Here is a 57,671-nt window from a genome sequence, read left to right on the forward strand (position 1 = left end):
CCGGAGTCATATCACCACTGTCGACAAATCCGTCCTGGTTTACGTCGCCACCATAGATTACGAAGGCTCCAGAAACATTTTTTAAATTGTTTCCATAAGATTTTGAAGCATTATCCGTAAAGTTATAGTTTGTTGTTCTGCTTGAAAAAGAAACGGGAATTGCCGACCAGGTTCCAATGCTGTTATGATGTTTTATTGAAACATAATAATTTCCGGAACAAGTTTCCGGAATAATAATAGCAACAGAACCATCTGTATTCAGATTCACATTGTTTGCAGAATGTGTAACCAGATAAGGAGATGTACTTTCGTGCAATTCTACCATAATCTGGTCGGCAGTATTACCGGTGAAATGGTCTCCTGTTTCGTCCTGTGCCTTATTCATGCTTCTTACATTGTTCATCAAACCTTCGAGCAATAAGGTAAGTTGCAATGCTTTTGCCGAATAGACTAAAGACACATCCCCTCTGCCATTGCCTCCGGTAAACCAGTTAATGGGATTGCTGCTGTATATGACAAAAGAAACATCTCCTTTGCCATAACCGCCTGTATATTGGGCTTGTATCACCATAGGCAACACAAGCAGTAATATAAAAATAAGTTCAAGTTTTTTCATACATAGTTAATTTGTTTATTTTAACTTTACATTACTCAGAGTTAAGGTGCTGTACGAACTCCGCGACCGCCATTATCGTTTACACGAATAATTTCTCCATAATTCATGTAGAAACGACTGGAAACAGGCGAGAAAGTATAGGCTCCAGTGTCCCAGGCACCACCCCGAAATCCTACACCAGAGTATGTTGGCCATGTAGAAACATTTGCATTGCCCGCTTCATCTAATACTCCATCGCCGTGTGTTCCATCAAATGCCCTACCTATGGCATTACCCACTGTAACTGCACGCTCCCACACATTGCCACTCATTTCCATAATGCCATAATAAGTAGCACCGGCATGTTCACGTGTAGATGAGTCTGTGGCAAATACGCCTACTCGCATGGGTCCTTGTACGAATGTCTGGTTACTGGTAGCACAATTTCCGTTGTTCATACTTACTTCATTAGTCAAACCAGAGTTTGTTATCCCTGTACTTTGAGTTATAGATGTACTACCCCAAGCAAATTCGTTATTTACTGCTGATATAGTTCCTCGGCAGGCTTTTTCAAATTCTAATTCTGTCATGAGTCGCAAACCACTCCAATCAAGGTAGGCAGCCACATCTGCATAGTTTAGCCAGTTACAAGCTACGTAAGGGTTGGCAGTAGCATAACTGCCTACTGTGCTACCCATAATTTCATAACGGTAATTATCTGTAGGTTTATCATACTTACGAGCGGTCGCCTGGGTTTGTGTAAGACTATTTAAAAAATCCACATACCCTTGCTGGCTTATTTCGTATTTCATACAGTAAAAAGCGTTATAGCCTTTTGGAAAAGCTGCAGGGATTGGACCCGACTGATCGCCCCCCAAATTATAAGGACCTGTTTCATAATAAAGAGTATTTTCTGAAGTGCCAACAGTTATAGTAGCCTCGGTATTTATTGAATATGTATCTGTGCTAATTGGTGATTTATAAAAGTGATTTACTTCCCCTCCACCACTGCCTAAAACAAACGTGCCTTGCGGTACATATACCATTTCGATGGCATAAATTTGAATGTCAATAACAGCATTATCATCAACACCATTTGCGCCATAGTTCCAGCGCAGTTTTACATTGGTGAGGGAAAATGTTCCTGTACCATCGGCATTACGATAAATAAAAGCACCCAAACCCGGATTGGTGGTGGCATTAAAAAAAGTGCCAGGAGTGAGCAATCCAATATCAATGACACTGCCAGAGGGTGCAGTGTTTCCGGTATTGTTGAGCCAGGCATGCTTCCAAAAACCATCACCACCGTTAAATTCAGAAATATGGTATTTGACAAAAACCCAGGCTGCATCCCAGTTATTGGCTACGCTGCTGATGTGCCAAGAATTTTCCCATGAAATATCGAATTTCACCATACTATAGTCATCGGTAGTGTTTTGTCCGATAAGGCTCAGGTTGCTTACCGTAATATTGTTGGCACTAAGCATGGTTGTTACCATAAGTGCGAAGAAAAGGATAATTTGATTTTTCATGATTAGAGGTTTTAAACTATTTTTAACTTTGGAAGAACTATTAATATTTTTCTTTCTAAGGTCCACAGATTCTCAATATATTTTATACTCTTTGGGATAGTTACACTTGATTATTTGAATAATGGAACTGAGAGTCAGGCTGAGTTCGGTACGAAACTCATTTTTTTATTTTAATTCAGTGGTAAATTAGTTTTATTAATCATTTTGTATAATGAATGACCCCGGGGCAAGCCCCGAGGAATCCTCTTGATTAAAATAGAAACCTGTATAAATTTTTGTAAAGGTACAATAGACTTAAGTTTAAAAACAAATAAAAGATGTCCGAATTCACGAATCTGAACATCTTTTCCTATTCAATTGAAGCTATTAAAAATGAGTTTATCTATGGAAACATAGCCGAAACAAAATTTGCTGCATTATTGTCTATTATCGTCATATCAGCGCTGTCAACAAAGCCGTCGCCGTTTACATCGGAGGGAAAGTAGCCCATTACAAAGTTGGCGGCATCGTTGTCAACCGGAGTCATATCACCACTGTCGACAAATCCGTCCTGGTTTACGTCGCCACCATAGATTACGAAGGCTCCAGAAACATTTTTTAAATTGTTTCCATAAGCCTTATTGGCAGCATCGGTAAAGTCGTAGGAAATGGGTGCTGTACCCAAATGTTGATAATTTGCAGTCCATGTTTCTATGCTGTTGCGGTGACTTACAGCCAGGTAATAATCGCCTTCGGGTATGCGGTTCATTACAGGTTGAAAGGTTCCGTTTTGGTTTAAAAGCACCTCGTTTGTTGTGCCAACAATGTTGTAAGGTGAAGTGGTTTCTAATGCTTTAACAGTTAAAACGTCTGAAGTAAAATCTGTAAAATGGTCGCCGGCTTCATCCTGTGCTTTTCGCATTTCACCTGAACCGGGCTCATATAAGCCTTCAATATAAACTTTCATATCAACAATGGTAAACCATTGGCTTTCGGTTTGACTCCAGTTCCCATTTTCATCCCTAGTACGGATATATACGCGATGCATGCCGCCTGATAAACCTGCGGTGTTTACATCGAATAATTTGCTTACTTGCTTACCTGGCGTTATGCTTATTGTAATACCATTTCCAAATCCGGGATCATTATCAAAGAAGTATTCTATCTGTGTTATGTTTCCGAAAGTATTACCATCACAAAAGAATAGCTTTGAATTGGTGATACTCCATTGGTTGTCCATATCTTTAACCCGGATATATAATAAATGTAAGCCCATAGCAATACCACTAAGGTTTATGGGAAATACTTTTATAGGCTGAAGCCCGGGAGTTAAGTTTATGGTATAACCATTACCAAAACCGGGGTCGGTATCAATAAAATATTCTGCCATGATGGTATTATGGGGTATGAAAGTATCTACATAAATAATTTTAACGATGGTAGAACCCCAGCGGCTACTGTCGTCCATAGCACGGATAAACAGTACATGTACTCCATCTGATAATCCTGTAAAATTAAGGGTAGTGGTTTGGGTAATATTACTTCCAGGTGTGATACTTACCGGTGTGGCAAGACTGAAACCCGGATCGGTATCTATGGCATATTCTACCCTGGTGATGTTTTGTGCCTGTACATAGCTTATGGTAGCCATCAACAGGCATAGAAATATAAAGCGTTTCATGGCTTAATGGCTTTTGGCTTTCAGGATAACAGTAGTTCCGTCTATATCCAATTTCCATATGGCGGGTACTGTGGGCAAACCAGAGAGTACATATGAGTTGCTGCCTCCGAATACACCACAATCTACCCCATCATAACCCGCTCCAATAGCGGGTGAACCGGGAAGAAGCCGGTACTGACCATCACTACTACCGGTATAAACAAAAACTGTTGTCATATCAATACTTGTTTGGTTGCCACTACCGGCAGGAAGAGAACCACAGGCAGATATGTTATTAGTCGTTATACATGAACCGTTCAATTCAATTCCTTCACGAGCTGTTCCACAAGGACCTGTAAAGATATTATTCCTGATTTCACAATCATGAAAAAAACAATTTGTCTGGAAAATATTATTTATATATAATGCTGCAGAACCGTCTTCGTTCTGAACATTCCAATCCCATGCACCCGCATTGAAAAAAATATTATTTTTAATTATAACATTTTGTGAGCCGGTGGTTATATAAACCCGATAAATCCAGCATTGTAAAATAAAGATATTGGATGCTGCACCTGCGTCTCCAATATTGGTTTGACCGAGGTTATCCCTTTTCAGCAGGATATTATTGCATCGTACATAAAAAGTGCTTGTCGTCATACCTGTAATAACACTGTTTTCGGCTCCGGGATTAATAACTACAGTTCCCAGGATGGCAGGAAGCAAGTTAGCCTGTGTGGAATCATTTTCGCCCAGGAAATAGCCCGGGCCTATGATTACAAGGCGTTTGGAAAGGGTGAGGTCACCATAGGAGTTTAAAGAACCTTCAAAGTAAACGGTATCACCCGTCAGCACCGATGAAGAATCATTAACCGCCTGGGCGGTCGTAAAATCGGCATTAACGCCGGAAATGTTGTTTACGCGCCATTTGGCAGCGTAGATCATTGTGTTCAAACCCAATAAGACAAGCAGCAAAAGTGGGATGTTCTTTTTCATTTTATTGTTAATTTTAATTGTTTAAATTTTTACAAAAAAAATTCAATGAGTAGATTAAAGTTTATTTTTACTTTATACTATTTTTAGATTTATGTATATTCAATGTATTGTTTATTATTTTTTTATGGTGTAATAACTGATATAAAATTTGCTGCATTATTGTCTATTATCGTCATATCAGCGCTGTCAACAAAGCCATCGCCGTTGATGTCGGAGAAAATGTAGCCCATCATGAAGTTGGACGCATCGTTGTCAACAGGAGTCATGTCGCCGCTGTCAACAAAGCCGTCCTGATTTAAATCACCTCCGTAAATTACGAAGATACTACTGATTTCTTTTTGATTATTTCCGTAGGCTTTGGAAATGTTGTCGGAGAAGTTATAGGCAATACTGCTTCCGGAAAATGAGACAGGGTTAGCACTCCATGTTTCGAGGCTGTTGCGGTGTTTTATTACTACATAATAGTTGCCTGTAAGAGTTCCGGGAACATTAACAGAAACTGAACCGTCAGTATTAAGGTTAACATTACTTATCGAAAGTGCTGCAAGATAGGGTGCTGTGCTTTCGTGTAATTCAACAGTAAGCTGATCGGCAATGATTCCTGTGAAGTGGTCGCCGGTTTCGTCCTGTGCCTTGTGCATTGCAGGTCCATCGTACAAACCTTCGAGAAAGACAGTAATATTAAGGCTTTTTTCAGGGGCTTCCCAATAAATGCGGTTAAACGAATCGTCTTCAAAAGATGCTCCGGAGAAACCGCCAGTTGCATCGGGGAAAATGACACTTCCGACATCGGTTGTTTTTGATACATTATACGAGCCGCTCCACGAATTAGAGGGGAAAAATGCGTTATGCACAGTAATATCCTGGCTGTTGTTTACAGTTAGTAATTTGCCGGATGGCGAGCCATAACGGAAAATGCAGGTATTGAAAGGGTGAATTTCGTTTACAATGGCACCTGATTTAATATTTATTCCATCGGTATTCATAAATTCAAAAATTGCATTTTCGGCGCTGATTGTGCCTCCGCTTTCTACATTGAAATTGTAATAACCTGAATGATGAGTTATTTTTGCTTCATGACCGGATGTTCCAAAGACTTCGAGAGTTCCATAAATATTCAAATCTTTGTTGTTGCCAACTTCAAGCCATGCATCTTCATTGATAAGTAATTTCCCGTTTCCGGAAATACCTACATCACCGGTGCAACGATAGAAATGTCCGTTAAGGTTTAAAATTCCTGAATAAATAATTAAATTACCAGAATTGCTTGAAACAATGTTTGTGAGCAAATCCACTTGTTTTTCGCTTGAAGATTTATTTACCGTAAAATTGCTTAACCATCCGTTGCCATTAACAGAAAAAGCCTGGTTTATTTCTCCAACCATATTTATGTTGCCCCTTGGATAAAAGCTGGATTCTGTGACAGTTGAAACGTTTCCATGGAAATAAAATTCGCGTGTATCGCTCAGGTTTTCAAAGAAACCGTTCATAAGGTTGAAATTTCCCATAACTTCCAGGTTGCAGCCGGGATATAAGGTTGAGCCTGATTTATCTGAATTAAGATTGTAGAATGTTTCCATTCCGAGTCCGGTTTGGTAAATATACTGTGGTGATGTACCGTTGAATGTAACTGTTGATGTGCCATAATTGAAACCCGAAGTAGGGGATAATGATGGATTGGCATCGCTCCAGTTTCCACCAATGTTAATTGCAGCAGGATTAATTCCCTGAGCATTCAAAGCGGCTCCGTTGGCTAAGGTGAAATTTCTCCCTACATTAAGGGTTGAGCCACTATTCATCATCAACCTGCCTTTTGTGATGTCAAAGTCGTTTAATACTGTAAGGAAGCTGCCTTCATTTCCCATGGCAACATCTGCAAAGCCTGAGGGTGATTTGTGAATTATCTGAAAGTTGTAAAATGTTTCGTCAGAATTGATATTCTGAAGAATACCCAAAGCGCCATTGGCAATAACTTTACCAGTTCCTTCAATAAAAGCCGCTTCGCCAGGCCAGTTTATCCAGTTGCCTCCGAAAGATAGAATTTTATTGTTAATGTTCAAACCCCCGGTTAGAAGTTCAAAATTGCCATTAATTGCAAGAGTATCATTGTTAGAAAAGTCGAAGCTGAATGCAGCGGGTGCTTCAAGGATGAGATGGTGGAAAAAATCACCGGAACCTGGAGCAATTGAGGCAGAATTGTTTCTCAGAACCATTTTGCCGTTTGAAAAACGATAGTGTCCTGAATTGCTGAATAAACCTTCTACAATGATTGGGAAAGCTGATTCTCCTTTTAAAATTGAACCATCGAAAATGATGATATCGCCATGAATGTTGCAGGTATCTGCCGAAAGGTCGCTGAAGATGATTTCTGATCCAGCAGTTTTTGCACATAAAATGGTATTAAAAAAGCTGTTGGATTCGGAATTAATTATAGAAGAAGGTGTTGAACCAACAAACTGAACTTTTCCATTTGTAAAATGCACATCCGAGCCTGGGTTGAAAGTCCAGTTGCCGGCAGCTCTGAACGTTCCGTTGGCTGAAATATCAACACTGGAACCGGTGTGCCAGGTAGTAGCTCCTGCAACTCTTATGATAGCATCATCGTGATTTATATTAACATTGGAATGAATATCCATGTTACGGGCTATCTGAATAAATTGATTTTCAACAAGGAATGTTCCATTGGTCAGGATAAGGTCGTTGCCTATGGTTAAATTTGTTGCTGATCCCAGAATTCCTGAAGGTTTATCAATTTCAATATTCCAGAGTGAACCGGAAGACTGGCTGATGAAGTTAGTTCCAGAACCATAAAATTTCAGGGTTCCACCCGTGGGTGAAAAACCATCACGAATGATGTATAAATTGCCTGTAGTACGAATTGTCCCTCCTGAAATGATAGCTGTAAAAGAAAATGCTGAAGGACTAATACTGATGCCAGTATTGTGGAAGTCAATTATTCCGTCGGTCATAAGAATTCCAGCATTGCCATTGTAAGACCAATAGCTGTCGAGGGTGCCACCATAAACATTGAATTCACCGCCTGACATTATGATATTTCCGTTCAGGTCAACATAGCCATCGGAGTTGGTAAGTGTAACATAGCTTAATGGATTGATATAATAATCGCCATAAATTCCATCGTCGGCAAGGTCATTTGCCTGAAAAATTCCAAGGTTAACATCTACTGCTCCTGCCGTCCAGTCGTATTGATTACAGTTTACAATGCTCGCCCAAACTCTGAAAGCACCCCCGGATGATTTGTTGATTTCCAGTTTATTGAATGTTTCGGAACTGCAATACTGAGCATAATTGCCTCCGTCGAAAACAACAAGCCCTGTGCTTTCGGCAAAGCCATCTGCTCCAACGTTGTTTGTCCAGTTGCCCTGGGCTGATATTGTGTAACTTCCCGGGCTTAATGCACCCGATTGAATAAGAATATCGCCTCTTGCCTGAATGTTTGAGTTAAGGATTACGTCGGAAGTTGAATTGATAGTAAGATGTCTGAAAAAACTTCCCTCGTTGAGTGCAATTGCTTGAGATGAACCGTTGAATTCGGTAATTCCTGTGTTGTTATACATATTTCCCAAAACCTGAAGGCTGCCTCTTAGAATGGTTTTATAATTAGAATAACCCAAATATGTTGAGCCTGAATACACTATAAAATAACCATTTACGGCGAAATCTGCTGTTGAGCTTGCGTCGAGGATTACAGTGGTAGAATTTTTATTAATATTAAGGTTGTTAAACCAGCAATTATTGCTGTTGGAAAAAATATAAGATGGAACATCTCCTGCAAAAGTTACCGAACCAGTATTTATATGAACCGTCGCACCGCTATTAAAGTACCAGTTGCCTTTAACTGTTATAGATGTTTGGTTTTCAAAAAAAGCAGTCGAGCCTGATTCCCAGGTTACATTACCATTTACTACAATTTGAGCATTTGGGGAGGCAAAGTCCATCATAAGTTGTCGGTGAACTGTTAAATTGCCATTAATTGTAAGTAGCTGATCATATACTCTAAGGTAGGTTCCTGCACCTGGTTGAATGGTTAAATTGCGACAAACAGCAGGTCCGGCATAAATCCATGGCAGATTGGACATAGGAGGAATGGTAACATCGGTATTTGCATCTGGCAAGCTGTTGCCTGTCCAGTTTCCGGGATTATGCCAGTCGTTGTTTACATAGCCAGTCCATAAGCCTGCCGTTTCGACTAAAACCAGCCCTGCTGCTGTTCCATTATCATTTGAAAATACCGTAAGAGCATAATCGTCTTCTTCAATAACTGTGAAACTGAAGGTTTCGCTGACACCAGCACCCGGATTGGTGGAATATGCCAGTGCATTCGACCTGCTTTGATAATATTGCCCTGAAACAGAGCCATACAATGCAATGTCGAGATTAGCATCGCCACCAGTTACAACCAACGAAAAACAGTATTTGCCAGGTGTAAGGTGAACATCGTAAACTTTAACAACATCGGTGGCATACCATTCGAAAACACTGGCAGTATTCACCACAAGTGTTTCTTCTCCGTTTTCAAATTCTACTTTACCATCGTTATCACCAGAAAGCTGGGTTACTTTTATGCCTTTAAGGTTGGTTGGTGCATGATGGTTGTCAACAAGTACATAGTTGTTAACAGTGGATGCTTCGCTTGTTGCAAGTATGGTTTGAAAAGTATTATCACCAAAAAGGTCAATTTTCCAAGCTTCGGCTTCTGAGGCTCTGATGCCAACAATAGCCCATCCGTAAAATCCATGGTTATAAGTGTAGTATTGTGGTGTGGAAGTTGTATTTACCATAAATTCTTCGGTAAGAATGGAAGCACTGCCAGTGCTTCCATAATCGCTTTCGCTGAATACACTTGCATTTGAACCACTTGCATCAGTTGCTGCTTTTACCCAATAATATTGGTTTATTCCAATATAGGGCATCATATCATCGAATTCAAGGTCGGTAATCCAGTCTGAAATTTCTTCTGCCATTGAGGAGTTATTAAACGAGCTTCTGAATACTTTATAATAAGGTTTTCCTGTTGCAGGAGCCCATTTTATGTTTATTTTGTCGGGATAAACGCGATCAGTAGCTTTTACATAAGTAGGATAAGCCGGAAATTTAAACGATGGACTTTCCCATAATCCTCTGCCGTAAGTAGCTGCCTTTAATATTGTATTGCCACCCGAACCATAATAAAGTTCAATTTCTCTTACGTCAACTACAGGTAAGCCATTGCTGTAAGGTACCCATTCGTCGAGAAATTCATTAATATAATAAACTCCTGTCTTGGTTGCAACATACAATGCTTCGATAGGTCCTATTTCATAAACTATGCAGTTTTTTGGGACTGCAGGCAGGTTTTTTGTAATATTTTCCCACGAAATTCCTCTGTCTGTTGATTTATATACTCCAACAGCAGTGGTTGCATATACAATATTCAGGTCGTAAGGATGTGTGTCAATATCAGTAACCAAATTTCCACCGGGTAAGTTACAGCTAATCCACGAGCTTCCGCCAGTGTCAGTACGTTTTAAAGATGCAGGGCTAACAATAGCTCCTGAGGAGTTGCGTCTATCCATTCTTGAAACATATAATATGTTGTTATCCAACTGGGGTTGAGCAATAACATTGCACATATTTGTTTCACCCGAAGATATTTTTGACCAACTGATAGAAACGGCAAATACATTTTTTATGTTATCGCTTTTCCAAACGTTGGTAAAACCGGCATACATGATATCGGCATCAGAACGATCGAGCATATAGGGTAGTTCCCATGCTGGTATTTCGTCAATTCCGTTTGTGTTGTAGCCTGCGATGCTTGCCTGCCCCGACCATACATCTCTGATAATAAGTGGACCGTTGTCGCCTATCACTGTCAGGTATTTTCGGTCGTCGTCGCCCCAGTCAATAAGGCATTCGAGTCCGTCACCTCCTTGTGTGGTTTCGAAGGTTGAGCCATCACTTTCAGTGGTTCCATTGTCCTGATATCCGCACATAACATGATCCTGCTGATAGTTACTTTGTCCGAGTTTGTAAATTTGAGAAATTGATAATCCATTTGATAAATCATTCCAATCTGTTCCGTTTGAAGTATAGGAAAGTCCTCCGTCGGAGCCGCAATAAAGTACCCCATTCAAAGGATTATAATCCAAACTATGTATGTCTGCATGCACATTCCCTACATCATCCCAATGGTTGTTTAATTCCCAGTTTACTCCTGCGTCGGTTGATTCCCATATATTAATACCTCCGATATAAATTATATTGGCATTAGTTGGGTTTACGGCTATTGCAAGGTCGTAGCCCGATTGTTCTCTTTCGTCGTCTCCATCGCTGTCATAGCCAAATATGTTTGGGGAAGATGATTGTAAGTTAAAGCTTTGACCGCTATTGGTTGAGCGATATAATCCCTGAAATATAAATGGAGCCGTTGCTCTTGCACAACAAATGTAAACCCAATCGGGTTGTGCGGGGCTTACACCAATTACAATTCTGCTTGCAGAGAACCCTAAATATACTGATTGCCAGGTTTCTCCTCCATCACTTGAACGGTAAAACATGCCTCCTGATGTGGCATAGGCTATCAAAGGATTTCCTGGTTTATATTTAATATCTTTAAAATTCATATTGTAAATTGATTTTTTTGTCCAGGTATTTCCTCCATTAGTTGTTTTGTAAATGCCATGATTTGTAGCAGCCTGCAGAATAAGATGATCTGTTGGATGCATAATCAGCATATTAACAGTTATTTCGCCCATTCCGGAGCGGGCAGGTGAAAAATTGGCTCCGCTGTTGGTACTTTTGTAAACGCCCATTCCTGGAGCATCATCGCTATCGCGGTCACCTGTGCCGATGTAAATAATATTTGGATTTGTATGGTCAACTATTACTGTTGATGTTCCGAGTGTAGGCAAATTATCGGTGAGCGGGTACCAGCTACCTTCATTGTCATACCATAATCCGCCTGAGGGTGCTGCCGCATATAAAATATCAGAATTGGTGGGATGAAACGCAACACCGTTTACTCTTCCCATGCCGTTAGGCTGTGAAGTAGAATTGGAGGGTAGGGATGTAGGCCCTACCAATAACCAGTTTGCAGTAATTTGTTCAGGATATTGTTGCTTGAATTTGAAGTATTCCTGTGTAACTAAGTCTGGTTTTGGCAAATTGCCATAAGCATCTATTCTCCCTTGGTTTATATATTCCCATCTTTTGAATTGTTTATACATACTTCCTTTGTGAACAGGGCGATTTTCCCAGTATTTATAAAATGCCGCCTGGGTTTTGTAGAAATTGATATTTCGGTTTTGCATCATTTCCTGCCAGTAAGGATAATTTGTAGTGTCGCCCGATTCGCGTGTGGCAAATTGTTGGGAAAATGATTTGATATCCAAACAAAATATGAAAAAAGAAACTAAAAGAAGTAAATTTGATTTCATTTTTATGGATTTTAATTTATTTAATAAAAATTCATTTAAGGTGTTATCATACTGATGAAATTTGCTGCATTATTATCAATTATCGTCATATCGGCGCTGTCAACGAAGCCATCGCCGTTGATGTCGGAGAAAATGTAGCCCATCATGAAGTTGGACGCATCGTTGTCAACAGGGGTCATGTCGCCGCTGTCAACAAAGCCGTCCTGGTTTACGTCGCCACCATAAATTATAAAGTTCCCTGAAATGTTTTTCAGGTTACTGCCAAAGGCTTTTGAGGCATTGTCTGTAAAGTTGTAGCTGATAGTGTTTTCCACAAAAGATATTGGAGAAGCAGTCCATGTTTCAATGCTGTTTCGATGTCGAACTGCCAGGTAATAGCTATTGTTGAATGAGCTTGCGATATTACAGCTTACCGAGCCATCGGTTTGAAGGTTTAATCCTGATATAGTATGTAATAAAGCAAAGGGTGAGGTGCCTGCATGAATATCAATGTTCACCTGGTCGGCGATTTCGCCTGTAAAATGGTCGCCTGATTCATCCTGAGCCTTGTTCATTCCACCAGAACCATTATATAGTCCTTCGAGGTAAAGTGTAATTTGTAAGTTTTTAAAAGAAGGTGGCAGAACAGTTATTGTATAATCTTCAGTTTCGCCATATTGAACTAATGTGCAGGCATCGGTTGAATTTAACTTTGGAGAAAAGGAACAACGCACTCTCATTTTCCTTTCACCTATGAATCCTTCATCTAAGGGTACATTTAAAGGGAAAGTATATGATGATATTTTTTCTGTAGGGTTGCAAATAATTTCTCCGTCATCATCAAAATCCTTATCATCATTCCAATCAACCCAAACTGCTATATATTCATTATTGGCACTACCCGTTTGTACTGTCATATTGTAAGAAAGACCCGCTTCAAGTGAAGTTGTAAATTGAGATGAAGGATATTTTATATAACCATTTACATTGCCATTGCAACCTGATGATGTGTTTGATAATGTATTAAGAATTACATTATCAATCAGGTCGCCTCCAAACATACTGCAACCACCTGATACCGTTGGAATGCACCATGGATTCAGACTTATTGATGAAGAATCGGAAGAATATCCGTCATTGGTACTTCCTGTCAATTCTGGAAAAATGTTATTTTGCCATGATGAGTTTAACATTGAATAGCCATCGGCAGTACTTCCTGACAAATTCGGGAAGAAAATATTGGAATAAGAAGATTCAGTTGATGAATAACCATCGCCTGTGCTTCCATTTAAATTGGTGTAAATTGTTGTTAAAAAAGCAGAAGAATTCATGTTGTAGCCATCGCCTGTGCTTCCTAAAAAATTTGGTAAAATGTTATTATTGTGTGTAAATGACGAAAGGTGATAGCCATCGCCTGTGCTTCCAGTTAGATTGGGATAGAATGAAGTAAATATTTGTGAAGAAGCAAGATGATAGCCATCGCCTGTGCTGCCAGTTAGATTGGGATAAAATGAAGTAAATATTTGTGAAGAAGCAAGGTGATAGCCATCGCCGGAGCTTCCTGTGAATGAAGGATGTATTGAAGTTAAAAATGAATTATCTACTTTTGAATAGCCATCGCCTGTGCTGCCGGAAAAAGATGGGGTGAATGGAGAAATAAATGAATTATCCTGTTCATTGTATCCGTCAGCAATTCCGCCATTGTAAATATTTATATCGAGGATAGTGATAGTGTAATCTTCAGTTTCGCCATAAGTAGCAGCCGTACACGAATTTGAAGCTGAAAGATTAAGGTCCCAATTACATCTTATCCGCAGCCTGCGTTCGCCCGAAATCCCATTTTGTTCAGGAATTGTAGTACTCCCACTAAAATAAGAACCTTTTGTGGCTGATGAATAAATAAACTCTCCCGAATCATCAAAGTCGCCATCATTGTTATAATCAATCCACATGGCAAAATATTGCTGGTAAGTAGGTCCTGAAGACATATTGAAAGATATGCTTTCGCCTTTGATAACAGTGCTTGTGAAAGATGTGATAGGATAGTTGATATAGCCGTTTATATTTCCATTGCATCCGGAAGTATTGTTTTGCATGGTTCCAAAGGCGAATGATGAAATATAATCAGAAGCACATCCTGTTGACATAGCAGGTATGCAGTATGAAGGCTGAGCTTTTATTTCTTTGAAAAAGAAAATAAATGCACATAGCCACAAAAAGATGTACAATCGTTTCATAATAAGTTATTTTATGAAGAAGTACAAATTATGGCATTGTACGGACAAGACGACAACCTATTCCAGGCGCTCTTGACGAAGATAGATTTAAACTACAATTATAAGTTCTGTCAGAAACCTGCAAAAATGCATAATTTGTACCATAAGCACCACCCCTGTCTCCCATACCAGCTTTTCCTGTAACACCTATAGTGCCACCGTAAGCCGTTGAGGCATTTGCATTAAGATTGTTACCGCCCATTCCTGGCCAGAAATCAGTATTTGCATCACCAGAAGAGTTTAAACTTCCGTCTCCGTTTAAACCTGTAAAGGTGTAACCGGCATTGCAGCCACTACTTACAGCAACTTCCAATACATTACCACTCATCTCCATCACTCCGTAATAGGTTGAACCTGTTTCCTGGCGGGTATGATTTGGCGAACTGTAAGCAAAAATTCCACAACGAATAGGTCCGTTATACATAGTAGCCTGATACAAGGCATTTCCGGTTCCGGTACCAAAGGATATAAGAGAAATACTTTCCGTGGCTGTTCCATAATTTATAATTGAATAGATTGAATTGAATAACGAAGTATTTCCCCAAACATATTCTCCATTTATTGCAGGATGAGTTCCTCTACATGCTTTTTCATATTCCAGTTCAGTCATTGGTCGTAAGCCAGCCCAATCGGCATAAGCCGCCAAATCCGGATAATATATATAGTTTAAAGGCAGATTTTGATTATCATCGTCTTCGTTATAAGAAGCATCATGATCGCCATCGCAGTAAAATGTAACAGGACCTGTTGCAGGTATTGTGCTACTGCAGCAAATACCATTTTTGACACTTGGGGAGGATGAATTTGCCATTACAAAAACACTTGTAATACTGGTACCGGAAATGTCTGTTGCAATTCTTGATTGTTGCTGTGTTCGGGTTAATAGGTTCAGAAAATCACGGTATTGTTCCTGGCTCATTTCATATTTCATTATGTAAAAGGCATTAAACCCTTTTGGGTAAGCTGCCGGAATTGTAAAAGTACTGCCCGTAGCCTGTTCACCTACTTTTCCTGAACTTGTATAGTAATTCCCATCAGTAGTGGCGGAAGTGCAGTTAATGGCATTTTCAGAAGTTATATTCCAAGGATCAGTATCTGCGCTGCCTTGTTTATAGCAATAGGCAGCAGTTCCGTTATCTCCTGCCTGGAATGCTCCTTGTGGAACATACACCATTTCAGTACCTAAAACTTTAATGTCAATGTCCACATCGTCGGGCAATCCATTTGATGAATAATTCCAACGGAGCTGAATATCGGTATAGCTTACGTTTCCAGAGCCTGCAAGAGATTTATAGATAAATACACCTAATCCGTCGGGTGAGGGGGTAATGGTACATCCTGCGGGTGCTGTATAATTTGCAGGGTTTGTACTAAGTATGGCATGACGCCATTCGGTTGAAAGAGATTTGAATTTAATGAAAACCCAAGCTGCATCCCAATTTGAGGGACCATAATCAAGCCTCCAGGAATTATCCCAGCTAATATCGAATTGTACCATAATGTAGTCCGAAGCAGGGTTTTGTCCTGTGAGAGATACATTTGAAATTGTTAAATTGTTTGCTTTACTTCCGAGAATCACCAGAAACAAAACTAAAATTAATACTAATTTTTTCATAATTTATTTTATTTAATGAAGCTATATTTTTAATATTATATATATTATTAAATATTTAATAAGTTTTTATCAAATTGAATGATGACAAAATTAAAATAATATATTTACAATTTTAATTTTATTTTTTATTTTTATGTTTTATTAATTTTTTATTTTTTAGTCTGAAAATTTATCCAAATTTATCGGGGTAATTTTCATCAAAATCTTACCATGGTTGATATTTAAAATAAATTAGTTTTTATGAATTTTATTCTTTTCAAAAAACTGTAAAGCGCTTAATAAATGAATTTTACTTATTTTAATTAATACTTAACAACTTAAGAATAATTGCTGGAACTCGAAAATTTAATCGGATTTTTATTTAATTGATACCTTGCTTATTAACGGAAACTTTCCAAAATTAATCAGATAGTTTTTAAAATGCAAAAAAAAGGTGTCCGGATTCAAGAATCCGGACACCTTTTTCCTATTCAATTAAAGCCATTAAAAATGGAATCATCTAAGGAAACATAGCAGAAACAAAATTTGCCGCATTATTGTCTATTATCGTCATGTCAGCACTGTCAACGAAGCCGTCACCGTTGATGTCAGTGGCGAGGTAGCCCATAGCAAAATTGGTGGCATCATTGTCAACCGGGGTCATATCGCCACTGTCAACAAATCCGTCCTGGTTTGCATCGCCACCATAGATTACGAAGGTTCCTGAAACATCTTTTAAATTGCTACCATAGGCTTTCGAAACATTATCTGTAAAATTATAGTTTGCTGTTCCGCCTGAAAAAGAAACGGGGGTTGCCGACCAGGTTTCAATGCTGTTATGATGTTTTACGATTAAATAATATGAAGAAGAGTAGTTTTTGGGAAACGCTGCCGTAAAATGTCCTGTCGTGTCAATATTCACACTGTCTATGGTATATAGTACCGAATAAGGAGATGTATTTTGTGCAATTTCAACAGTAATCTGGTCGGCTATTTTTCCCGGAAACTTATTACCACTATTGTCCTGTACTTTATGCATGGACGTACCATTTGGATTTACCAGTCCTTCGAGCAGTATCGTACCATGCACAAAATTTACATTTTCGGCATAGGCATGAATACATAAGTCCCACATATAGTCAGGATTGGCAGCAAGCTGGTACCATGAACCAGGATTTCCTGTATCGCTTACCCAGTGAACTCCTGTTTGTATTGTAGGTGCTGAATAATCTGAAACTGCACATTCTATTGGGATAGGATAGTTGTAACCAGGGGTGTAATATTTAACTTTTATATAAAAATCATTGCCCTGATTGATGTTTAGGGCTGAAGAAAGATTGAAAGTATAATATCCCGGGAAGTCGTAAGTTTGTTCGGCTACGGTGTATAATAAATTTGATAGAACTCCTGTTGCTGGGTTGAAGTTGTCGTAAATTTCAAGTTTAAGACTCGCATTGCCAGAAGGTAAGTAAGTCCCGATACTTTTAATCTGCTGGTAATCACCTGCAATATATTTTACCAAACCATAACCTGTTGGAATATCGTAGCCCATGTCGGAACATTCGCCAAGCTCATCGTTTAAATAAATCTGAGAATTGCTGTTCAATTGAATACTTGTTGTCCATATTGCATTGTAATCCAATATACTTGCATCATTATATGAAATATAGAAAAAACCATTTTCGCCCCAGGATATGCCCCAACTATTTTTAATTATCCATGCACCGGTTCCTCCTGCCGTAGTTTTATTATCGTCCCATCCAACAATAGTTACAGCATGGTTAACTCCAGAAGTGCCATTGTAAAAATATGTTTTATCCGTTGAATTGTAGTAAGTACCGCTCCAGTAAAACATGGTGTAAACGGCTCCGTAATTGAGTAATATTTGTTTTATAATATTGACATTATTTGGCAGAAATCGTGCATTGGTAATAAAAGATACAGGGGTTAAACCTGTCAGGCAACTTTGTTCAATATCAAAATAAGGGTCGTCAGTTTCCTGAATGGCGCCTGCCCTTCGGGCAAAATAAGCCGTCGAAAGAAAATGGTTTCCTCCAAAACATGGTGTCCATTCAAAACCATGGCAATTCTTCAGATTGTTTTCCGAAAGATCAAATTCGCCCAATCCTAATTTTTTCCACCTCGATTCCACCGAACCCATTGTAGCAAATGCCCAACATGAGCCACAGTCTTCCTGATTTTTTACGGAAGTAAGCAAACCATTGGTTCTCATATCATAAACGGCAGGATAGTCCATTGCACCTTTGTTGTATTTTGCCATTAAGTTATCAAAATTGTTTTTTATAACGGGAGGAATGCCACCAAGGGTGTGCCCTTCAGAAGTTATTTTTGCTGGTTCGGATTTCCTTTTATCCTCGTTAAATTTAATAAAATCAGGATTTACAGGAGCTTTTTGAGGTGCAATCTGACTGAAAAGTTGTAGTTGACAGCTAAAAAACAAGATAAAAATAAAAAAGTGAGTTTTCATAGTTTAATCATTTAGCCAAAATTAATAAAAAATTTTGCACTAATGACAAATCATTATTTTTTTCACAATTAATCCAATCCTGCAAAAATAAACCCCGGCATGCAATGTTGAAACATCGAGGCTTTCGCCATTGCAAATAATGCTTCGTTTTATTATTCTTCCTGTTAAATCAAAAATACTTATTTTGTAAGGTGATGAATTAGCGTCAAATGAATTTTTGATGAAAATAATCTGGTTTGCAGGATTGGGATAAACGAAAAATCTTTCAGCAATGCCGGGCTTTTCGTCAACATCCATTTCGGAAGAAGAAACACCCTGATAAAAGGTAACTCCACCCGAATAATTTCCTGCTATCATTTCCGGGTATCCATCGCCGTTGAGGTCTTTAACCGTAACAGCATTTCTGCTGCCATTATTTATGAAAAGTAATGGATTTTCAACGAGTGTAAAAGTGCCCGACAGGTTGTTCGAAATATTATTGTAGTAAAAAATATTGCCAAATTCCGAGCCACAGAACAGACACATTTTTCCTTTTTTATCATGGAAAAAACAGGGTGTGGAAAATCCGTCGTACGATAACAGGGTATCCGTAACATCTACATTGCCTAAATTATCTGTAACGAAAGTGAAATAAGGCTGAGCTTGTGTTCCGGTATTTTGGTAAAAACTGATGGTACCGTCTTGTTTCCCAATAACAAGATCATTTAAACCGTCGCCGTTAAGGTCGAAAAACTGGGGGGCGCTGTAGCCCCCTACGTCAATGCCTGCAAAAAACATGTCTGCAATTTCGTATTGCGGCAACCCATTTTGTATTCCCGTATTTTTAAAAAATATTACATTTCCGGATGCATTTCCCAGTAATAAATCGGATTTCCCGTCGCCATCGAGGTCGGCAAAAGCAGGATATGCTGCCCTGATTTTTAATGATGAAATATTGCCTAAATCTTCAGTAATCAACTTGTAAACGGGAAGTTTTTCGCTGCCCGTGTTTTTGTAAAAGGCAAGTTGCGCATGGTAACGCGTAAAAAGACTTCCGTGTAACATCCAAGAAGAATCGAGAGTTCCATAGTTTCCGATAACCACATCGGTTAATCCATCGGCATCTATATCTTCAAAAACGGGGTAAGCTCCCGCTCCCGCATCTATCATATCTTTTTGCAGAAAATTTTTCCCTGATAAATAAAATTTAGGCAAAGTATTACTTCCATAATTATAATATAACCAGCAACTTTTTTTATTTTCAGCGTTATCAAAAGTGGGATCAAAAGGGGAAACAAAAAGGTCGTTAACATTATCATTATTTATATCGAGATAGGACGCGGCAGGAAATGAAATTAAATGCACTGCAGCAGGGGCAGGAAAAGCAGTATCTTGTGCTGTTATCAATGCAGAGTCGGTTGTCCCCCCGTTTTGGAGGGCTATCAATTGCGGATATCCCACATCTCCAATCAACAGGTCTTTCAGTCCGTCATCATTCAGGTCGAGGGTGAGCAGGGTAGAACCCGTATGTAAAAGGGGTATTGCGGGACGTGTATCCTGATTATAAGGGCATGGAACATTAAGAGTGAGTATATTACTTTCGGTACCTTCACGGAAAAACCCCCAGCATTTTTCATCCAGAACAAAATCGAGGCTATCGCAATTACCATATTTTTCCATGGAAATGTTTTTATGCAATTCCACGTACGATCCTAACCCGAAGAAAGTGAGGATATCAAGATCCCCATCCCCGTCAAGGTCATCAATCACAGGATAATCGGCTAATGTAACCAGCAGATTAACATACCCTCCGTATTGGTACGATAGCAAAAGAGGTGTTTCCAACCTGAAACGAGGCACACTGTCGGAAATATTTCTGAATACTTTTATTCCACCTGTTGTGTAGGTAAAAATATCGGCTTTTCCATCGCAGTTGAAATCACGAAGAAGTACCCATTCTTTCAGTTCAGGAAAATACTTAATGTATCCGGGCGCAAAACTGTACAATGGTACTCCCTGTGTTCCTTTGTTTACAAAAGGAAGAATACGGTTGCCATTTCTGTCGAATGCGAGCAGGTCGTTAAGGGTGTCGTCATCAAGATGAATGTTCCCTAACTGGCAGGAATTTATACCGCCAGCCCAGGGAAAGGTATAAGGACTGCCATCAGATTTTTGCACTACAACCGTATCGTTTCGTACAAAACCGAAATCGTGGTACTGCTGTGCCTGCAAAACCATGGGTATAAAAAAAGCAAAAAAAAGCTGAAAAATAACGAGTAACGTATTTTTAATCATAGCAGGTAAATGTAAACAAATTTTAATTTGTAATAAGTATTTTTATTCACCCTGAAAGGGAAAGGCATTTTAATAGAAAATATTTCCCAAAAACAGTAACCTTAGCATAATTTTCCTAAATTTTCATTTTAATGTTAAAAAACAACAAATTACACAATCTGAAAACTATTTATGTTATTTTTGCACCCCATGAAAAATGGGAACGTATTTATTGAGAATGAACTAATATCATTGCATATTGTTTTAAAAGCCATGTGTTTTTCAAAAAGGATTCTTTTATTGACGGTATTTCTGTTCCTGGTATTTTTTAATATTCGGGCACAGGATACGGTTAAGATAATGTATTATAATGTGCTAAATTATACTACTGCTAAAAACCAGTGGTTTCGTACGATTTTTGATTATTACCATCCTGACATAATGGTTCTGAGTGAAATGAATTCGGATGCTGATGCCGTTTCTATATTAAATCAGGTAATAAACCGTAATGGTGCAAACAACTATTCGAAGGCTGCATTTACCGATGGTCCTGATTCGGATAATGCCTTGTTTTATAATAATGAAAAAATTGGATTGTCGTTTCAGGATACCATTCAAACCGACTTGCGGCTGATTAACAGATATCACCTGTACCAACTTCCGGCAACCTCCGATTCAGTAATTTTTGATTGTTTTGGTACCCATTTAAAATCATCGAATGGTCCGTTTAATGAGCAAAAAAGGTATTTGGAATGTCTTGCTTTTAAAAATTATCTTGAAACGCAAACTACGGGGGAAAATATATTGTTTGGGGGTGATTTTAATTTTTACAGTTCATCGGAACCTGCTTATACCTTGCTCACAACTACCGGAAACTTCTTGCTGAATGATCCCGTAAACCGTCCCGGCAACTGGGACGACAATGCAGCTTTTGCCGACGTACATACGCAAAGTACACGTGTACGTGCTTTTGGTGGTGGAGCCACAAGCGGAATGGACAGTCGTTTCGATTTTATTCTTCTCTCTTCGGGTTTGATGACACAAACCTCATCTGTTCATTATATTCCTGATAGTTATTATCCCTTGGGAAACGACGGATTGCATTTTAATGATTCTCTGCTCCGGTTACCTCTTTCTGCAACTGTTCCCGACAGTGTAACTTATGCTCTTTACAATTTATCCGACCATTTGCCGGTGGTGTTGAAAATAAAAGTTAACTCAACAATAGCCACGGGAAACACCCTGAATTTTTGCGGTTTTCCAGGAAATGGGTATGTTGCTACTCCTGTTGCAGCTTTTACCATAGAGGTACGGAATGCCGCAAATCAAGTCAACACGGCTTTTTCAGGTACTGTTACCCTTGCCCTTTCAGAAGGCAATGGTACGATGACGGGCACTTTATCAAAACAGGTAGTAAATGGGATAGCTACATTTAATGATATTCAGTTCAGCACCATAGGCAATTACAGGATTGCAGCTTCTACGGTAAACGCAACAGCCGATACCTCTTCAGTTATTAAAATAATACCGGTACCCCAACCCGAAATGCAGGAATTAGTAATTCCCCGTTTTATGGGATGCAAAACAGCTTCCTCTGCAAATACAGCTCGAACACCGGTAGCTTTTTGTATTAGCTTGAATAATTTATCTCCCAACACTATGTACAATTTAAAAGCGGGCTTGGCACTTGTTAGCGAAGCCGCAACCATTTTTGGTGCAGGTAATGTGTGGAATGGTACTTTTTCTTCTCAAACAATCACTAATGCATTTATTACAGATAATCAGGGATCAAGTGGTCCATTGTGGATTTTTATTCAACCTACGGGTAATGGTACCCGCTTTGATGCGGGACAAGTACACAACCTGAGAATAGCTTATTACACAGGTTCCGTAGCTCCCGGGTCTCCTCTTTTTGTAGGTGAAAAAACCATAACAGCACTCGATATTGCACCAACAGCCCGTACTACTTTCGCAAACGACGACGGTGCTTTTATAAAAGGTTCGGCTGATGTTTCGGCAAACGGAAAATATGTTTTGCTTTTTAATAATGTTTCGGGAACCGGAGACCCGGTGTTTGCCTACCAGATACGAAATGCCATTCCTACCAGTGCTATACAAACGGGACTTCCTTCAATAATTAACGACGTTTACATGCAAAGCGGTACCAGCAATACGGGTGACTATTCTGCCGTAATTCCAATCGGCGCTAATAATCCGCAGGGAATACGCCGGATTGAAGCCAGAAATGCAGATAACACCATTTATGCATACAATACTGATGATGACGGAATTTGGTCGTCGGGTGCAAATACCACAACCATTGCACGCAAAAATGTTGCAACTATTACACTTGCAGACGCTCCGCTTATTCCGGTAAAAACACTTAATTTGAAGCTTTTTATCGAAGGGCTTTATAATGAAAACGGAACGATGAACTGTGCACGTAACGAAAATAATTTTCAGTATGCCAACAATATTGCCGATAAAATTACGGTAAATCTTCACGATGAAATTTTACCATATTCCCCGGTTTTTAGTGCTTCCGATGTTTCCTTATTATCTGATGGAAACGCTACAGTACAATTTCCTGTTTCTTTTTCAAATAGTTATTACATAAGCGTCGCTCAAAGGAACAGCATTACCACATGGTCTGCTACCCCTGTTTCCATGGAAGCAGTAACCACCTTTTATGACTTTACTACCGCTGTTACCAATGCGTATGGTGATAATCTTAAACATGCTGGAAGTAATTTTTTGATTTTTAGCGGAGACATTAACCAGGACGGATTTGTGGATTCCGCTGATATGTCCTTACTCGGTAATGATGCTACCAATTTTATTATGGGCTATCTTGCAACTGACATCAACGGCGACGGCTTCGTTGACAGTGCTGATATGACCATAGTTGATGACAACGCCGGAAATTTTGTTTCGAGTATTACTCCTTGAAAACACCTTGTTTTATAGTATTTCCTCAATAGTAAAACCAAGTTTTAATAACTGTTCCGGCTTGAGAATTTTTCTGAGCTTTTCTTCATCTATGAAAGATAATAAAGCGTTTGCTTCGAAGATGGATATTTCCTCCGTTTTCATAACACGGGCAAGTTGTGATGCTTGGTGATAACCAATGTAGGGGATTAAAGCCGCGGTGATAGCCGGACTCAAAAATAACTTGTTTTCGGCGACAAGGGGAAGCACTTCCAGCCCGTCGAATAAATTGTTTTTTAAAGTTGTATTGCAAGCAATAAGGAGTTTCAGGCTGTCGAGCAGGGCATGACCAATAACAGGAATGTAAGCATTCAGTTCAAGACAACCTTGCGCGCACAACGAAGTAATCAATACATCGTTGGCATAAATTTTATGTGCGGCACTGATAGTGAATTCCGGGATTACAGGGTTAATTTTCCCGGGCATAATAGAACTCCCAACCTGGCGGTTGGGAATGCGGATTTCGTTTTGTGAAACAATATCTGCTGCAAGAAGCCGAAGGTCGGAAACAATTTTTTCAAGGTTAACGGCATGGGCTTTCAGGATGGCATGAATTTCGACAAAGATATCAAGATTGCTTGTGGCATCGGCAAGATTTTCGCTACGGGTTACCGGTAATCCCGTGATTATTTGAAGGGTTTGTACCACATCCCTGATAAAAAACCGTGGTACTGCAACGCCCGTTCCGATGGCACTTCCTCCCAAGTTAACCACTTTTATCCTTTCAAAACATTTGGAAATCCTCCACCAGTCGCGCGAAAATGCTTCACTGTACGTTCCGAAAAGTTTGCCATACGATGTTGGAACCGCTTCCTGCATTTGGGTGTACCCTGTACGAAGAGTGTTTCTGTACCTGTTTTCAAGTGTTTCGATGCTATTACGGCTTTGATTAATAGAACCTTCCAAGTCATTGAGCAAAAGCATAATCGCAAGTTTCAGCGAAGTGGGAATTACATCGTTGGTACTTTGAAAAATATTGACATGCTCAATAGGGTCAATAAGCTCGTAATTTCCGGGTTTATTACCCAGTTTTAGCAAAGAGGCATTAGCAATAATCTCATTTATATTCATATTGATGCTTGTTCCTGCACCTCCGTTTACCGCAGGAACTATAAAATTGTCAAAATATTTCCCCTCGCTTATTTCGCCGGCAACAGCAATCAAAACATCGAGATGCTCTTCCTTCATCAGTTTGAGCTGGGGAGGGAGTTCTCCATATTTTTCTTTCAGCGCCTGGAAAAAATTTTTGCAACTCAGGTAACAGGCTAATTTTACTAAACCAACAGCCTTGTACCATTCTGGAAAAAAAGGAGTTGTGTCAGGGAAATTTTCTTTTGCCCGTAAAGAATGAATTCCGTACAAAACTGCATCAGGAATTTCTTTTGTTCCTATGTAATCTTTTTCTATACGCATAGCGCTTTCTTTGTTGGGTAAAAGTACAAAAACATTCTATTTCCCGATTTATTTTGCATTTGGAATTGTCTGTAAAAATTTCGTAGGTTTGGAAAATAAAAATTAAGTGATTTATCGTCTCAAACCTGAATGTTTGTACAACCATTTTTATTAAAAACTGCCGAATATCTCATTGATAATTACGGAAATAATATTAGTAACCTTTGTGTCGTTTTCCCCAACCGCAGAGCGGGATTGTTTTTGCAAAAATACCTTGGTCGAAAACTAAAAGAAACCATTTTTTTACCTTCGGTTTTTTCTTCCGGCGACTTCATGATGAAAATGGCGGATTGCCGCCTGGTTGACCCTATTGCTCTGCTTTTTGAACTGTATGCTGTACATTGTTCGATAGAAAAAGAAAACGCATCGGCATTCGACGATTTTATGAGTTGGGCGCAACTGATGCTCAACGACTTTAATGAGGCAGACATGTATATGGTACAAACCACCGATTTATTCGGATATCTTACCGAAGCCAAAGCTCTGAAATTGTGGAATCCGGAAGGTATTGCTCTTACTGAATTCGAAATCCGGTACTTAAGGCTTTATAATTCTTTGCAAACCTATTACACTTCGCTTGCTGAGCGGTTACAACAAAAAAATCTGGCATACGAAGGGCTGGCATACCGCCGCGCCGCCGAAAATATGCCTCTGAAAGTTCAAACTTTACCTTGGGAAAAAGTTGTTTTTGCTGGTTTCAATGCACTCACGAAAGCCGAAGAGGCAATTATCGAAATGCTGGTTGACCAAAAAAAAGGAGAACTTTTATGGGATTCGGACGTCTATTACACTGCTAATCCCATGCAGGAAGCTGGGAAATTTATCAGGGATTATCGTCTGAAGTGGAATGACCATGTATTTCGTTGGGAAGAAAATTTTCTTTCGGCTTTACCGAAGAAAATACAACTTATTGGTGTCCCTAATACTATAGGTCAGACTAAAATTGCAGGCGCGCTACTGCAAAACCTGCCCGACCTGCCTGAAGAAGTTGAGAACACTGCCGTGGTTCTTGCCGACGAAAGCCTGCTCGTTCCCGTTTTAAACTCTATTCCGCAAAACATCAAAAAATGCAATGTTACCATGGGTTTCCCATTGAAACTTACCTCTTTATATAATTTGTTGGATAGCATCTTTACTCTTCACGAAAATACGTCTATATATACAAATAAAAATAAAGATAATTTATTTCCGCAATATGGCGATAAATATTATTATCGTGATGTGCTAAAAGTACTTCTACATCCGTATATCAGGCAAATTATTGAAGTTATGGGAAGAGAAGATGTTCTGTTTTCCGCACAGCCGGTTTTGGATGAAAATAAAGTGTTTTTTGCGGCTGCAGATGTTTATAAATTGTTCACTAAAACCCATTTTAAAAACCTCGATATTTTATTGCCTGTTTTTGACCCATGGAATGATAATGCCGGAACTGCATTGTTAAACCTGCAAAAAATAATTGATAACCTGAGAGTGGCATTAAAAAACTCTCAATCGGAAGATAAAGCTGTATCTATTGAAAATGAGTTTCTTTTTGCTTTTGCAAAATTAATAAAACGACTAAAAACCCTTCTGGAAAATTACGGAACGCTTTCAGTTGCCACATTGCACAAGTTTTTCAATCAGCTTTCCGGAACCACAAGCCTGCCATTTTACGGCGAACCTCTTTCGGGAGTGCAATTGATGGGTATGCTCGAAACGCGGAACCTCGACTTTAAAAATATTATTCTGCTTTCGGCAAATGAAAATACGTTACCTTCCGGAAAAACAACCCATTCATTCATCCCCTATGACATCCGGAAAGAATTCGGTTTGCCTACCTACCACGACCGTAATGCTATTTTCGCCTACCATTTTTACAGACTTTTACAACGGGCTGAAAATATTTATTTGGTTTACAATACACAATCAGATGAATTGGGTGGAGGAGAAAAAAGTCGCTTCCTGCAACAGCTCCTGCAGGAGTTACCCGTAAAAAATCCGGAAGTGCAAATACACGAAACCATCGTTTCGCAGCCATTGGGTAGCGATACGACAAATTATTCAATCCAGGTGGCTAAGAACCGTTTTGTTTCCGACCGGCTGCTCGACATGGCAAAATCGGGTTTTTCTCCTTCTTCTTTAAGCGCTTATATCACATGTTCGCTCCGATTTTTCTACCAGGAAGTCATCCGTCTCGGTGAGCCCGAAAAGGTGGATGAAACTATTGATGCGGCTACATTTGGAAAAATTGTCCACGCATCGGTTGGAGCTTTGCTGGGTAATTATACAGGTAAACCATTACAAACGGAGTTTATTACAAGAGAAATACCCGGAGTGGAAGATGTGGTAAACCGGAAATTTGCAAGTATTTACAAAAGCAATGACATCCGTTTGGGGAAAAATCTGTTAATGGCAAAAGTTGTTTGCCAGATGATTAAAAAGTACCTTTTGTATGAAAAAGAAGAAATAGAAATCCTTGGGAAAAAAGGAATACAGGTAGTAATTAACAAATTTGAACAAAAACTGCAATCCACTATCAGCGTGAACGGACTTGCTGTTCAACTCAAGGGCTTTGCCGACAGGGTAGACACGCTAAACGGCAAAATACGGATAACCGATTATAAGACAGGACAAGTTACCCCTGAAGAACTAAAAATCAATGAAATTGAACAAGTATTTACTGATCCCGGCTTTTCAAAAGCCCTGCAGTTGTTGATGTATGCATATTTGTACCATCTGCAATTTTCATTGGAAAATCCACCCGAAACCGGTATCCTTTCAATGCGTAATCTGAGTAAGGGATTTATAAAACTGAAGATACATGACGAACCGGAACTTAGCAAAGCTTCGTTAACCGTTTTTGAAGAATATTTGAACATATTGCTAAGTGAAATTTTTGATACTCAAGTCCCTTTTACACAAACAAAAGATATAAATAACTGCAAATATTGTAATTACAAATTAATTTGTAACCGGTAAAATAATAAAATAAGTTCTTATTGATTGAATATTTTTTTACATTTGTAATGCGGTTATATTTATATCCTTTGAAGGAAATTACCAACAGGAATACTGATATTTAACGATTAATAGTGAAGAAATGACAGAAAAACAAAAATTTAATATTCTGGTAGTTGACGACAGGCCTGAAAATCTGCTTACTCTCGAAAGCATACTCGAAAGCCCTGAACTCAACATTTACAAAGCCTCCTCCGGAAACGAAGCGCTCGGATTAATGCTTGAACAGGATTTTGCCCTTATACTTTTGGATGTTCAAATGCCGGGAATGGACGGTTTTGAAACCGCAGAACTGATGCGTAGCAGCGAAAGAACACGCAATATCCCTATCATTTTTGTAACAGCTATTAGTACCGAACGCAAACATATTTTTAAAGGATACGAAAAAGGTGCGGTAGATTACCTTTACAAACCACTTGATTTGGAAATTCTTAAAAGTAAAATCAACGCTTTTGTTGATTTTTTCAAACAACAGCGTGAACTTGAATTTACTACGAGACAACTGGAAAAAACGGTTTCAGAGTTGCACAAAGCCAAGGAAATTGCCGAAGAAGCCACCAAAGCCAAAAGTTCATTTCTGGCAAATATGAGCCATGAAATTCGTACTCCTCTCAATGGAATCATCGGAATGGCAGACCTGATTCTGATGGATAAATTAAATGATATTCAAACAGAAAGGGTGCATGACTTAAAAAATTCTGCAGAATCACTCCTCGAAATTATCAATGAAATACTCGACATATCAAAAATTGAAGCTGACAAACTTGACTTGGAAGAAATTGATTTCAGCCTCAGAAAGGTTGTGGAAAAAGCAGTCCAGTTGCTTTCGGTGAAATCATTTGAAAAAGAAATAGAACTTATTAGCCGCATTGCGCCCGATCTCCCTGATGTTTTTGTAGGCGATCCCTTGCGGATACGGCAGGTTTTGATCAATCTACTGGGGAATGCCATTAAATTTACCCACAAAGGACAGGTAAAAATAGATGTTTGCAAAAGGCAAACCCTGGGGAAAGCCATTGAAATAGAGTTTTCAGTAATAGATACCGGTATTGGAATTCCACAGGAAAATGTGGAAAACTTGTTTTTATCGTTCCGGCAAGCCGATTCGTCAACCACCAGAAATTATGGCGGAACAGGCTTAGGACTTACCATTTCCAAAAAAATTGTGGAAATGATGGGAGGAAGGCTTGAGGTGGAAAGTACCGTAGGTATAGGCAGTAGATTCTACTTCAGAGTGATACTGAATCAGGGGAAAATGGAAAGCCACGAAAACAAAAATATTTTAAACTATTTGGAAAACAAAAAAATACTTCTCCTCGACGATAATGCTGATGTACGGAATGTTGCTTCAGAAATTTTGGATTCCCTGAAAGTAGATCATAAAGAAGTCGCTTTAGCACCCGAAGCCCTGGAAGAATTGGTGCTGTCGTCCGGGAATAAAACCCGCTATGATATATTGTTAATTGATAGCCAAATGCCCAATATTGGTGTTTTTGATGTTCTCGAAATTTTTAAAAATGAAATCAATAAGGAGTATATTCCTGAAATGGTAATACTTACAACTAATAATTCTGCCGTTGATATCAACAGATTTCGCGAATTTGGTATCCGCAACTTTTTAAGTAAACCGTTACTTACTTCCGAAATGCTTCGTCTGTTCAACAGACTACTCAACCCGGATACGGTTACAGAAACTACTGCAGAATCTGTCGAAAAAAAGCCCGTTGCTTCAGGTAAAAACAGAATATCCATACTTATTGCAGAGGATCAACCAATTAATCGAAAAATTATTATTGGGTTGCTGCAAAAAAAAGATTGGGAGATTGTAATAGCCGAGAATGGAGAGGAAGCCCTTGAAAAAGTAAAACAACGACAATTCAACGTAATCCTGATGGACGTACAAATGCCTAAAATGGATGGGTTCGAATCCACGCAAAAAATACGGGAATACGAAAAAGCGTTGGGCATTCACACTCCCATTATTGCAATGACAGCTCACGCCATGAAAGGTGATAAAGAAAAATGCCTTGCTGCCGGTATGGATTACTACATTTCAAAACCGGTTGATTCGAAAGAACTCTTCGATATAATCGAAGTATCTGTACAATAACTTATCTATGGGTATTGTTGCATTTTATGACACAACATTATGACGAAAACACAACAAAAGGCAACCGGCGGTGGAAAGCCCCGGAAAATATTATTTTTTGAGCCATCCCTCCATATAGGTGTGGGGAAAGGTTTGTTTATCTGGTTTCTGCTTATTTCATTCATACCCTTGGCTACGGTTAGCTACATCAACTATATGAATGCGTTTAAGGGACTTACTATCGTAGCTGAAAAATCACTGGTTACCACTTCCAAACTCAGGGCTGAAAACATCAATACCTTTTTTACCGAAGTTGAAAATTCGCTGTTGCTGCAAATAAAACTGGAGTCGAATGCCGACTTCTTTTCAAATTTATACAATGAGTTTGAAAAAAGCGGGAAACCTGCCGGTGTGTTTGTTACTTCTGATTCCTGGAATTCTCTTACCACCCAAAAAAGAAAAGAACTTGCCGAAGTCCGTGATATCAACGATTATTATGATTTCCTGTTTATTGATAAAGAAGGAAATATTCTCTTTTCTCTCAACTCTGATAATGCGTTAGGAAAAAATATAAACAATGGCACTTTGTCGCAAACCCTTTTTGCAAAAACCTGTAAAAAAATCCTTGCTAACGAGCAACCTGCTTTTTCCGATCTTGAAAAGAAAGAAAACGCCACCATTTCCGGAATGCTGGGAAATATAATAAATGACCCGAACGGAAATGTGTTGGGAGTATTAGCCATTGAAATTACCATGGGGCAAATCAACAGGATCATTCAGGATGGAGTGGGTTTGGGCGAAACGGGTATAGCTTTCGTTATAGGCGAAGACAGGAAATTGCGTTCAGCTACACGTTTTGAAGGAGAAGATGTTATTCTTACCAAAACAATTAAAAACGAAAATGCCAAAAGATGGGAATATTCGTTGAAAAAGCTGCTTTATGGTGCCGATTTACGCAACGAACCTTATATTGACGGAAAGGTTTCGGCATATGCCAACAATGATAATATTTGGGTATATGGAATCATTCGTACCATAACCTCACTCGAAAAATTAGGTGTTCATTGGGCTGTTATTGAGGAAATCAATCATTCTGAATCGTTTGCAAATACCAAAGAACTGGCACGAACGGTAAAAATATCTATTTTTATTACTGTTTTTGTAGTTTTTATTATTGCTATTATTGTTACCAAACGATTTGTCAACCCGCTTAAAGAGTTGTCTGCCTGGGCAAAGCAGGTAGCCCGTGGAGAATTGGTTCAGAAAAACATACGTGCACCCCGCAACGAGGTGGGCGAAATGAAAGACAGTTTCAACCGTATGGTAAATTCTATTCTAAAAATAGCCCTGGTGAGTAAGGATATTGCTTTGGGAGATTTTGATAAAAAAGTGGAAATACACAGTGACCAGGATGTGTTAGCCATATACATGAACCAGATGATTGACAGCTTCCGCAGCGTTGTTGCGCAGGCTAATTCTATTGCAAAAGGGGATTTTTCTGCCAATATTTCGCCCCGCAGCGAACATGATACTCTCGGCATTGCATTATACGATATGACCCGTACTTTGCGCGACAATACCAAAACTCTTTACGAACAGGATTGGCTTAAAACCGGACTCAGCGAAATGAGCCAGCGGATGAGCGGGAAAAAAGACTATAACGAACTTGCCAACGAAATAATTTCATTCCTTGTACAATACAACAGTGCGCAATTAGGATTATTTTATAAAGCTTCTGAGAATAATACTCTTACTTTAGAAGCTACTTTTGCATTTTACGATAAAGACAATAAATACAAAAATATCAATTTCGGCGATGGTCTTGCCGGGCAAGTAGCCCGTGAAAAAAAAGCCCTCGATTATATTAATGAAAACGATAACCTTCCGACTCTCAACCTGGGAATAGGTGAAGTAATTCCTTCCTATTTTTATGCTGTTCCATTTAGCTATGAAAATGAACTTGCAGGGGTTATTCAATTGGGTTCGATGACAAGATTTACCGAATTGCAGATTGCTTTTCTCGATTCGTGCATGGAAAGAGTGGCTGTTGCAGTAAACGCCGCCCAATCCCATACCAAACTTCAGCAATTGTATCTTGAAACACAGGAGCAAAAGGAAAAACTACAGGTACAGCAGGAAGAACTCAGGCAAACCAACGAGGAACTGGAAGAACAAACCAAAGCCTTGCGCATTTCGGAGGAAACCCTGCAGGCACAGAAAGAAGAACTTAGTGTGGTAAACGAAGAACTGGAAGAACGTACACGCGCCCTTGAAAGAGAAAAAGATAAAATAAAAGTTAAAAACTCGGAACTGGAAAAAGCAGGACAGGAAATTGAAAAAAAAGCCCGCGATTTAGAACAGGCAAGCCGTTACAAATCGGAATTTCTGGCGAATATGAGCCATGAACTACGAACCCCTCTCAACAGCATCCTCGTTTTATCCCAATTAATCGCCGATAATTCCAAAAAAAATCTCGAAGAAAAACAAATTGAATTTGCCAAAACCATACATTCATCCGGCACCGACCTGCTGACACTGATTAATGAAATCCTTGACCTATCGAAAGTTGAAGCCGGTAAACTGGAATTGAACGTCGAAAAAATTTATATCGGCGACCTTGTAGTCCAACTTGAAAAAACTTTTAAGCCCGTAGCCACCAACAAAAAACTCGATTTTACCTGTACAATTGCTCCTGAAATTCCGGAAACAATAGAATCAGATTGGGTAAGAATACATCAGATTTTAAAGAATTTATTATCCAATTCGTTGAAATTTACAAATAAAGGTAAAGTATCTCTCGAAATCAGCCGACCTAATGCTTCACAAAAACTCAATAAGAAAGGTCTTACTCATCAAAATACCATAGCTTTTAGCGTTTCCGATACCGGTATCGGAATTCAGAACGACAAACTCAAACTGATTTTTGATGCCTTCCAGCAAGCTGATGGTACTACCAGCCGAAAATATGGAGGTACGGGTCTCGGACTCAGTATTTCAAAAAACTTTGCCGACCTTCTTGGCGGAGAAATAACGGTAGAAAGTAAAGAAGGTATGGGTACAATTTTTACACTTATTCTTCCCGAGAAATGCATATTGCCTCCAAAAGAAACTTCGGCTGCCCTTGTGAAAACTGAAGAAAAGGAAAAACCTGCCTCCGTTTTTTCTGAAATTGTTGTTGAAAAAGAAATTAAAGAAGGTAAGCCGCAACTTCCAGAAGTCCATGACGATAAAAGCACTATACGGAAAGGGGATAAGGTGATGCTAATTATCGAGGACGACCTAAATTTTGCCCGGGTTCTTTACGATCTTGCTTCGGCAAAAGGATTCAAATGCCTTATCGCTCCTGACGGCGAAACCGGACTTCATTATGCAATTATTTACAAACCAAGCGCAATAACCCTTGATATCGGACTCCCGGGCATTAACGGATGGGAAGTAATGGATACCCTCAAATCGAGCTCCGAAACCCGCCATATCCCCGTTTATTTTATTTCTGCTTCCGATAAAAACGTCAAAGCGTTAAAAATGGGTGCAATAGGATACCTTACCAAACCTGTAAGCCTTGATCAGCTTAACAAAGCCTTCGAAAAAATCGAAAAATACATCTCCAACACTACAAAAAAATTGCTGATAATTGACGACGAAGCCATCATAAGAAAAAGCATTATTGAGTTGATAGGAAGCGAAGGTGTAGAAACTACTGCAGTAGAAAATGGCAATGAAGCTTTTGAAATACTTAAAAAAGAAACCTTTGATTGCATAATACTCGACTTGGGGCTAAAAGATATGTCGGGATTTGACCTGCTTGAACAAATCCGGAAACAGGACGAAATGGCAGAAATCCCGGTAATTGTATATACTGGTAAGGAACTTACCCATGAAGATGAAGAAAAACTGCAGAAATATGCTGACAGCATTATCATAAAAGGAGCCCGTTCTCCGGAAAGGTTACTTGCCGAAACAAGCCTTTTCCTGCATCGCATGGAAGCCAGCATGCCCGAAAAAAAACGGCAACTACTTAAGTTAGTACATGATAAAGATGCAGTTTTTAAGGGGAAAAAAATACTCATCGTGGATGATGACATGCGAAATGTTTTTGCTCTTACCAGCGTATTAGAGGCAAAGGAAATCAGAATTATGGTGGGGAAAAACGGAAAGGAAGGTATTGAAAAACTAAATGCGAACCCTGACGTTGACCTGGTGCTGATGGACATTATGATGCCGGAAATGGATGGCTACGAAGCCATGCGAACCATTCGCAAGGACAGTAAATTTCTTAAACTGCCAATTATCGCCCTCACCGCGAAAGCCATGAAAGATGACCGCGAAAAATGTATTGCCGCAGGTGCCAACGATTATATGACCAAACCCTTCGACACCGAAAAGCTGCTTAGCCTTTTGCGCGTGTGGTTGTATCACTGAAAACCATCCTTGTTTTCATGAACAAAGAATTACATAACGAAACACTCAATATTGAAATAAATCTTCTCCTCGAAGCTATTTACCAGCGTTACGGATTTGATTTCAGAAACTATTCCAAGGCACATCTCAAGCGTCGTCTGCTCCATCGCCTGGGACTGTCGGGACTGAACAATATTTCAGAAATGCAGGGGAAATTACTACATGAAGAAAATTTCATCCATACCCTTTTAAGCGATCTTTCCATCACGGTTACCGAGATGTTTCGTGATCCGGAATTTTATAAATCTGTGCGTAATCATGTTTTCCCTTCATTAAAAACCTATCCTTTTTTCCGGATATGGCATGCAGGCTGTTCCACCGGTGAAGAAGTGTATTCCATGGCAATAATGCTTATGGAAGAAGGTTTATACAACCGGGCGCAAATTTATGCTACTGATTTTAATCATAAGGCGCTGCAGGTTGCTAAAACAGGAGTGTATTCTGCGGAACATTGTAAAGAATATGGCAACAATTATCAGAAAGCCGGAGGGAAAAAAGATTTTTCCGATTATTATGCATCAACCTACAACTCCATCATCCTTGATAACGACTTAAAACGAAATATTGTTTTTGCTGAACATAACCTTGTAATTGACAGCGATTTTACCGAAGTAAACCTGATAGTATGCCGTAACGTGCTCATTTACTTTAATAGCAAATTGCAAAACGAGGTGCATCTGCTTTTCCTGAAAAGTTTAATTAAAGGAGGTTTTTTATGTCTTGGCTCTAAAGAATCAATACAGTTTTCCAAATCGGCTTCTTTTTTTACTGCAGTGGATGCAAACCAGAAAATTTACCAGAAAAAATATGCTGTTTCAGATTAATCCTGTACGATGAAATATAAAGCAGTGGTTATCGGTTCTTCAGCAGGGGGGCTGGATGCACTTAAAGTTTTACTTACCACTTTACCTGCAACATTCAGGCTACCGATACTTATCGTACAACACCAAAGTCCGCATTCGAATAATTTTTTATCACGTTACCTTGATGAAATAGCGATGGTTAAGGTGAAAGAAGCCGATGAAAAAGAAAAAATAAACCCCGGAATAGTGTACCTGGCACCGCCAAATTACCATATGCTGGTGGAAGATGACGAAACCATTTCCCTTTCGGTGGAGGAAAAGGTTAACTATGCCCGTCCTTCTATTGATGTATTGTTCGAATCGGCTGCTTATGTATTCAAAAGTTCACTCATCGGTATCGTTTTAACCGGAGCCAACAACGACGGTAGCCTGGGGCTGAAAACCGTTAAAGACTTTGGCGGGCTTACAATAGTTCAGGATCCGGCTACTGCTTATGTAGATACTATGCCCCGTTCTGCCATCAACTCCACTTCCGTTGACCACATTTTGCCCCTCGAACAGATAGGAAACCTGTTGGTAAAACTTTCGGCAGTGAGGGGCTGAATAATTGCCCGGAATCACTCCCGCTTTAAGAGAATCTACTTTTGTATCCGTTTCGGCATGGTAACAAAATGTCCAGCCGTTTTACACATAATCCTACTGTCCCGGTGGAAGGTTTTTATAAAAGACTCATGAGTAGATATATATTCAGGTAACTGACGATCAGACCTATTACCAGTAACAAGCCTTTTAAAAATGTTGAATTGGCATATTTTCCCATCACCTTACGTGAAGAAGTAAGGTAAATCTGCAGAAAAATAGTAAAAGGCAATTGTATACTCAGTACCATTTGCGAGATAATTAACCCTTTATATGGATTGCTGATAATAAAAATGATAAGCAATGCCGAGAACAACGAAACAAACACGCCCGACCGGCTGTGGTTGTCTTTTATGTCGTAGGGTTCGCTGAAAAATCCCGAAAAAATGCTGCCGCCTGCCATACCGGAAGTTACACTGGAAGCCAACCCCGAAAAAAGCAAGGCAACGGCAAAAATAACGACAGCAATATTGCCCAAAAGTGGCTTTAACATGGCATTGGCTTGCTGCAGTTCGGTAACCTGCAATTTGTGTTGGAAAAACGTGGTTGCAGCCATCAGTATCATGGCACTATTTATTGCCCATCCTACCACCATGGAAAAGAGTGTATCGGCAAATTCGTACTTCAGTTGTTTATTTTTAATGCTTTCGTCATGCAGATTCCATTGACGGCTTTGGATCACTTCCGAGTGGAGAAACAGATTGTGAGGCATAACCACGGCTCCCAGTACACTCATCACGATGATAATGGAGCCATCAGGTATGGTAGGTGTAATCCATCCGGCTATCGCTTCTTTCCAGGAAATGTCCACCAGTGTCAGTTCATAAATAAATGACAATCCGATGACAGATACAAACCCAATAATGAATTTTTCGAGTCGGCGGTACGAATTGCTGAACAACAGCCATACGACAATACTAAAAACAATAACCGCCCCGATTTTTACAGGGATGCCAAAAAGCATATTAAGCGCAATGGCTCCGCCCAAAATTTCGGCAAGAGAAGTTGTTGTGGAAGCCATCATAGCCGATATAAGTACCGAACGCGAAACCCAGCGAGGCGTGTACAGTGAAGCTGCTTCCGCAAGACAAAGTCCTGTGGCAATTCCCAAATGGGCAACATTATGCTGTAATACAATAAGCATTAATGTACTAAGCGTTACCATCCACAAAAGTGTGTACCCGTAACCGGATCCGGCAGCAATGTTCGATGCCCAGTTACCGGGGTCAATAAACCCCACGGTTACCAATAAACCCGGACCTATGTATTTAAAGATCTCAAGAGCTCCGTAAGCAGGCTTATGATCGGTACGGCGTAAATCCTTGAAAAATTTCAGCATATTTTTTTCAGTGCTTTGCAGGTTAAAAACAAATTTAACCTGGCTAAGTTCAGAAAAATTTTTGGACTTACTCTATAATTGCTGTTCTTCTGCTTTTCGTACCTTTGCAGACTTTATTCCAAGGCATGAATCTTAAAAAACATCTGAAGCATCCTGTGTTTTCCCTTATTAGCGAAGCAGCAGCCCAAAACGGCAACCCGGTGTTTGTAGTGGGTGGTTTTGTACGCGATATTTTGTTGCAACGCGAGTCGAAAGATATTGATATTGTGGTGGTGGGCGATGGGATAGCCCTTGCACGAAAAGTTGCCGAATTGGCAGGTAAGAATAAAAAAGTGAGTGTATATAAAAACTTTGGTACTGCCATGTTACATTATGACGAATGGCAGATTGAATTTGTAGGCGCACGAAAAGAATCCTATCGTACCGATTCCCGCAAACCGGAGGTGGAAAAAGGAACACTCAACGATGACCAGCAGCGTAGGGATTTTACTATAAATGCCCTGACTATAAGTTTGCAAAAAAGTACTTTTGGTAATTTGCTTGATCCTTTCGGAGGTATTGACGATTTAAAAAATAAAATCATCCGCACGCCTCTTTCTCCCGGAATCACATTTTCCGATGATCCTTTGCGTATGCTCAGGGCTATTCGTTTTGCCACACAACTAAGTTTTACCATTCACCCGGGAACCTACAATGCTATCAGAACCAATCAGCAGCGAATAAGCATACTTTCTCAAGAGCGGATTTCGGAAGAGATGAATAAAATAATTCTTTCACCGAAGCCGTCGGTAGGAATAAAAATGATGGATGAAACCGGTTTGCTCGAAATCGTTTTTCCGCAGTTTACGGCACTCAAAGGTGCTGAATTTATTGATGGCAAAGGACATAAGGATAATTTTTACCACACGTTGGAAGTCCTCGACACGTTGGCATTGCAAACCGATAATTTATGGTTACGTTGGGCAGCCCTGCTCCACGATATAGCCAAACCTTTGACAAAACGGTACGATACCACACTGGGCTGGACATTTCATGCCCACGAATTCAGGGGCGCCAAAATGGTTCCCGAAATTTTCCGGCAGATGAAACTCCCCCTGAATGAAAAAATGAAATACGTTCAGAAGCTGGTTCAGTTGCATTTGCGACCTATTGTGCTTTCGGAAGAAGAAGTTACTGATTCTGCAGTACGTCGTTTGCTGTTTGATGCCGGTGATGATATTGACGACCTGATGTTGCTTTGCGAAGCCGATATTACCTCTAAAAATCCGGAAAAAGTAAGACGTTATTTTGCCAATTTTGAAACTGTACGGCAGAAAATGAAGATTATCGAAGAAAAAGACCGCATAAGGAACTGGCAGCCGCCCATTACAGGAGAAATGATAATGGAAACCTTTGGATTAAAACCCTGCAAAGAGGTAGGAATCATTAAAGATGCCATTAAAAATTCCATTCTCGACGGAAAAATAGGCAATTCCTTTGAAGAAGCTCGTACACTGATGCTGGCTGAAGCCCAAAAATTAGGGCTAACGCCCTTAAAATAATGAAAAGTTTGTTTTCGACAACATTTTTTTTCGTAACTTTAAAACCGGATTTCTTGTATTTTTGGATGTTGAAATTTTTGAAAGGGAATGGCTATGAAAGCATACAAATTCAGAATGATATTAGAAGATCATGATGACTTTTTGAGGGATATTGAGATTTTACCCAATCAAACATTTGAAGATTTTCATAAAATCATATTATCCACTACCGGCTTAAACGGGCAGGAACTGGCTTCTTTTTACACCTGCAACAGCAATTGGCGCAAGCAAAAAGAAATTACCCTGATAGATATGAATGATGAACAGGATGTTGCAGATGAGGTGGAGGAAGATGAAAATATTCCCAAAAAACATCTTTACGTGATGAATGAATCCAAAATCAGGGATTTTATTGAAGATCCCCACCAACGCATCATCTACGAATACGATTTTTTCAATTTGAAAACTTTTTTTATTGAACTTTCGAAGATCATAACAGCCGACGAGCCGGAGTCCGCTTTTCCGCGTTGCGTAAAAAGTCAGGGAAATTTGCCTCAGAAACCGGTTCTTAAAACCGGCACCTCAGGCGATGAAGGAATGAACACCGAACTCTCCGATGAGGACATGGAAGACGATGCACTTTTCGGCGACGGCGACAACTTTGAAATAAGCCCCGATTTTTCAGAATTTAATGAGGGTTTTGAAGAACTCAAATTCTGACCGGCTGTTAGTGGTGATAGCAGGACCTACTGCTGTCGGGAAAACCCGTATTGCCATAGAAATAGCCCGCTTTTTTCATACCGAAATCCTTTCAGCCGATTCAAGGCAGTTTTACCGAGAGATGAAGATAGGAACGGCAGTTCCTACCGATAGTGAACTTTCGTTGGTGAAACACCATTTTATCGGTAACCTTTCTATCCACGAACCTTATAACGTATCCCGTTACGAAACCGATGCCCTTGCCTTGCTTGACCCGCTTTTTCTCCGGCATAATATTATTGTCATGGCAGGAGGCTCCGGATTATATATCAGGGCTGTTTGTGAAGGCATTGATGTACTGCCCGATCCCGACCCGACACTGAGAAACCGTTTAAAAAACATTTTTGCAAACGAAGGAATCCTCCCTTTGCAGCAGATGCTCGCCCAGCTCGATCCTGATTATTTTGCTATCGTTGATAAACAAAACCCGGTACGGCTGATGCGTGCCATTGAAGTTTGCGAAATGTCGGGTAAAACCTTTACAAAACTACGGCAACAGCAAACTCAGGTGCGCAAATTTTCTGTCCTGAAAATAGGAATTTTTCTGGAACGACATGTCCTCAACCAGCAGATCAATGCACGTGTTGACAGCATGATTGCGCAGGGACTCGTGGAAGAAGCCCGCTATTTATATCCTTTCCGGAATTGTAACGCCCTGAATACCGTAGGATATAGCGAACTATTTGCCTTTTTCGACGGAAAAATTTCATTAGAGCAGGCAATTATCAACATTAAAACCAACACCCGTCGGTATGCAAAACGCCAGATTACCTGGCTAAATAAAGAAAATAACCTGCATATTTTCAGCCCCGGACAAATTCCAGAAATTTTGCAGTGCATAAGTGAACACACAATTCATTCCTGATATATTTTTACAAAATAAATATTTATATATTTACACCGCTTTTGCACTCCGATGATTGCCGGGAAAATATTAATTAACTTATCAATCTATAAAATAAACAGTTATGAAAAAATCGTACGCATTTATTTTGGGACTGTTAGTTTGTCCCATGCTGCTTTTTGCCTCTTATGGGGTAAACGGTAAAAAAAACATTCCTCCCGTTAAAAAAGGAGGAGAATGGACTATCACTCAAACATTTCAGATAGTGGAAGACGCTTCCGGACTTGCCTGGGACGGAACTTCTCTATATTGTGGAATATACGGTTCAAATGGGAATAATATTTACCAGATTAATCCTTCCACAGGAAGTTATTCACTGGCTTTTACCGGTCCGCAGGAGGATGCTTACGGGCTTACTTTTGACGGAACCTATTTCTGGACTATCATCCAGCCTTCCAGTTCATCTCAGCCGGCAAAAGCTACACAGTTCGATTATTCGGGTAACCTTATCTCGCAATTTGACTTGCCGACGCATTACATGAGCGGAATCGCTTATGATAACGGAGATTTTTGGGTAGCAGCCTATTACCCTGATCCTTCGACGATATATAAAGTTAGTTCCAGCGGTGTCATTCAGCAGCAATTTACAGCTCCTGACAACCAACCTTGGGACGTTTGCGTAGAAGGCGATTATCTTTGGATAGCTGATTACTGGGGTAATCACCTGTATAAAGTAGCTAAAACCGATGGTAGCCTGCAGGAATCGCATGTTTCGGAAAGCACTGACCCGGCAGGCATAGTTTATGATGGACAGTATCTGTGGTATATAGATAATGGTACAGACTATCAGAATGATATGCTGTATAAAGTAGATCTTGGAGGAAGCGGAACCCCTGTTATTCACCTTCCGGCTATGGTGCATAATTATGGAAATATTACCGTTGGTGACAGTGCTACCTGGAATATGGTAATTGAAAATTCTGGAACAGGCGAACTTTTCGTTACCAACGTGGAAGTACAAAATGCCGTACCAATTTTTTATACTTACGCCTTTCCTGCCAATATCGCTCCGGGAGGTTCCATTACTATTCCAATAATCTATGCACCGACGGAACAATCAAGCCTGAACACGGTGATAGTGGTAAAATCCTCCGACCCGGTTACTCCTGAAGTTGAAGTGGAACTTACAGGTGAAGCCGTATACGACGGACCACATATCAGCATCAGCAATCCTATTCATAATTATGGTAATGTACGTGTTAATGCAATAACCCGATGGTTTGTAGAAGTGAATAACACGGGCAATCAACCCCTCGTAATCTCAGATATCAATATTTCCAGTGCTCAGTTTACATTAGATGAAAGCGTTAATTTTCCGATTACAGTTCCTATATTAGGTGAAAAAACCATCGGAATTTGGTTTAACCCAACCCAGACAATAACGTATGATGCACAGATGAATATTTTCAGTAATGACGTTCTCCAAAATCCGTTTGTGGTTGAACTGAGTGGAACAGGCGACGATAGCCCTTATCCGATAGGTGAAAAATTGTGGGAATATACTATTACCGGCGGCTTAGACAACAGTCCTAAAGCCATGATTTCCTTGCCTGATATCACCGGTGACGGAATTGATGATGTGATTGTAGGTTCTGAAGACTACGTAATCAGATGTTTAAATGGAAATTCATCCGGTCAGGCGGATGTAATCTGGGAATTTTCTATTTACTCCGGTGCTGTTTATCAGCAGGCTGACTTGAGTATAATTCCTGATATTGATGAAGATGGATATTCTGATGTGATAGTGGGTACCGTATGGGGCGATTGTTCTATCATTGCTCTTTCGGGGAAAACCGGAGCACAAATCTGGAAACATGATACACACGAATATGGCGATGGCGGCTGGGTTTACCAGGTTGACGCCAGCTTTGATTTTAATAACGATGGCACACGCGACGTTCTCGCATGTGCAGGAGATGATGGTAATGGTACGGGTCCAAATCGCGTTTATTGTCTTAATGGATTGAATGGTAATTCTATTTGGGAAAAGCCAACAAACGGACCGGCTTTTGCCGTTATTGGCATTGAAGATATCAATGGTGACGGGAAACCTGATGTGTTGGCTGGTGCTTCCGATGAAGACGAAATTCAAGGAACGGCTTATGCCATCAACGGTATCAATGGCGCGCTCCTATGGTCTTTTAATGTAAGCGGGAGCTCTGTTTGGGCATTAGTTCAATTGGATGATATTAACGGTGACAGTAAAAAGGATGTTGCCGTTGGAGATTTTTCAGGTCATTATTACTTGTTGAATTCTGCAAACGGAAATGTTTTATCACAGGGGAATATAGGGGTTCACATTATCTTACGCTTTCAGAAATTTGATGATGTTAACGGCGACGGACATCCCGATTTTGCCATTGCCCATAGTGGTTCACTTGCTGCTATGGTTGACGGGTTTACCGGAGATTTTTTGTGGACTTATGCTTTGCCCGACATGCCTTGGACTGTAGCCCGCATTGCCGACGTCAGCGGCGACCATATTAACGATGTGATTTATGGAACACTATACACAGATAATTTCGTATTTTATATTAACGGAGTGAATGGGGAAGAACTGAAATCTGTAACCATGCCTTCGGCAGTAGATGCTTTGACAACCATCCCCGACATAAACGGTGATTTTTCTATGGAAGTAGTCGCTGGCGGCAGAGAGGGCGAAGTTAAATGCCTTTCGGGCGGTTTAGATGGTTCGGTGGGTGTGCCCGAAAATCCGGAAATTAATATTAGCGAAGATTTTAGCATTTATCCAAATCCCGTTCATTCGCAAAGCGATATTTCTTTTTCAATAAATGAAAACGAAAGGGCTACTCTGAATTTGTATTCTGTAAATGGTAAAAAAGTAACAGTTTTGTTAGACGCAACCTTGGAAAAAGGAATTTACAATTTCAATTTTGATGCAAAGAATTTCTGTAATGGTATCTATATTGCCGAACTTATCAGAGGACAGGAAAAAATCACCCGGAAAATGATGATTTGTAGGTAAAAAAATAAAAAACTCCTCTGTACCATGGAGGAGTTTTTTTATTACTAATATCTTACAAAGTTACATCGTATTTGCTTTGCGTGTAAGTTTCGATTTAAGATTGCCGGCTTTATTTTTATGGATAATGGTTTTTTTAGCCAGTTTATCAATCATCGAAACCACCTTGGGCAAAATTTCCGAAGCTTCTGTTTTATTGGTGAGTGCACGAAATTTTCTTACTGCGTTTCGTACGGTGCGGGCATAATAACGGTTTTGAATACGACGCTTTTCGTTAGCACGAATTCTTTTTAATGCTGAAGTATGGTTTGCCATTTTAACAAAAATTTTGTAGCCCGTAGGGGACTCGAACCCCTGATTTCAAGAATGAAAATCTTGCGTCCTAACCAGCTAGACGAACGGGCCATGGTTAAGATTTGGGACTGCAAAGGTAGAATAATTATTTATTCGACCAAATATATGATTAAAAAATTTTAATTATCTAAAATACCTGAGTATTACTGCAAAATTTACAGGAGAAAACGTAGTAAAAAATATGTAAAAACCGGAAAAATAATATTGTTTTGTCGTGAAATAGGTTGACAAAAAAATAAATCATTATTCGTACAAGACTTTAATTTCCGATAGTATTTAATCAGAACTTATAAATCATTGCATTAATATTCATCCCTGCTCCAACAGATGCGAAAACAACGTTATCACCTTTATTTATTCTATGAGTTTTAAGCGAATTTGTTAAAATAAGGTTTAATAAAGTCGGAATAGTAGCTACGGATGAGTTGCCCAACCATGCAATCGTCATAGGCATGATGTTTTCGGGTAATTCAGCCACACCATACAAGCTGTACAGCCTTTTTAAAATTGCATCATCCATTTTTCCGTTAGCCTGGTGGATCAGCACTTTTTTAATTTCGCTGAGATGCGTCTTACTCTTCTCAAGGCAGTCTTTTATTGCCTGAGGCACCATTTCAAGAGCATATTGATACAACTTCCGACCGTTCATCTTTAAAAAAAGCTCATTTTTGTTTATATTGTCAGGCTTGTTTGATTTGCCCATATATAACATCTTGGAAAATAAGAATGTATCCGAACGTGTTTTATGTGCGAGTATTCCAATGGGTCTATCACTATTTTTTGCTTCAAGAACTGCTGCTCCGGCACCATCGGCATATAGCATACTGTCCCTGTCGTGTGGATCGGAAACCCGGGACAATATTTCTGCTCCAATAACCAGTATCTTTTTTGCATCCCCTGACTTTAAATAATAATCAGCCTGAATAACAGCTTGCAACCAACCCGGACATCCAAATGACAAATCATAAGCTACAGTATTGGGGTTTTGTATTCCTAATTTATATTTTACCCGGGCAGCTAAGCTGGGTACCAAATCGGATCGCTTATTGTCATTTTTTACGTCGCCAAAATTATGTGCAACAATTAAATAGTCTAGTTCTTCTTTATCAATGTTGGCAGATTTAATAGCATCGGCGGCAGCATAACTGGCAATATCGGAGGTTACCAAATCGTTTGTAACGTGTCGTCTTTCGGCAATGGTTGTTATTTCCAAAAATTTATCAATTATTTCTTTATTCGTATTATCGAGTTTTTTCCCTTCAGAATCATAAAATTCATTAGTAAGAAAATCTTCATTTTTGATACGTATTGATGGGATATATATTCCCGTTCCCGTAATCACACTGTAAATGGTATCATTCATATTTATTACTGCTAACAATTAATATATACGTACATAGCGTATATTTCCCTTTTACCGGAAGGCTTGATTATTAAATTAATATTTTTTTGTAAAATTACTAAATTTTGTATTCCATATTTATCAAAATGAATTTTGTACGGATTTACCGCAAAAAACAATATTGTTAACGAATGAAATTAATACATTCCCATTCATATTTTACATAACTATTACATAAGATTAAGGTATATTTTCTCATACTTTGTATGGGGTTACTTTTGTTAGATTTAGTAATCCCTTTTTTTGTTTTATAAAAAATTAAAAAACTTCTAAAAAACCCTCAAGGTTTTAAAAACTTTAAGGGTTTGAAACCAGCCTCTTTCGCGGAGGACGATTTTTAAAAACTTGAAACCTGCCTCTCGCAGGTTTTTGGTAAACACATCCCTGTTAAGCGGGCTTACCTTTATTAGATTTTGTAATCCCTTCTTGCTTTTTAATATCGTGAGATAGTCTATTTTCAACCTTAAAAACCCGGCATTCAGCTAAATTTATTTTAGCATAAAAATTTATTTTATTCATTTTGCAGCCATGAAAATTGTGAAAACATTATCTTGTTTATCAGGGAAAAGCATCATTTTAAATAATTCTTTTCGCAGTCCCGATTATACGGATTCTTACATGGTTACTATCAAAGGAGAACCCAATTATTCGGCAGATTACCTTATGACTCTGTTTTTTACATCTGTTCTAAGTTGGATAAAGTTGCCGTTAAGAAATGTTTTGGTAAAACCCCTTGGATTAAAAACCGGGTCTGTAAATATCTTCAACCCGCAAAAGAAATTATTTATAAAACAAGGGAAAAGGCAATTCTTTTTACGGTTTTGCAAAAAAGCGAAGAAGAAACAATGTTGGCAGAAAAAGACAAACATTTTAATTTCGGAACTTCCATCCGGATAAAAAAAGGCACAAAACAGCCACAATACCATATATGTTCTTCCACCGTAGTATGGCCTGGGGCAGACTGTATTTTTTTCGGTAAAACCTTTTTTACAGGCTTATTATCAAAACGATCATGAAGATATTAAAAACCAAATTAACTCAATAATAAATACCAGAAAACCATGAAAAAAGCATTAATCATTTACCAAAGCAGGAAAGGAACAACACGTAAATATGGAGAAGCTATCGCTACTGAGCTTGAAAATTTAGGATTGCGTACCGTTGTTAAATCTATAAACGAAATAGATATAAGTAAGCCTGTAGATGCAGAGTTTGTATTCTTAGGTTGTTGGACCAGCGGACTTTTCATTTGCATGCAACATCCGGAAAAAGCTTGGGTCAGTTTTGCAAAAAACCTGCTTATCCCCAACGGAACACAAATGGGGCTGTTTACAACCTACAAGTTAGCTACTGGAAGTATGTTTTCAAACATGAAAAAACATATTAAAAACGGTAATCCGATAAGTTTTGAATTAAAGTCTAAAAACAGCAATTTAAGCGAAACCGATAAAAAGCGGATTCAACTGTTTTTGTCTTAGCTGGAATTGCTCCCGGTAGTTTTGGTATGGCTACCCATGGTTTTGGTACAACTCCCAACGATTTTGGTAAGGCTTCCAGTGGTTTTGGCAATTGTAACTATAGCCATAGAATTGCTTGCGGCGATTTTGGTATTGGCAGCGGGTATTCTGGGATCATTCCCGATGGTTTTGGTAAGGCTTCCGATGGTTTTTACAGCAGCTTCATAATGGTTGATTCCGATGGCTATCGGAAGGAGAATGGTATTACAAACCTGAGTCCGGGATAAATTTCCATCTGTTTGATAATAACCCGTCAGGGTTTTAATATCAGATAGAAAGGATTTTTTTCTGTGGATTCTCCGTCAGGAAATCAATAATGAATGTCCTCTGGACAATCTTTTCTTAAAAAATCAACATTTTATTAACATTCATCGCCTGCGGCGGAATGTAACATGAAGAAATATTACAGAAACGCTTTGCAACCTTACGCCAGCTCAGGTTACTAAGTAAATCGCTAAAAATCAAAAAGGGGAAAAATCACTTGCGCTCCTTGTGCCCTTAGTGGTTAATAAAAAAGGTACTGATAAAGTTACTAAGAGGTATAGATTTTCATAATCCATCCCAATCCGTTACATCTGCGTAATCCGCGTTCTATTTTTTTCTGATATACAACATTTGCCCAATTATTTACTTCCGGAACGTGAAAATATATTTCAATAGTTTAAAAACACCTGCTTATGGCTGACTAAATGATTTTTTTCTTAAGTTTGTTCAGTAAAAATTCCATTATTAAACTTTTTAAAAAAAACATTATGACACACGAAACCAACCCCCAATGTTGCCCTGAATTTGATCCCGCTCCCTGGGACGGCATTACCCACCAATGGAAAGATAAACTTTTTCTGAAAGATTCCATGTGTACTTTTATGCACATTCCTTTCCCATGGAAAATTTCCAAACTCATCAGTAGCTTATGGGAAAAAGCACAACAGGCAGGAGCCGCACCCGAACTGAAGGACTTTCTATTAATTGCCAACGACCCCAGCCCCTGGAAAAGCGATTACTACCTTTGGATAAATAAAGAAGTCCCTGGTGGCAACAACGTAAAACTCTCCGGAACCTTTATTTCCAAAGTATTTGACGGACCTTACAGCGCAGTTCCCAAATGGATTAAAGAATTCAATGTTTATCTTGCCGGAAAAGGTCTTACTGCTGCCGATTTTTATTTTTACTACACCACCTGCCCCAAATGTGCTAAAAAATATGGGCATAATTACGTAGTAGCTTTCGCCAAATTAAAAGATTAGACAGTTAAAAGAAGTCCGTTTTTCCTAATTTTTTGTACTTTCGTTACTTAATAATCCCATCATTATGAAGAAAGCTCTCACCTTTTTGTTCGTATTATCCCTGTTTAACGGTTTTGCACAAAAATTTCCAGCCAAGTCAGATATTTTTGGACTGGCAAGCCCTATCCCTTTACAAACCGGACTAACCGTTGTTCCGGCAGAAGATTATTTTACCGACTATTCCATCATTGACTCCATCACAACAGGCAATTCTTACCTTGGCGTTGGTTTTACGGGCGACAAACGGAGCTTTCTATTTTTTCCACTCGATAAAACGGCTCCTTTAAACGAAGTAAAAGTATGGGTGAAGGGTTTTTCGTATTCTCTTTTGGTAAAAAAATCACCCAAATTACAAGTACATTTTACTTTTGATCCAAAAGGGGAAAAATATTCCATCGTACAGATAAAAGGTGAAATCAATGGTTGGAATCCCAAAGCCACCCAGCTTACGCTGAACGAAAAAGGTATCTGGGAAACTACTGTAACAGTAAATCCAGGGAAATACCAGTATTTATACATCCTTGATGGCAAAGAAGTACGCGACCCAAAGTGCAGCGATTCTGTTGACAATAACATGGGCAACTATAATTCGCTCCTCACTGCCGGCAAAACAAATCCGCAGGCACTACCTTTCCTCTTCACCAAAGAAATTACAGCTACAGGGCTGAAAGTTGCTTCTTTAAATAATCCTGAAGAGATTATCGTTTTCTGGGAAAATTACCGTCTGGGCAAAGATTTTGTAACAACTGGCAAAGATGGATATTTTCAAATCAGCATACCAAAAGAAGCATACAATCTGAATCGCTCATATCTAAGGACTTGGGCATACAATGCCGAAGGTGTTTCCAACGACCTGCTGATACCTTTGCAAAACGGAAAAGTGGTAACCAGCACCGATCAACTGAATCGTTACGATTTTCAACGTATGATTATGTATTTTATGATGGTAGACCGTTTTTATGACGGAAACAAGAAAAACGACCATCCGGTGAAAGATGCGTCCATACTGCCAAAAGCCAACTTTATGGGTGGCGATATTGCCGGGCTTACTGATAAAATCGACGAAGGCTATTTCAGTAAACTTGGCGTGAACACTCTCTGGCTTTCGCCAATAACCCAGGGACCGTTGGGAGCATGGGGCTTCTGGAAAAATCCCCCTTCCAAATTCTCGGCTTACCATGGATACTGGCCTACTTCTTTAAAAAACATAGATTTCCACTTCGGTACTCCCGGTGAGATGCACTCCCTGGTAAATACCGCTCACAGTAAAGACATGAATGTTATACTCGATTACGTGGGGCATCACATTCATACTGATAATCCCATCTGGAAACAACATCCCGATTGGTTCACACCACTTTATCTGCCCGACGGAACCATGAACACCGAAAAATGGGACGAGTACCGCCTCACAACCTGGTTCGATACTTTCCTGCCTACTTTCGATTTCGCAAAACCTGAAGTGGTAAACGTGATGAGCGACTCGGCAGTATATTGGATTAAAAATTATAACATTGACGGCTTTCGCCACGATGCTACCAAACACGTTCCTGAACAATTTTGGCGAACAACCACCTTGAAAATAAAACAACAGGTAATGATTCCCGAAAACCGTAAGATTTATCAGATTGGTGAAACCTATGGCAACCGCGAACTGATTGGAAGTTATATCAACTCCGGTGAAATGGATGCCCAGTTCGATTTTGGAATTTACGATGCCGCTCTTTCAGTCTTTGCAAAAGACAATGTGTCGTTCGAGGTGTTGAAAAATTCTCTACTCGAAAGTTTTTCCTACTACGGCTGGCATAACCTGATGGGAAACATCACGGGAAATCAGGATAAACCAAGGTTTATTTCACTGGCAGGAGGTTTTGTTCGCTGGGACGAAGACGCCAAACTTGCCGGATGGACACGAAAAATTGACGCTGGCAATCCTGTTTCGTATAAAAAGCTGGCAATGATGATGGCTTTCAACATGACCATCCCCGGAATTCCCGTAATTTATTATGGCGACGAGTTTGGAATGCCCGGTGGCAACGACCCCGACAACCGCCGTATGATGAAATTCGGCAAATACACAAAAGACGAACAGCAATTGCTTACCACAACGGAAAAACTTACCCGTTTGCGCGCTTCACGAATGTCGCTCTTGTATGGCGATACACGTATTTTGCAATGCAGCTATGATGTTTTGGTTTACTTACGGAATTATTTTGACGAAGTTACCATCGTGGTTTTCAACAAAAATTCGCAAAGCCAAATCGTTACTTTTAGCCTGCCGAAACCATGGACTGAGAAAGACCTTAAAGCCAGTTTTGACAATAAGGTAAAAAATGAAAATGGAAAAATGAGTGTAGAACTTCCTGCAAAATCATTTGAAATTCTGACGGAATAAAATCAAAAAACCCTGAAGGTTTTAAAAACCTTCAGGGTTTTGGTATTAACAAAATCTTACATCTTTTTAAGTGGCTCAAGCAGGTATTCCAAGCCGTTTAGCTTAATTTCGTAAAGCATGTTCAGCAGCATGCCAAGCTTACCCTCTGGAAAACCTTTGGAGTGATACCAAACAAGGTATGGTTCTGGCAAATCGCAAAGTGTCCAGCCTTTATATTTGCCATAAGGCATCTTCATTTTGACCAGGGTTACCAGAATTTCGCTATCCATCGTTTTCTTTTTTGCAAATATAGATTCAAACTCTTCTGAAAATAGAAAAATCCGATTTATTACAACCGGATTTTTTCGCATGATACAACTTGATTTATAATTTTCAGTGTTTTACTCCATTTTTGGTAGTTACAACAATGGCACCGTTTTTGGCTTTTCGTCCATATTTTTTTACAGCATCCTCGCCTGAAATAACCCAGACATTGTCAATATTATCTGTATTAAAATATCTTCCATAAATCCATTTTCCGTTAAGGACATAAAAAACCTCCGGATTTTTGGGGTTTATTGCAGGTAAGTTTAAAAAAGATTGATGCGTTAGATCCTTATTGCTTTTGCTGGCAATGCAAAATGCAATAGCTGGTCTGATTTTTGAATCGGTAGTAGTAATTTTCTCCTTAATTATTTCGGAAGCTTCCATCAGTTTAACAACCTGCCCATTTACCATTAAACCCGTTTGATTCAAACTATCCATAATATGGTTACAATAAGTTGTATCCAAGCCTGGTATTCCTTTCCCTGAAGTTAAAAAGGCAACTGAAGAATTTTTTTTCGGTTTTTGGAAATCCTGTGTAATTTTGTTATTCGCAATTTGTTCAATCCCCTGTTTGATTTCAGGGAAGGCAAAGGCTTGCATCATCAGTGCAGCCAGCGGAAGAAAGAACAATGCTTTCAGCCGTGCCCAACGGTTTGATCTTTGTTTCTTTATCATGGTAATACGTTTTTTAATGTTACTGTGATTAAAGCTGTTGGCAAGAGTGAAGCGACTTGCGCCAACAGCTTTTTTAACTAATAATAATTGATATTTTGTTGTATCAATGCCTTGTTTAATAACGTTATGATCGGCTTCAAACTCATGAACCATCCGGATGTTTTTGCGGATAAACCATGCCACAGGATTAAACCATTGCAACATCACGAATAATTCCGAAGCCAGTAAATCAATATAATGAAATTCTGTTAGATGTGTTTTTTCATGGCAAAGTATTTCATTAGGATATTGCTGGTAATCGCTCTTCGAAATCACGATGTAACGGATAAAACTGAATGGAATCACATCCTGAGAGGTTATGGCAAGCAGTTGCTTCCCAAATTTTATTCGTTGCGACCTGCGAATAATTGAAAATACTTTAATACAGGAAAAAATAAATAGTAATAATTGCACAGCTACGCCTAACAAATAAATAACGGAAATTATTCCAAAAGAAGAAGTTGCTGTTTCCGGTTCCTGAAAAAGAAGCAAACCTTTCGTGGATAATATTTGCTCCGAAATAACAGTTCCTATTTTTTGTATCGGCATAACAATGGCATCATTTTCCCAGACTGGAAATGAAACAAATGGGATTATTGCGGATAACACAAGCAATGCCAGCAATATAAACCGGTTAAAATGATAAAAGGTTTCCTTGTTCAGCAACAAACGGTAAAAAGGATAAAATACCGCCAGGCAAATAGCCGATTTCAACAAGTATAAAATAAATGCACTCATGGCTGTTGCGTTTTTTGATTTTCGTTGCCTTCAATTTCACGGATGATTTCTTTCAGTTCGTCAACAGACAAAACTTCTTCTTCTATAAGCTCAGAAATCACTCGCTTATATGAATTTCCGAAGTACTTATTTATAAATCCTTTCAGCCTTTTGTTACGGTATTCTGTTTCCGAAATCAACGGATAGTACTGATAGGTATTTCCGTAAATTTTATAGCCAACAAAGCCTTTGACTTCCAGTGTTCGCACAATTGTAGATAAGGTATTAATATGTGGCTTAGGGTCTTCATATTGTTCCTGGATTTGTTTTACAAATAACTCGCCTTTTTGCCAAAAAAACTGCATTACTTCTTCTTCTTTTGCTGTTAAACGGTTCATAGTAGATTTTTTTTTGCAAATGTAACTATTGTTTTTAGTTTACAAACTATTTTTATTAGTTATATAACGATATTTTTTAGTTGATATTGCATATACCTCATTTTGCATGAAAAATAAGACCGTTGCAAAACAATGCGAGGGTCAGTTTTCTAAGTTTGGGTTGATAATTTTTTGATTTACGTGAATTCTCCGTCCGGAGGTGCTCTACCACGGACAACTTTTCATAAAAAATTAACATTCTACTAACGTTCATCGCACCTACAACGAAATGTAACATGCTGAAATATTACAAGAATGGTTTGTAACCTTAGGCAGAACTCAGGTTTTTAAAGCTTTATTTATTAGAAGAACAATTAAAAGCTCTCTAAAAATCATTTAGTTCAGGTTAAATTTCTTCAATTTTATTAATTGCCTCATTAAATGACGCAGTTTCGTGGATTCTACCTACCTCTGAAAGGGATGTTTATTCATTTGGTCAAGGCGCTAAGTCATTTTTCCCAGGCGCCAGGTCTTTACATTTACATATAAAATATTGTTTGTTAATTTTTTATCCCTTTTTCATCGCAATATTCATTCACAAGCTCAAGGATTTCTTTTCCGTATTGTTTCAGTTTTTTTTCACTCAATCCCTTAATTGATTTTAAATTTTCTTTCGTTTTGGGCAGCGTAACAGAAATTTCCCAGAGAACTTTTTGCCTTAAAATTTTATTTATATCAACATGCTGTAAAAAAGCTTTTTCCTGTCGCCATTCTTTCAAACGGTTGTATAAAATGAAGTGCGGCATTGATTGTTCTTCATCTTTAAATCCACTTTTTGCAGGCAATTCAATGGCAGCCGTTGCCCTTTCCTGGAGAAAATGTTTCATTTCGAAACCATTTGTAAGGCTTTTGAGGCAGGCTTGTTTCACTGCAAATTCTTTGGTGAGTTTGCTGGTAATTTCGCCAATGTTTTTCTTAAGTTCCTTGTTATCGGTGTCGAAAGTTGTTTTAAGCAAATTGTTGATAATAGAATTGCAAAGTTTTTCGTGAAAGTAAAAAGCAGCTTTTTTAATCCTTTCGCTGATGATTGCATCATTTTCACTGTTTGAAGTCTGACGGAACAGTTGTTTCAACTGCTTGCAGAATCTTTCAGCTACTTCGGAAATTTCATTCATTGCATCCGACAGCATACTCATTTTTTCGTTGTAGTTGCCGATTAGTTGAAATGAGTGTTCGTTGCAAAGCCTCACAAGCTGCCTTTGACGATTAATTTGCGTCTGAAAATTGAAGAGTTCGAGAAGAAGCTGAAGTTCGTATTGTTTGCGTGCATCGTTAAGTTCGCTAGTGCCGGGCTGGTGTTGTTCAACCTCGTCGGTAAACTGCAAAACAGTGGAATCGTTTTTAACGCTGAAGGCAGCAATAGGAGTCATCAGAACCAATCCTTCCAGTGTTTTGCAACGGCTAATTGCAACATAAACCTGTCCGTGAGCAAACGAATTGCGAGCGTCAATAATTGCTTTCTCGAAGGTAAGTCCCTGGCTTTTATGGATAGTGATAGCCCATGCCAGTTTTAGAGGATACTGCTCAAAGCTGCCAATTACTTCTTCTTCTATCTCTTTTGTTATTTCATTAAGTTTGTAGCGGCAGTTTTCCCACTCGGCTCGTTCTACCATAATAGACTCATCGTCGTCAGGACATCTTACTTCTATGGTTTCTTCGTCGAAACCGATAACTTCACCAATTTTTCCGTTGTAAAACCGTTTTTCGTGTGAGGTATCGTTTTTAATGAACATTACCTGGGCGCCTTCTTTAAGGATAAGATTAAAATCGGCAGGATAGGCATATTCGGGAAAATCTCTTTTTACAGTAGCTTCAAAGAAATGAGGTTTAAATTTTAATTTTTCCAGTCTGGTTTCGTTGATTTGTTTTGCCTGAAAATTATGGGTTGTCAAAATAATATATCCGTCTTTTTCGTCGGAAACAAAATCGGGGATATATCTTTTATTCAGAGTTTCCAAAGTTGACTCGTCGGTTTCGTTATGGCGAATCCTGTTCAAAAGTGAGATGAATTCTTGGTTGCTTTGGCGGTAAATATGAGTAAGTTCGATGCCTACAAAACCCGAATTGCGCAATGCACGGCTGCTGAAAAAGTAGCAGGTGTCGTAGTATTTTCCCAGCAAACTCCATTCGTCATCCTTCACCACTGGAGCAAGTTGCTGAAGGTCGCCTATCATCAGCAGTTGAACCCCTCCGAATGGGATGTTTCGGTTTTTGAACTTGCGAAGAACATCGTCAATGGCATCGAGAAGGTCGGCGCGAACCATGCTGATTTCGTCAATCACCAGCAGGTCGAGGCTGCGGATAATATTTATTTTTTCGCGACTGAAATGTTTTATTTCAGTAGGTTCAACTTCGGTTTGTCGCAGATTGTAATCTTTTGGAATCTGTGGACAAAATGGCATCTGGAAGAAAGAATGTATGGTAACGCCTCCGGCATTGATGGCTGCTACGCCAGTTGGCGCTACAACTACCATACGTTTTGGCGAAACTTTTTTCAAATTGTGTAAAAAGGTGGTTTTCCCTGTGCCGGCTTTTCCGGTGAGGAAAATATTTTGATTGGTATATTGTACAAAATCAAAGGCTAACTGAAGCTGTGGGCTGGTTTGGAAATCCATTTACAATGGTTTGAAAGAAGGGAACTAAAATACCAAATTCCTTTTACAATTCAGGAAATTTTTGCCTAAAAAAACTGGTTTTAATTTTTAAAAAATAAATATTTCCAGGCTACAACAAATGTAAGCTGCATCCCAGAGAAAATATCCTTGCACGGGGGCAAGAGTAATAGTCTATTCCGTCGGATACTTCGGGGTCTAATCCCTTGTATTTGGTAATAACAAAAGCATTTTGAACCGTTGTAAATACATCGAGGGCCACTTTGTGATTCCAGATTTTATCGAAGTGATAATTCAGCCTTATGTAGTCCATGCGTAAGAAAGAGGCATTTTCAACATAATAGTCTGAAAAAAACTGTGGATATAAAAAACCGGATTCGGTTACAGATTTATCTATGTTTTGCAAATAATTGCTCTCGTAAATTATGCCGTAAGCACTGTTTGAACTTATATTGTTATAAACATAATTCCCGATGTTTGCTCTTGCAGAAAAAGAAAAATTCCAGTTTTTATATGTAACATCGGAGGCAAATCCAATAATTATTTTGGGGTTGGAAGATTTATATTTATAATAATTATCAATATTTCCAGCTATATTTCCACCCTCACCACTTCGGTCAACATACATTCCTTCCATTGGTTTTCCATCAATATATCGCTGTTGTAACACAAAAAACGTATTTAAAGGATCTCCTGAACTGTAAATCATAATTTTATTTCCATAATAGCCAACAATTGTCCCGGTTTCATTTCCATAATAATCATATTCGTTATCTGTTTTAACTTCATTTTTATTATATGCCCCATTACAACTTACATTCCATTTCCAGTTTTTTGAAGAAATAATCTTTGTATTTAATACCAATTCAAAACCTGTATTCTTAATTTTTCCAAAATTTGCAGTATAATTTTCACCGCCAAATAATGTTATTATTGCAAATAATTTATCATTAACCTGGTTGTAGTAATTAGCCGAGCCTGTTATTTTATTTTTGAAAAAGCCAAAATCCATGCCAATGCTAAAAGTTGAAATCTCTTCATGCATCAAATTTTTACTGTCTTTTTGTTGCCATGCACCTGTTTTTCCATATTCTGTTTTTAGTTTCAAATCGGAAACAAAAGGAATGTTCTTCATAAAAGGTTCTTTACTGATTTCCCATGCTATAGCAGCAGCAGGTGTAAATACGTTACGGTTAGGGTCGTTAAATAATAAATTATTAACTGGTAAAAATATACTACCGTTATGTCCGTCAAATAACTTTGAAAAACCATCGTTGCGAAGAGAGAGACTAAGCGAATATTTATTTTTTAAATTATAGATAAGCCGCCCGAAAATGGCATCATACTTATTTTCTAACGATGCATAAGAGCTGTCGAATACCAAAAGGGGATAAGCCGTATTTCTTTCATAATTATTATAATTTATTTTAGTATTTTGGTATGTATAACCTGCTATAAAATCAATAGAACTTTTTAGGGGTTTGATTTTATGGGAGTAAATCAGGTTAACATCATAAATTTTATTTTCGGAAGTGTAATTTGTTCGTTGATATAAACCTTTAGCCATCGAATATGTCCATGCTGCAGTTGAGTCAACATCTTCTTTGATATTTTGTTTGTAATAATCATTGCCATAATTGAAAACTATATGTAAATCTGGTAGAAAATGCAGCATATAATCCAATTTAATATTTGTTATCCTGCTGTTAATGTCATTATACAGCTTTGTTTGCTTCAGTAATGAAACAGGGTTTGCAGTTGCCATAAGGTTAGTTACACCATCAATATTCCATGTATAATAGCCTCCATAATTATTGTTTTCATAAACCGGTTGCGTAGGGTCGAATTTAGCAGCACAGGCATATACGTTATCATTTGCGAGCCGGATTTCATCGTTTACAACATTATGATTCAGGCTTATCTTTAAATGATGATTGAAAAATTCGGGAGAGAGTGCAAGTCCGAAAGTATGACGGTTAATATTTGCGGTTTTTACAATACCGTCCTGGTTGAGATAACCTCCTGAAAGACGTAGAGGAACATTGAAAACAGAACCGGAAAAATTTAAATTATGATCCTGCCCGTAAGCATTCTGATAAATTTCATCCTGCCAGTTTGTATTTGCATTTCCAAGCAAAGCAATAGCATTTGGATTTTCTGAATATTTTTCGGTAACCAGGTTACGAAATTCATTTGCGGAAAAAAC

32 protein-coding genes and 1 tRNA gene (1 of these 33 running past the window's edge) are annotated in these 57,671 nt (G+C 38.9%); 14 read left to right on the top strand and 19 right to left on the bottom strand.

Annotated elements, in window-relative coordinates; all coding sequences use genetic code 11:
* The 9 genes from M0R21_03235 to M0R21_03275 form a co-directional block, all read right to left on the bottom strand.
* The coding region (locus M0R21_03235; GenBank protein MCK9616829.1) for a hypothetical protein at positions 1–616 on the bottom strand (616 nt) is incomplete at its 3' end.
* 41 nt (positions 617–657) lie between these two features.
* Entirely contained in the window at positions 658–2,127 is a 1,470-nt protein-coding gene (locus M0R21_03240) for an SUMF1/EgtB/PvdO family nonheme iron enzyme (GenBank protein MCK9616830.1), read from the bottom strand.
* A gap of 382 nt (positions 2,128–2,509) precedes the next feature.
* Positions 2,510–3,787 (bottom strand): hypothetical protein, encoded by a 1,278-nt coding sequence (locus M0R21_03245; GenBank protein ID MCK9616831.1) that lies wholly within the window; start codon positions 3,785–3,787, stop codon positions 2,510–2,512.
* A 3-nt stretch (positions 3,788–3,790) separates the two neighbouring features.
* On the bottom strand, positions 3,791–4,762 hold the full coding sequence (locus M0R21_03250; GenBank protein ID MCK9616832.1) for a hypothetical protein: 972 nt from the start codon (positions 4,760–4,762) through the stop codon (positions 3,791–3,793).
* A gap of 122 nt (positions 4,763–4,884) precedes the next feature.
* On the bottom strand, positions 4,885–12,201 hold the full coding sequence (locus tag M0R21_03255; GenBank protein ID MCK9616833.1) for a hypothetical protein: 7,317 nt from the start codon (positions 12,199–12,201) through the stop codon (positions 4,885–4,887).
* A gap of 35 nt (positions 12,202–12,236) precedes the next feature.
* Positions 12,237–14,417 (bottom strand): GEVED domain-containing protein, encoded by a 2,181-nt coding sequence (locus M0R21_03260; GenBank protein ID MCK9616834.1) that lies wholly within the window; start codon positions 14,415–14,417, stop codon positions 12,237–12,239.
* A gap of 28 nt (positions 14,418–14,445) precedes the next feature.
* Positions 14,446–16,071: a formylglycine-generating enzyme family protein gene (locus M0R21_03265; protein ID MCK9616835.1), complete on the bottom strand. Its 1,626-nt coding sequence runs from the start codon at positions 16,069–16,071 to the stop codon at positions 14,446–14,448.
* Between the two features lie 499 nt (positions 16,072–16,570).
* Positions 16,571–18,538 (bottom strand): lectin like domain-containing protein, encoded by a 1,968-nt coding sequence (locus tag M0R21_03270; GenBank protein MCK9616836.1) that lies wholly within the window; start codon positions 18,536–18,538, stop codon positions 16,571–16,573.
* 39 nt (positions 18,539–18,577) lie between these two features.
* Entirely contained in the window at positions 18,578–20,812 is a 2,235-nt protein-coding gene (locus M0R21_03275; protein MCK9616837.1) for a T9SS type A sorting domain-containing protein, read from the bottom strand.
* Between the two features lie 171 nt (positions 20,813–20,983).
* Between M0R21_03275 and M0R21_03280 the strand changes: the two genes are divergently transcribed.
* Positions 20,984–23,740 (top strand): hypothetical protein, encoded by a 2,757-nt coding sequence (locus M0R21_03280; protein MCK9616838.1) that lies wholly within the window; start codon positions 20,984–20,986, stop codon positions 23,738–23,740.
* A gap of 12 nt (positions 23,741–23,752) precedes the next feature.
* Here the strand turns inward: M0R21_03280 and M0R21_03285 are convergent, their stop codons facing one another.
* Positions 23,753–25,192, bottom strand: coding sequence for a lyase family protein (locus M0R21_03285; GenBank protein MCK9616839.1), 1,440 nt, complete (start codon positions 25,190–25,192; stop codon positions 23,753–23,755).
* 129 nt (positions 25,193–25,321) lie between these two features.
* Here M0R21_03285 and M0R21_03290 point away from each other — a divergent pair, with 129 nt between their 5' ends.
* From M0R21_03290 to M0R21_03310, 5 genes are all read left to right on the top strand, one after another.
* A complete protein-coding gene (locus M0R21_03290; protein ID MCK9616840.1) occupies positions 25,322–28,189 on the top strand; it encodes a PD-(D/E)XK nuclease family protein in 2,868 nt (955 codons plus the stop codon).
* Positions 28,190–28,310: 121 nt separating this feature from the next.
* Positions 28,311–30,338 carry a response regulator gene (locus M0R21_03295; GenBank protein MCK9616841.1) on the top strand — a complete coding sequence of 676 codons (2,028 nt, stop codon included), beginning with the start codon at positions 28,311–28,313 and terminating at the stop codon, positions 30,336–30,338.
* Positions 30,339–30,377: 39 nt separating this feature from the next.
* Positions 30,378–34,739 (top strand): response regulator, encoded by a 4,362-nt coding sequence (locus M0R21_03300; GenBank protein ID MCK9616842.1) that lies wholly within the window; start codon positions 30,378–30,380, stop codon positions 34,737–34,739.
* Between the two features lie 17 nt (positions 34,740–34,756).
* A complete protein-coding gene (locus M0R21_03305; protein ID MCK9616843.1) occupies positions 34,757–35,602 on the top strand; it encodes a protein-glutamate O-methyltransferase CheR in 846 nt (281 codons plus the stop codon).
* Between the two features lie 9 nt (positions 35,603–35,611).
* Positions 35,612–36,184: a chemotaxis protein CheB gene (locus M0R21_03310; protein MCK9616844.1), complete on the top strand. Its 573-nt coding sequence runs from the start codon at positions 35,612–35,614 to the stop codon at positions 36,182–36,184.
* Between the two features lie 115 nt (positions 36,185–36,299).
* On the opposite strand, the gene M0R21_03315 is transcribed toward M0R21_03310, so the two are convergent.
* Entirely contained in the window at positions 36,300–37,559 is a 1,260-nt protein-coding gene (locus tag M0R21_03315) for an Nramp family divalent metal transporter (protein ID MCK9616845.1), read from the bottom strand.
* 125 nt (positions 37,560–37,684) lie between these two features.
* Between M0R21_03315 and M0R21_03320 the strand changes: the two genes are divergently transcribed.
* The 4 genes from M0R21_03320 to M0R21_03335 all read left to right on the top strand — a co-directional run bounded on the left by M0R21_03320 (position 37,685) and on the right by M0R21_03335 (position 43,728).
* The gene (locus tag M0R21_03320) at positions 37,685–39,100 is read left to right on the top strand and encodes a CCA tRNA nucleotidyltransferase (protein ID MCK9616846.1); all 1,416 of its coding nucleotides are present in this window, start codon (positions 37,685–37,687) and stop codon (positions 39,098–39,100) included.
* A gap of 93 nt (positions 39,101–39,193) precedes the next feature.
* Positions 39,194–39,799 (top strand): plasmid pRiA4b ORF-3 family protein, encoded by a 606-nt coding sequence (locus tag M0R21_03325; protein MCK9616847.1) that lies wholly within the window; start codon positions 39,194–39,196, stop codon positions 39,797–39,799.
* Complete coding sequence (miaA, locus tag M0R21_03330) at positions 39,780–40,703, top strand: tRNA (adenosine(37)-N6)-dimethylallyltransferase MiaA (GenBank protein MCK9616848.1); 924 nt, start codon at positions 39,780–39,782, stop codon at positions 40,701–40,703. The genes M0R21_03325 and miaA overlap by 20 nt, the downstream gene beginning before the upstream one ends.
* Positions 40,704–40,806: 103 nt before the next feature.
* Positions 40,807–43,728 carry a choice-of-anchor D domain-containing protein gene (locus tag M0R21_03335; protein ID MCK9616849.1) on the top strand — a complete coding sequence of 974 codons (2,922 nt, stop codon included), beginning with the start codon at positions 40,807–40,809 and terminating at the stop codon, positions 43,726–43,728.
* Between the two features lie 60 nt (positions 43,729–43,788).
* On the opposite strand, the gene rpsT is transcribed toward M0R21_03335, so the two are convergent.
* The 3 genes from rpsT to M0R21_03350 form a co-directional block, all read right to left on the bottom strand.
* On the bottom strand, positions 43,789–44,040 hold the full coding sequence (gene rpsT / locus M0R21_03340; protein ID MCK9616850.1) for a 30S ribosomal protein S20: 252 nt from the start codon (positions 44,038–44,040) through the stop codon (positions 43,789–43,791).
* A gap of 16 nt (positions 44,041–44,056) precedes the next feature.
* Positions 44,057–44,130: transfer RNA gene (locus M0R21_03345), tRNA-Glu, on the bottom strand.
* Between the two features lie 229 nt (positions 44,131–44,359).
* Entirely contained in the window at positions 44,360–45,442 is a 1,083-nt protein-coding gene (locus M0R21_03350) for a ketoacyl-ACP synthase III (GenBank protein MCK9616851.1), read from the bottom strand.
* A gap of 1,100 nt (positions 45,443–46,542) precedes the next feature.
* Between M0R21_03350 and M0R21_03355 the strand changes: the two genes are divergently transcribed.
* The 4 genes from M0R21_03355 to M0R21_03370 all read left to right on the top strand — a co-directional run bounded on the left by M0R21_03355 (position 46,543) and on the right by M0R21_03370 (position 50,679).
* Positions 46,543–46,959: a flavodoxin domain-containing protein gene (locus M0R21_03355; GenBank protein MCK9616852.1), complete on the top strand. Its 417-nt coding sequence runs from the start codon at positions 46,543–46,545 to the stop codon at positions 46,957–46,959.
* Between the two features lie 26 nt (positions 46,960–46,985).
* The gene (locus M0R21_03360; GenBank protein ID MCK9616853.1) at positions 46,986–47,225 is read left to right on the top strand and encodes a hypothetical protein; all 240 of its coding nucleotides are present in this window, start codon (positions 46,986–46,988) and stop codon (positions 47,223–47,225) included.
* Between the two features lie 525 nt (positions 47,226–47,750).
* Entirely contained in the window at positions 47,751–48,245 is a 495-nt protein-coding gene (locus tag M0R21_03365; protein MCK9616854.1) for a hypothetical protein, read from the top strand.
* Between the two features lie 64 nt (positions 48,246–48,309).
* Complete coding sequence (locus M0R21_03370) at positions 48,310–50,679, top strand: alpha-amylase family glycosyl hydrolase (protein ID MCK9616855.1); 2,370 nt, start codon at positions 48,310–48,312, stop codon at positions 50,677–50,679.
* Between the two features lie 56 nt (positions 50,680–50,735).
* On the opposite strand, the gene M0R21_03375 is transcribed toward M0R21_03370, so the two are convergent.
* The 5 genes from M0R21_03375 to M0R21_03395 form a co-directional block, all read right to left on the bottom strand.
* Positions 50,736–51,029: a DUF3820 family protein gene (locus M0R21_03375; protein MCK9616856.1), complete on the bottom strand. Its 294-nt coding sequence runs from the start codon at positions 51,027–51,029 to the stop codon at positions 50,736–50,738.
* A 22-nt stretch (positions 51,030–51,051) separates the two neighbouring features.
* Entirely contained in the window at positions 51,052–52,437 is a 1,386-nt protein-coding gene (locus M0R21_03380; protein MCK9616857.1) for a M56 family metallopeptidase, read from the bottom strand.
* Positions 52,434–52,814, bottom strand: coding sequence for a BlaI/MecI/CopY family transcriptional regulator (locus M0R21_03385; GenBank protein ID MCK9616858.1), 381 nt, complete (start codon positions 52,812–52,814; stop codon positions 52,434–52,436). Before M0R21_03385 ends, M0R21_03380 begins: the two co-directional genes overlap by 4 nt.
* A gap of 539 nt (positions 52,815–53,353) precedes the next feature.
* Complete coding sequence (locus tag M0R21_03390) at positions 53,354–55,468, bottom strand: AAA family ATPase (GenBank protein MCK9616859.1); 2,115 nt, start codon at positions 55,466–55,468, stop codon at positions 53,354–53,356.
* Positions 55,469–55,577: 109 nt separating this feature from the next.
* Positions 55,578–57,671: the 3' portion of a TonB-dependent receptor plug domain-containing protein gene (locus tag M0R21_03395; protein MCK9616860.1), read on the bottom strand. It continues 576 nt past the right edge of the window; 2,094 of the gene's 2,670 nt are visible here — the last part of the coding sequence; its start codon lies off the right edge, out of view; the stop codon is at positions 55,578–55,580.

The sequence above is a fragment of the Lentimicrobiaceae bacterium genome (assembly GCA_023227965.1).
Lineage (GTDB): Bacteria > Bacteroidota > Bacteroidia > Bacteroidales > JALOCA01 > JALOCA01.

Excerpts from the sequence above, each read along its gene's own strand:
- M0R21_03240 (MCK9616830.1), bottom strand. The coding sequence starts at position 2,127 with ATGAAAAATCAAATTATCCTTTTCTTCGCACTTATGGTAACAACCATG.
- M0R21_03245 (MCK9616831.1), bottom strand. The coding sequence starts at position 3,787 with ATGAAACGCTTTATATTTCTATGCCTGTTGATGGCTACCATAAGCTAT.
- M0R21_03250 (MCK9616832.1), bottom strand. The coding sequence starts at position 4,762 with ATGAAAAAGAACATCCCACTTTTGCTGCTTGTCTTATTGGGTTTGAAC.
- M0R21_03255 (MCK9616833.1), bottom strand. The coding sequence starts at position 12,201 with ATGAAATCAAATTTACTTCTTTTAGTTTCTTTTTTCATATTTTGTTTG.
- M0R21_03260 (MCK9616834.1), bottom strand. The coding sequence starts at position 14,417 with ATGAAACGATTGTACATCTTTTTGTGGCTATGTGCATTTATTTTCTTT.
- M0R21_03265 (MCK9616835.1), bottom strand. The coding sequence starts at position 16,071 with ATGAAAAAATTAGTATTAATTTTAGTTTTGTTTCTGGTGATTCTCGGA.
- M0R21_03270 (MCK9616836.1), bottom strand. The coding sequence starts at position 18,538 with ATGAAAACTCACTTTTTTATTTTTATCTTGTTTTTTAGCTGTCAACTA.
- M0R21_03275 (MCK9616837.1), bottom strand. The coding sequence starts at position 20,812 with ATGATTAAAAATACGTTACTCGTTATTTTTCAGCTTTTTTTTGCTTTT.
- M0R21_03280 (MCK9616838.1), top strand. The coding sequence starts at position 20,984 with ATGTTATTTTTGCACCCCATGAAAAATGGGAACGTATTTATTGAGAAT.
- M0R21_03285 (MCK9616839.1), bottom strand. The coding sequence starts at position 25,192 with ATGCGTATAGAAAAAGATTACATAGGAACAAAAGAAATTCCTGATGCA.
- M0R21_03290 (MCK9616840.1), top strand. The coding sequence starts at position 25,322 with ATGTTTGTACAACCATTTTTATTAAAAACTGCCGAATATCTCATTGAT.
- M0R21_03295 (MCK9616841.1), top strand. The coding sequence starts at position 28,311 with ATGACAGAAAAACAAAAATTTAATATTCTGGTAGTTGACGACAGGCCT.
- M0R21_03300 (MCK9616842.1), top strand. The coding sequence starts at position 30,378 with ATGACGAAAACACAACAAAAGGCAACCGGCGGTGGAAAGCCCCGGAAA.
- M0R21_03305 (MCK9616843.1), top strand. The coding sequence starts at position 34,757 with ATGAACAAAGAATTACATAACGAAACACTCAATATTGAAATAAATCTT.
- M0R21_03310 (MCK9616844.1), top strand. The coding sequence starts at position 35,612 with ATGAAATATAAAGCAGTGGTTATCGGTTCTTCAGCAGGGGGGCTGGAT.
- M0R21_03315 (MCK9616845.1), bottom strand. The coding sequence starts at position 37,559 with ATGCTGAAATTTTTCAAGGATTTACGCCGTACCGATCATAAGCCTGCT.
- M0R21_03320 (MCK9616846.1), top strand. The coding sequence starts at position 37,685 with ATGAATCTTAAAAAACATCTGAAGCATCCTGTGTTTTCCCTTATTAGC.
- M0R21_03325 (MCK9616847.1), top strand. The coding sequence starts at position 39,194 with ATGAAAGCATACAAATTCAGAATGATATTAGAAGATCATGATGACTTT.
- M0R21_03335 (MCK9616849.1), top strand. The coding sequence starts at position 40,807 with ATGAAAAAATCGTACGCATTTATTTTGGGACTGTTAGTTTGTCCCATG.
- rpsT (MCK9616850.1), bottom strand. The coding sequence starts at position 44,040 with ATGGCAAACCATACTTCAGCATTAAAAAGAATTCGTGCTAACGAAAAG.
- M0R21_03350 (MCK9616851.1), bottom strand. The coding sequence starts at position 45,442 with ATGAATGATACCATTTACAGTGTGATTACGGGAACGGGAATATATATC.
- M0R21_03355 (MCK9616852.1), top strand. The coding sequence starts at position 46,543 with ATGAAAAAAGCATTAATCATTTACCAAAGCAGGAAAGGAACAACACGT.
- M0R21_03360 (MCK9616853.1), top strand. The coding sequence starts at position 46,986 with ATGGCTACCCATGGTTTTGGTACAACTCCCAACGATTTTGGTAAGGCT.
- M0R21_03365 (MCK9616854.1), top strand. The coding sequence starts at position 47,751 with ATGACACACGAAACCAACCCCCAATGTTGCCCTGAATTTGATCCCGCT.
- M0R21_03370 (MCK9616855.1), top strand. The coding sequence starts at position 48,310 with ATGAAGAAAGCTCTCACCTTTTTGTTCGTATTATCCCTGTTTAACGGT.
- M0R21_03375 (MCK9616856.1), bottom strand. The coding sequence starts at position 51,029 with ATGCGAAAAAATCCGGTTGTAATAAATCGGATTTTTCTATTTTCAGAA.
- M0R21_03380 (MCK9616857.1), bottom strand. The coding sequence starts at position 52,437 with ATGAGTGCATTTATTTTATACTTGTTGAAATCGGCTATTTGCCTGGCG.
- M0R21_03385 (MCK9616858.1), bottom strand. The coding sequence starts at position 52,814 with ATGAACCGTTTAACAGCAAAAGAAGAAGAAGTAATGCAGTTTTTTTGG.
- M0R21_03390 (MCK9616859.1), bottom strand. The coding sequence starts at position 55,468 with ATGGATTTCCAAACCAGCCCACAGCTTCAGTTAGCCTTTGATTTTGTA.